Source organism: Rhizobium leguminosarum bv. viciae (genome assembly GCF_012276115.1).
Classification (GTDB): domain Bacteria; phylum Pseudomonadota; class Alphaproteobacteria; order Rhizobiales; family Rhizobiaceae; genus Rhizobium; species Rhizobium leguminosarum_T.
This window is the reverse complement of record NZ_WIEU01000019.1, coordinates 56,377-114,047: the sequence shown is the minus strand read 5'-3', so window position 1 is coordinate 114,047 and position 57,671 is coordinate 56,377. Positions and strand designations below refer to the sequence as shown.

The window sequence follows — 57,671 nt, the reverse complement described above, 5'->3', positions numbered from 1 at the left end:
CCGCCTGCTCCGGCCGCTGGTTCATGATCTCGCCGAGCATGCGCACGGAGAGCGCGACTTCCTGATATTCGTGCACCATGGTGACGATCTGCACCAGTGGTCCCGAGACCCGGCCGGCGAGCATGTTGAAGGCGACCAGCGCGCCGATCGTCATCGCGCCGCTGAAGACATCGAGCGCGCCGAGGCCGATGATGGCAACGCTCATCAGCTTCTCCAGCAGTCCGGTCATCGCCTGGGCGATGGTCGAGATCTTGTCGACCCGGAAACGCACGGAGATCGACTGCGCCGAGTAATCGTCCCACACCTTGCGCTGGCGCGGCTCCAGCGCCAGCGATTTGACGGTGCGCATGCCGTGCACGGTTTCCACCAGCAATGCCTGCCGGTCGCCTTCGGCCTGGTAGAGCGCCTGCAACCGGCGCTGGAACGGCCCGACGAGCATCATCACCACGAGCCCGACAAGAGCGGCGAAACCGAGCACGACAAGTGTCAGCTTGACGCTGTAGAGAAGCAGGATCGGCACGAAGACCAGCAGCGAAACGCCGTCCAGGAGTGTGAGAAACAGCCGGCCGGTCAGGAATTCGCGGATGCGCCCGGTCTGCTGCATATGCTTGACGAGAACGCCGGCCGAGGCCTGCTCGAAGAGCGCGATCGGCAGGTTGAGCAGATGGCCGAAGGTGCGGGTCGCGACGCGGATGTCGATCCTGTTCGTCGCATAGAGCAGCAGATAGCGGCGCAGGAAGGTGAAGGTGGCGTCGAAGACGAGCGCGATCGCGATGCCCGCCGTCAAAACCGTCAGCGTCGCATAGCTCTGATGCACCAGCACCTTGTCGATGACGAGCTGAAAGAAGATCGGCGTCGTCAGCCCCAGCCCGTAGAGCACGAAGGCGGCGAGCGCGACGTCGCGGAAGAAGCTGCGCTGCTTGATGATCTCGGGGACGAACCAACGGAAGCCGAAGGGCCGGTCCTCATCGGACATGCGATAGTTGCGCTTCAGCAGGATCACCGATCCGAGCCAGGCCTTGGCGAACTGCTCTTCGCTGAGCATCATCACTTCGGCACGTGATGCCAGCGGGTCGAGAACGCGGATTCTCTCATCCTCCCCGCTCCCGACAGCGCCGGCGATGACCACCCAGTTGCCGTTCGTCAGCTCGGCGAGCACCGGGAAGGCCTCGCCGAGTTGGAACAGGGATCGCCAGTCGAGCGTCAGATGCCTTGCCCTGAGGCCGGCATCCTTGGCCATGCGCAGCAGCTGCCGCATGGCAACGGGATCGTTGCCGACGGCATAATCGTGCTGCAGTCGTTCAGGAGCAAGATCGACGCCGTGATGACGCGCGACCAGTGCAAGACAGTGCAGATTGGTATGCAGAAAACCACTCATGGCCCACCCGAAACAATACGAGACCGAGGCAATATTTGTTTTATCAGTTGAAGTTCGGCGAGGCGTTCGAAGCGCCGGCCTGCACCGTCTGGATATCGGCGGCAGCCGCAGCTGGCATATCGCCGATGCGACGGACCGCACCCGCCTCGACCAACCCGCCAAGCGCCTTCTGCATGAGATCGACCGCATTGGCGAAGGCATCGACCGGCATGATGATGCGCTGGCGGAAGACTGGCTTCGGATTGTTGTTGGCGTCACGATCGGTGGCCGAGAGTGACATCAGGTCGATGCGCACGATCGTTCCCGTGATGGTGATCTCGCCGATGCCATCTGCATAAAGTTCGTTGCTCATTGTTCTCTCCTCTGGTTGATAATCAAAACCTGTTCACCTTTGAGTCGACACATCGGATTATCCGAAAACCGCTTCACACCTTTCGGTCCGATGCGTGAGTATCGTGCCGCCATGCTGGAAACGGATCGCGAAGACCGATGGCGGTTTGCGGATCGAAACCCGTCTCCTCCCCGGCCAGGCAATCGTCGAGCGCGGCACGGATCGCCGCCTCGTCGAAGCCGGAGCCGATGAAGACCAGCTCCTGACGACGGTCGCCCCAGACATCGTCCCAATGCCGGTCAAGCAACTGGCGGAATTGCGGATGGCGCGGCCAGTGCGCCCGCGGCACCGAAGCCCACCAGAATCCCCTGTTCTCGATGCGGCATTGCGTGCCGGCAATTGACAGCAGGCCGATCTCGTCCGGCCGGGTCGCCAGCCAGAAATGCCCTTTCGCCCTGATGATGCCGGGCAATGGCTGCTCGATGACGCGGCTCAGCCGCGCGGGATCGAAAGGCCGGCGGCTGCGATAGACGAAGCTCGCAATGCCGTATTCCTCGGTCTCCGGCACATGGCCGCCCCAGCCGTAAAGCTCCTTGTGCCAGAACGGATGGCGGGCGGCCTTCGCCTCGCTGAAGAGCCCGGTATCCATGATCGCGCCAAGCGGCACCTGGCCGAAGGCCGCCTCGATGATGCGGGCATCCGGATTGAGCGCCGCGACGACCCGGCGAACCTCCAAGAGCATTGCCGGCGGCACATCGCCTGCCTTGTTGATGATGACGACGTCGGAAAATTCGATCTGCTCGACGAGGAGTTCGACGAGCTTGCGCTCATCGTCCCCGTCACGCCTTTCGCCGCGATCGGCAAGGAACTCGGCGCTCTGGTAATCGGCGAGAAGATTGACCGCATCGACGACGGAAACCATGGTGTCGAGCCGCGCGACATCGCAGAGTGCTGCCCCGCTCTCGTCGCGGAAGGAGAAGGTGGCTGCGACCGGCAGCGGCTCGGCAATGCCGGTGCCCTCGATCAGCAGATAATCGAAACGGCCGACGCTAGCGAGCCGGCGAACCTCGCTCAGGAGGTCGTCGCGCAGGGTGCAGCAGATGCATCCATTGGTGAGCTCTACCAGCGTCTCGTCCGTGCGCAAGAGGTCTGCACCCCCGTCGCGCAGGAGATCCGCATCGATGTTGACCTCGCTCATATCGTTGACGATGACAGCAACCCGGCGACCCTCACGATTGCTCAGGACATGATTGAGGACAGTCGTCTTGCCGGCGCCGAGAAACCCGGCGAGAACCGTTACCGGCAATCTGTTGTCTGCACCCATCATCGATCTCATTACCCTTTACAGATGCTTGGCCTTACATGCTCGCGGGCTTTACGCTGCGAGCTGCGGTCTGAATGCTACGTCCACATAGTAATTTGTGCTGTTATAGCTGGCGCTCGGGAACAGCCCGCTCGACCCATAGGCATAAACGCCGTTGCTGCCGCTTAGCGCTCTGAGGTCGCCATTCGTCACTTCGGCGCTGAAGTAATTGCCGGTCGCCGAATAATTGCCGTTGGTGCTGTAGGAAACGACGTAGGTCGTATCCGCGGCGATCTCCACCTGCTGGGTGAGTGTCGCAGTCTGCCAGCCGCTTGCCGTTTCGTTGCTGAAGGCGACGCTGCCGAGCAGCGTGCCCGAGGCGGTCCAGAGATAGCCGTTATGCGGGCTCGTATTGTCTGCCCCCTTGTAGAAGCGGATGCCGGTGATCCAGCCTGCCGTATCGGCCTGGAATTTCATGCCGAGATTGACCTGCTGATTGTCGTTGGTGGAGACGACCGAGGGCGTCGCATTCGCGGCAAAGAGGTTCTGCTCCGGGCCTGCAGCCGGGCTGTTGATGGTGAGCGCAACCTGGGCCGTGGCCGTGCCGCCCTTGCCGTCTGATATCGCGTAGCTGAAGCTCGCCGGTCCCGAATAGCCTGCGGTCGGCGTGAAGGTCACCGTCTGGGCCTGGGCATTGTAGGCGACCGAGCCGTTGACGCCACCGCTGACACCGGTGATCGCGAGCGGATCGCCATCGGCATCGCTGTCGTTTGAAAGCAGCGCCGAGGCCTGGATGGTGATCGGCGTGCCCGTATTGGTCGAGTAGCCGCTGTCATTGGCGGCAACCGGAACCGCATTCTGCGCGCCCTGCTGATAGAGCACGTCCACCCAGTAATTGCTGGCATTGTAGGAGGCGGTCGGGAACAGGCTGCCCGTGCCATAGGCATAGACGCCGTTGCCGCCGCTGACCGAACTTGCCGGCGCCGTCAGCGCGCCGCTCGTATGGTCTGTCGTGAAGTAGTTCGCCGTTGCCGAATAGAAGCCGTTGGAATGGTAGCTCGCCACATAGGTGGCGCCGGCCGTGACATTGATCGGCTGCGTGAAGGAAACCGTCTGCCAGCCGCTTGCCGTCTCGTTGATGAAGGTTGCCTGGCCAAGGAGCTGGCCGCCCGCGGTCCAGAGCGAGCCGACATGCGTGCCGGTATCCTGAGCGCTCTTGTAATAGGTGAGCCCCGTGATCTGGCCGCTGCCGGAAGCGATGAACTTGACGCCAAGTTCGACCGAGTTGGCGTCATTGGCGGCGGTAACCCCCGACGTGTCGGCGCTGGTAAACAGGCTCGAGGTCGTGCCGCCGCCGGGCTGCGAATTGACCGTGAGGCTGACGGTCGCCGAGGCCGTGCCGCCTTGCCCGTCCGAGATCGAATAGGAGAAGCTTGCGACGCCCGTATAGCCCGAGTTCGGCGTGAAGATCACCGTGTTGGTCTGGCTGTTATACGTCACCGTTCCGTTCACCGCGCCATTGGCGCCGGTAATGCTCAGCGGGTCGCCATCGCCATCGCTGTCATTGGCAAGCAGGTTGGCCGCGGCAATCGACAGGGCCGTGTTGGCATAGGTCGTATAGCCGTTGTCGTTGGCGGCAACCGGCACCGTGTTGCCCGTGGACTGATTGAAGACGACATCGACCCAGTAATTCGACGACTGGTAGCTCTGGGTCGGAAAGGTCGAGCCCGATCCGACCGCATAGACGCCGTTCGCACCGGCGAGCGCCGTCAGCGAGCCGTTGGTGTGGGCCGTGTTGAAATAGCCTGCGGTGGCCACATAGCTGCCGGTCGTGTGATAGGAGGCGACATAGGTCGCACCCGCCGTGATCTGCAGCGGCGTGGAGAAGGTTGCGGTCTGCCAGCCGGAGAGCGACTCGTTGGTGAAGGTGACCGTGGCAACAAGCGTGCCGTCCGCCCTCCAGATGGAGCCTGTATGCACGCTGGTATCGCCGGCAGCCTTGTAATAGCGGATTCCCGAGATCGTGCCGTTTGAGGAAGCGACGAACTTCATGCCGAGTTCCATCGCCGCATTGTCGTTGAAGCTGCCGCCGGTTGGCCCCTCGCTTCCCGTAAAGAGCGTCTCCCCGGCCGGGGCGGTCTGAACGGTGAGGCTGACATTGCCCTGATCCGTGCCGCCGCGGCCGTCCGACAGCGTATAGGTGAAGCTTGCCGGGCCTGAATAATTGTTAGCCGGCGTGAAGGTGATGGTTCCGGTCTGCGTGTTGAGCGCGACCGTGCCGTTGAGCGCATTGCCGACGGCGGTGATGGTCAGCGCATCGCCATTGGCATCGACATCATTTGCCACGAGTGCGGCAATCGAGATAACAAGCGTTCCGTTATGGCCGATGATCAGCCCGCTGTCGTCCGTTGCGACCGGCTGGCTGTTGGGGCCGGCATCGAAGACCACGTCCACCCAATAGTTCGAGCCGCCGGGGCTCTGACCGGGGAACGTGCTGGTGCCGCTATAGGCAAAGACGCCGCCGCCATCGACGGCCTTCAGCGCGCCGCTGGCATAGGGCTCGCTGAAATAGTTCTCGGTGACGGAGAAGAATCCGTTGCTGTGATAGGAGGCCACATAGGTCGTGCCGGCGGCGATCTGGACCGGCGAGGAGAACATTACCGTCTGCCAGCCGGAGAGCGGTTCACCCACCGACACGCCGGTTGCGAGCAGCGTTCCGTTGCCGGACCAGAGGCTGACGACGTGGTCGCCGGTATTGTAGAAGCCCTTGTAGAAGCGAATGCCCTGCACCGAGCCTGCCGTTGTTGCCTGGAAGCGCAGGCCGAGCTCGACGGGATCGCGATCGATCGCCACCTCGGTTGCAGGCTTTTCCGCAAGCGTCCACAGGCCCTGCGTGCCCGGCAGGTTGACCGTGACCTGCTTGCCGGCCGATGGCGCTTCCAGATTGACGCTGTCGTCGACGGCGCGCGACAGGATCGTGTAGGTGCCGCTTGCCTGGACGACCCAGTTATAGCTCCAGTTCTCGCGGCCTGACGCCTTGAACCAGTGCTGGCCGCCATCGGTGGAGACCTCGACACCGGCGATGATGCCGCCGCCGAAATCCTGCGCCGTACCCGTGATCGTCACGTGCTGCCCTTCGAGGAAGCTGGCGCCGATGATCGGCGACGTGACCGACGAGGTGGGCTTCAGCGCGTCGGTCGATTGCGTCGCGAGGATCAGGCTCGCATCCAGCGTCGTCGGCTGGATGCCCATGTCCGCGAACATGTTGACCATCGCCTGCTGCACATTGCGATCGGTCGATGTTGTCGGACCCTGGTGGTTGTCGCTCAGGCCCCAGGACCAGAAGACGGTGCCGGCGCCGAAGACCAGCGCGCCGCTTGCCGCCCGGTACATGGTGAGGCTGTGGGTGGCGACGGCAGAGCCGATCGTCGTGCCGTAATCGCGCAGATAGGTTTCCACCGAGACCGAAGAGAGCGACAGGTTGATCAGTCCAGCCGGACGGAATCCGTTCTCGACATCGGAATCCCATTCATAGCCGAGCAGGTTCTGCACCAGATTGTAGGTATCGCCTTCATTCAGCTGGGAGACATCGGTATTGCGCCAGAAGCGCAGGTTCGAATAGTCGTAGGGGATGGAGATCGTGTCCTGGCGGTAGCTGTCCACCTGGAACATCGTGCCCGTCAGCGAATTCTCCGGCTGCTGCCCCGGATCGGCATAACGCGGATCGCGCCATGTGCCGGTGCCGACATTGCTCGGGTCCGTGCTCGTGCCGTAGGTCTCCTTGTAGCAGACCATGGTGCGGTAGGCCTGGCCGCTGCCGTCGATGCTACTTTCCCAGCGGACTTTCCAGTAAACCTCGTTGCCGCTCCAGAAGGCGAGGTTCACGCCTGCATCGCGCGCGGCCTCCACATTGGCGCGCTGCTCGGCAGACCAGTATTCGTCATGGCCGACGGAGAGATAGGCATCATGGTTGAGCAGCAGGCTGCCGCTGCGCGTCGCATCGACGCCCGAGATATAGGACACGTCGTAGCCGTTCTGCTCCAGCCACGAGATGGCAGAGGATTCGACGCCGAAGATGAAATCATGCGAACCGCCGACCGGGCTCGTATTGGTGATGATCGGGCGGTTGTAGCTGACGGCCGAGGCGCGGCCGATCGCGGTCAGCCCGCAGCTGCAGTTCGGCGGCAGGTAGCCGATCATGTCGGCGGGATCGACGGGCACTTCGCCATAATAGAGGCTAGCGCCACCCCAGGCATTATAGGCCTGCCATGTCGTGTCCGACGTCTGGAAGACGATATCGCTGGTCGAAGCGTCGTCGCGCACGACGAAGGGGATGATGCCCGCATCCTCGGTGCCGTCCTCGCGCACCAGCTTGGCGAAATAGACGCCCGAGACGGCATCGGCAGGGATCTGCCAGCTGGCGGAAACCGACCAGTTGCCGCAATCGATGAGACCGAGCGACATGTCGACGATCGGATGCGGCTGGATCTGCGCCGTAGTCAGCGATTTCTCGATCGAGTCGACCTTGCGCGCGCCTGCCCCGCCGTAATAGCCCATGCGGTAGATATCGATGCGGTAATGGGTGGAATCCGTGGCGATCTTGAAATCGACCGTCTGGCCGATATTCGTGCTGATTTCGGTGGCGAAGCCCTGGATGGTGCCGTTGCCGTCGCCCTCCAGCCCCCATTCGCTGATCGGGTTGCCCTGCTTCAGGTTTTCGAGCGCGATCTTGTTGGGTGTCGCCGCAGCCGAAACCGCCGCCATCGGTGCCACCGGTGCCGCCAGTGCCGCCAGTGCTGTCGGGGCCGCGGTCGTCTCAGCAGAAACGTCCTGGCTCGGCTCTACAGAGACAGATGCTATCGAGGCCTGAAGGCGCAACGAAGCCGTGCCGAGACTGCTGGAAGAGCTGACCGGCGCCGCCGTCTTGGTGCTTCCAGTGTCGGCATCGGTGGTAACACCCGTAAGCGCGGGAGCGGCCGGCAGTGTCGCAGCCTCCTCGGACGGATCCGGGGCAAGCACGGTGCGTTGCAATGTCGAGGAAGGCGCCTGGAACACCGTCGCAGCAGCCGTCTTGGTAAAACCGTCTTGCGCGCCGCTATCTCCCGCAGGCGCCGGCATCGCCGTCGACGATGCGGGCGACGATTGCATGTCGCCTGATGATATCAGGGAAGATGTGACCGTGCCGGAGAAGGAGGATTGGACGGTTGCGCTGCCCTGATTGGCAAAGCCGTAGGGACCCTGAGTGCTTGAAGACACCACGGTCGCAGTTCCAAGCAGTGCGGTCCAGACAGAGGGTGGGTGACAGACGCTCGGCGTGCCGCCGGCAGTACTTAGATATTCGCGATTCCTCACATGAAATCTCAGCAAGAGCGGCGTCCCCGTTTCCCGTCGACCACCATTGGAAGGCTTCATCCTGCCAGCTTTCGTAAGGGAACGTACGACACCAATCTGGGGTATGTGGGTGGTACCCCCATACTCCGATGTGATGCCCGTCACCCCATCCCCGACCGACAAGGCCGCAAAGCTGCCTCCGGCTACTGCTCAGTGGCCGACTCTGGGTGAAGAGGAATTCTAGAGCCTTTCCGGGTTAGATTGCAGCATTCTGCCGGAGCAGGTTTTCGTCAGGGCAAAGGCGATTGGCGACGGGCATACCCCTTGGTACGTCCGAGCCGATCGCCTTTGATCCTGGCGCAAAGATGCCCGGCCCTTCGGGTTGGCTGAAACGGGCCGGCTGATCGATCGGCCGGCTTGGCCGTAGAGCTTGGCTACGACGCGCGCCGGCCGGTCGACCATCCGACTCCGTTTGAGCCAACAGAATGCTTCAATCTAACCCGGAAAGGCTCCAGTTCGGTATTGTCTCGCCGGTCCGGCCGGTCGAGCCGGTACTCCCGCGTCCCCGTGCTACCAGGCCGGAAACGGATCTTCGAGAGCCGACCAGTCCCGCGGGTCCGAACTGGCCAGACAGTCGTCCAACGCGGTGCGGACGCCTGTCTCGTCCATATCAACACCGATGAACACGAGCTCCTGCCGACGGTCGCCCCAAGCGCTGTCCCATCGGCTCTCGATATGCTGGCGAAACTGCTGATGGCTGGGCCAGTCTTGTCGGGGAACGGCCGCCCACCAGAGCCCCATAGGTTCACAGCGCCGTTGCACTCCGGCAGCCGACATCAAACCCACGTGACGCGGGCGCGTGGCAAGCCAGAAATGGCCTTTGGCGCGGATTACCCCCGGCCAGGGCTCGTCCAGGAATGCTCGAAACCGCTTGGGGTCGAAGGGACGCCTCGTGCGATAGACAAAGCTCGATACCCCGTATTCCTCCGTCTCCGGAACATGGTCGCCCGGATTGTAGAGTTCCTTGTGCCACAACGGGTGAGCGGCGGCTTTTGCTTCATCGAAGAGGCCCGTACTGAGGATGGTTGCAAGAGAAACCTTGCCGAAGTCCGTCTCCACCTGGCGGGCATCCGGGTTGAGTGCAGCCACCGTCTTGCGGACTTCCGCGCGGACCTCTTCGCTCGCATCCGAGATCTTGTTGATCACGACAATATCGGCAAACTCGATCTGGTCGACCAACAAGTCGATGAGTGTGCGCCGGTCGTCACCGTCCCGCTGCAGTTCGCGATCGCGAAGCAGATCAGCGCTGCTGTAATCGGCCAAGAGGCTTGCAGCGTCGACGACGGTCACCATCGTGTCGAGTTTCGCAAAATCGGAGAGCGAAACACCATTCTCGTCGCGGAATGAAAAGGTTGCCGCGATTGGGCATGGCTCCGCAATGCCGGTCCCCTCTATCAACAGATAGTCGTATCGCCCCTCTTCGGCCAGTCGCCGCACTTCCGTCAGGAGATCGTTGCGCAGGGTGCAGCATATGCAGCCATTGCTGAGCTCAATCAACGTCTCTGTCGTATGCGACAGGTTACAGCCGCCGTCTCGAATAAGACTGGCGTCTATGTTCACTTCGCTCATATCGTTGACGATGACGGCGACCCGCAGGCCGTCGCGATTGGTCAGCACGTGGCTGAGAAGCGTTGTCTTGCCGGCGCCGAGAAAACCCGAGAGCACGGTGACCGGCAACCGGTCGATGCTGTTCATCGGCATCCCGTCAATGAGGGCATTCGGAGCGACTGTCATTTGCGTTTTATGAGCCTCATCGAAATCGTCTCTAACCTCGTTCGACGCGTCAGGCGGCGAGCTGCGGCCGGAAGACCACATCGGCATAATAGTTTGCCGAGTCAAAGGTGCTGGTCGGGAAGAGACCTGTGGTGGCAGATCCGCCGTAGGCATAGACGCCATTGCCGCCAGCCGCAGCGCTGGATAGCGCCGACAGCGGACCATTGCTGACGCCGTTGGCGAAGAAGCCATCAGTTGCCACGTAAGCGCCGGTGGTGTGGTAGGAGGCGATATAGGTGGTGTTGGCAGCGATGGTGACGGGCGTTGTGAAGTTCACCGTCTGCCAACCGCTTGCCGTGGTGTTGGTGAAGGTGGCGGTGGCGAGCCTGGTGCCGGTGGTGGTCCACAGATCGACGACGTTCTGTCCGTTGTCGTTGGCGCTGCGGTAGAACTTGATGGCGGTAATATCACCGACGACGTTGGACTGGAACTTGACGCCGACCTCGAGCTGCTGACCGTCGTTGAGATTGGTCTGGGCCGGTGTGCTGGAGGCGTTAAACAGGCTGTAGGTCGCAGGCGCCACTGTCGCAGTGATATTGAAGGTCTCGTTGGCGGCAAGGCCGCCAAGGTCGGTTGCCGTCACCCTGACGCCGTAGGTGCCTGATGTCGTCGGCGTGCCGCTGAACGTCCGCGTCGTGGCGTTGAAGGCGAGCCAGGCGGGCAGCGCCGTGCCGTCGGCAGCGGTTGCCGCATAGGTGAGGGTCTCGCCGCTGTCGACATCGGTAAAGGTCGTCGTCGGCAGCACGAAGGAGAAGGCAGAGCCGACGGTGGCGTTCTGGGCGGCCGTCTGAACAGCCAGCACCGGCGCGTCATTAGCGCCATGGATGGTGACGGTCAGGTTTGCCGTGGCGGTGGCGCCGGCGGTATCCCGCATCGTATAGCTGAAGACATCGCTTAGCGTGTTGGTCGACTGCCGCAATGCCTGCACGGCGGCATTGCTCTCGTTGACGGCATAGCTATAGACGCCCGATGCGCTGAGCACGAGACTGCCATAGGTGCCGTTCAGTGCCGTGCCGAGCGTGCCTGATGTGGTGCCGAAGCGGATCGCCGTCACCGTCTTGCTATCACCGGCATCCGCATCGGTATCGTTGGTCAGCACGTTACCGCTGGCAACCACGCCGCCCGAACCGTTGGCCACCCCACCCTTCTCGGTCGCGTCACCCGCATCGGCAACCGCCGTCGGCGTCGTGTTGCCTGATGTCGACACGGCGATGTTGAAGGTCTCGTTGGCGGTGAGGCCGCCGAGGTCGGTCGTCGTTACCCTGACGCCATAGGTCCCTGATGTCGTCGCCGTTCCGGAGAAGGTCCTCGTCGTGGCATTGAAGCTCAGCCAGGCAGGCAGCGCCGAGCCGTCGGCAGACGTTGCCGCATAGGTGAGCGTCTCGCCGCTGTCGACATCGGTGAAGGTCGTCGTCGGCAGCGTGAACGAGAAGGCAGAGCCGACGGTAGCGTTCTGGCTAGCCGTCTGGACCGCCAGAACCGGCGCGTCATTGGCGCCATGGATGGTGACGGTCAGGTTTGCCGTGGCGGTGGCGCCAGCGGTATCCCGCATCGTGTAGCTGAAGACATCGCTCAGCGTGTTGGTCGACTGCCGCAGCGCCTGCACGGCGGCATTGCTCTCGTTGACGGCATAACTATAGACGCCCGATGCGCTGAGCACGAGACTGCCATAGGTGCCGTTCAGCGCCGTGCCGAGCGTGCCTGATGTAGTGCCGAAGCGGATCGCCGTCACCGTCTTGGTGTCACCGGTATCCGCATCGGTATCGTTGGTCAGCACGTTGCCGCTGGCGACCACGCCACCCGAACCATTGGCCACGCCACCCTTTTCGGTCGCATTCCCCGCATCGGCAACCGCCGTCGGCGTCGTGTTGGAGGCCGACGGATTGAACATCACATCGACCCAGTAATTCGTCTCAGCGAAGGTGGCCGTAGGGTACAGGCTGGTGCTGCCGTATCTGTATACGCCATTACCGCTCGCCGGTGCCGTCAGCGGCCCACTCGTCACATTGGAGACAAAGTAGTTGGCGGTGGTCGAGTAACGACCGGCATTCGTATGGTAGGAGGCCGTGTAGGTCTGCCCGACCGTCAATGCCACCGGACTGGAGAAATACGCGGTCTGCCAGCCGCTGGCGGTCTCGTTCGTGAAGGTGAGGGTCGCGAGCTGAGTACCCGTGCTCGACCACAGCGAACCGGTATGGGTACCCGTATCCTGGCTGCCCTTGTAAAAGCGGATGCCGGAGACGGTCCCTGCCGCAGAGGTCTGGAAGCGGACCCCGAGCTCGACAGCCGACGTATCGTTTGTGTTGACGACCGCTGGCGTCGCCGCGCCGAAGAGGGAAGTATAACTCGGTCCGCCGACGGTGACCGTGCGTCCGGCCGAGGGCGTTTCGAGGTTGATGTTATCGTCAACGGCGCGGGACCGGATCGTGTAGCTGCCGGCGACCTGCGGCGACCAGGTATAAGTCCAGTTCTCATCGCCTGTCGCCGGATGCCAGCTCGCCCCGTTGTCGGTCGAAACTTCGACGCCGGCGATGACCCCGCCGCCCGTGTCGGCAGCGGTGCCTGTAATCGTCACGGTGGATCCGACGGCCACCGTCGCGGGTACGGTGATGACGGAGGTCGGTGCAACAAGGTCCGTGGAACTGGTTGTGGCGACGAGTCCGGATTGCAGTGTTCCCGGCTGAATGCCCATGTCGGCAAGCAGATTGACCATTGCCTGCTGCACGCGGGGATCGGTCGGAGTCGCCTCCTTGTCGTGATTGTCGCTGAGGCCCCATGTCCAGTAGACGGTACCGGCGCCGAACACCAGTGCACCGCTCGGCGCCCGATAAAGCGTCAGATTGTGCGTCGCGGTCGCGTTGCCGGTCGTGTTTCCGTAGTCGAGCAAATAGGTGCTGACCGGAAGCGTCGTCGACGACAGCTTGACAAGGCCAGCCGGATCGAAGCCGTTATCGACCGCTTCGTCCCATTCGTAACCAAGATAGTTCTTGGTGAGCGTTGCGGTCTGGCCAGGCTGAAGATTGGCAACGCTCGTATTGCGCCAGAAGCGCAGGTTGGCATCGTCATATCCGACTTTGATCGCGGCGAGATTGCTGCCGACATCGTCGACCTTGAACAACTGTCCGGTCAGTGAGTTTTCCGGGTTTCCGCCGCCGACGGCGGGTGGGCTGAGGCGCGGATCACGGAATGTGCCTGTCCATTCGTTGGAAGGGTCGATGCTCGCGCTGGGCGACCATGTCTCCTTGTAGGAGATCAGCGTGCGATAAGGCGTGCCGTCGGCGCTATAGGCATTGCCCCAACGGGTGCGCCAATACACCTCGTTACCGCTCCAGAACATCAGGTTGACGCCGGCATCGCGCGCGGCTTCGACATTGGTCCGCTGCTGTCCGGACCAGTACTCATCGTGCCCGGCATCAATATAGGTCTTGTGATTGAGCAACAGGCTGCCATAACGGTCGACGTCGACACCCGACAGGTAGGAGACGTCATAGCCGTTCTGTTCCAGCCAGTAGATGCCCGCATATTCGGCGCCGAACAGGTAATCCTGCGGACCGGCAAAAGTGCCAACCCCGCCGCGGGTCGCAATCGGTCTGTTGTAGCTGACCGCATAGGCGCGACCGGCACCCTGCCCCGTCGCCGGACCGTTGCCGCCATAGAAGTTCGCGCCACCCCAACCGTTGTAAGCTTGCCAGGTCTGGTCTGCCGTCTGGAAGACGATGTCGCTTTGGCTGTCGTCGTCGCGCACGATGAACGGGATATGATTTTGGCCGGAGGTGCCATCCTGACGCACGAGCTTGGCGATATAGACGCCCGATACGGAGTCCTCCGGTACGGTCCACGAGGCAGACACGGCCCAGTTGCCGGCATCCACCGTGCCGGTCGAGGCGTTACGCAACGGATTTGGCTGAGTCTGCAAGCCGGTATGCTGCATGGTCGCGACCTTGCGAGCGCCCATGCCGCCGTAATAGCCGAGCCGGTAGATATCGATCCGGTAGTTGGTGGAATTCGTATTGATCTTGAAGCTGATCGTCTTGCCATTGTCGACGCTGATGTCGGTCGCAAATCCCTCGATGTTGGAGCTACCGGCACCGTCGATGCCCCACTCGCTCTGCGGGTTACCCTGCTTCTGGTTTTCCAGCACGATCAGGTTGTTGGCCGCAGCCGCGGCCGCCAGATTTTGCGTCGTCAACGACCGCTGCGTAGAAGGTGGCGTCGTCACCGAACCGGAAAGGATACCGATGCCCTTGGATGTGGCGGTGCCCGTTCCGATTTCTCCGCCGCCTGGCAACGATCCGTTCAAGATCGTCGAATCCGTCCACGTCGCGGTTCCGCGCCATCCCGAGAGAGGCGACAAGTCACGATCGAGAAGCGGGTCGCTGATCGAAGCGCTGATGGCCCGCTTGATCGTCGATACAAAGTCCGGCCCCTCGGTCAGCCTGGTGCCCGGCAATTGGCCGTCCTGTTGAAGCATGGCGCCGCCATGGGCCCAATCGAGAATCCGCGTGGGGGAGGTAAAGTAGCCGCATCCGCACACACCAAAGGGCATGCCAAACGCCAGTGAATCCGCGCCAGTCTGATGCGCAGTCGCCTGCGCTGACGGGCTCGATTCGAGAATGACGACGTTGCCCGAGTGAGCACGCTCGCCCGTCATCGCAGCAGAACCTTCTCCCGAAACTGTCGGTGCAGGGCTTTGCGGCAGATACGGAGCCAAAGGATCGTCGCCTATGAGGCTCATTCCAGCGTAGGTGCGATAAAGGGACGATTGAGCCCCGAATGCAACTCCGTGCGCGTCCCGCTCGAAACCTGCAAAACCAGGCGCGTGGGCGAACAGCCGAGACGCGGCAGTGTCCCCGCTTCGAACCCCCGTCTCGCGATTTGCTGCGAAAGCATCAGGCAAGGGCGGCGCCGGGTGGTTGCTATCGGCCCGACCGTCCTGGTCGCCGATCACGCCCGCTCTCTGTTCAACATCATGCTCATTGAGCGCCGCGGTGTTGTCGGGATTGTCGACAAGCGTACCATCATGCTTGTTTCCATCCGCCGTTTGCACGGATGTCGCAAGTTGAGCACTATCCTCGCTCTTATCGGCAGGCTTGCGAGGCCTTTCCTTTCCGCCGACAGTCAACCATCGGGGAACCAAGGAATCCAGCAGGAGTGAGCGTGATGTCCACCGGCGAGCGTTGCGATACATGGCAGGCCCTCTCTCGCGAGATTATCGGGATCGAATCTACGGGGATCGTTTGCTACGAAGCTCTGAATGATAGCCCAAAAATAAGCGAGTAGGTCCTACGCCTTTTGCTCTACAGGCGGCATCCTTTGGGCAAGCGGCCGTGTTGGCATGGACCACGTGATGGGAAAGACACGCAAGGTGTTCGTTTGGAGGCCTTTTCTTTGCGCCGACCGTTAAGGCGACGCCGCCGGTCAATATCATCGTCGCAAAATAAACGATCCAAACACGACGGCTCTGCCGCGAGGGATCGCTGGCCTTCGCGGCTAAGCGCGTCGCGCTTTAGAACTTTGTTTTTACGCATGTCGTTAGCGCAAAACCGCTGCACACTTTTGCGCGAGATGCTCCAGCGCGCCTCTTCCTGCGCGCATGACGTCCTGGTTTCCCGGGGCTGATGCCTCTTTGCCGCGCCGAAGGTATATGTTCCTACTCGGTTTAGGCTAAGCCCCTCCCCCACCTCATCAATAATGATAAGGCGAAGCAAACAACCGCCACCTTCCTCAAGGCTTCGCCAGATTGCACACTGGCATTGCGGCTTCGGACCTGGCGCCCGATGCTCGCGTGGCGCCTAAGGCATTGAACCGGTGTCCGTTTAAGGACGCCTTTGCAGGCTGGACATGTAAATGAAGCTATCGTATCGCGTTCTCAACGTGTTCTTTCCGGCGACGCTTGTCATCGGTACACTCGTCTTTCTTGCCGGAGCTGTATTGCCGGCTCTCGCCGATGACACTGCTTTTGCTCCGCAAACGAAAATCCGTCTGACGATTGTCCAATGGATGCAGTCCAAAGGCCAATATGAACGATGGGATGCGCTTGGCGGCGAATATACCGTCTCGGATGAAGGCGCTGTCTTTTTGCCCTTTCTTGGATCCGTTTCCATCGGCAATCGCGATAACACCAGCCTCACGAACGAGATTGCCAAGCGTCTGCAAGAAAAAATCGGATTGGTTCAGCCACCCGCGGTCACCATCGAAATTCTCGAATACCCGCCAATCTATGTCGTCGGAGACGTCACCACGCCTGGGCAGTACAAATTCCGCTCAGGACTTACCGTCCTGCAATCCCTGGCAATGAGCGGCGGCCCGTTCCGCGCCACAAGTCTGCAGCAATCGCAGACGATCAAACTCGCGGGCGAACTGCGGGAAATCGACCACTCCCTGCTGCGCAGCACTGCCAAATTAGCACGGCTCCAAGCAGAGATGACCGGGGCAAAGGAGATAACGTTCGATCGGACGCTCGGCGTCGATCAGCAATACGCCGCGGGAATATACAACGAGGAACGGGTCATTTTTCAGGCTCGCGCAAATGCGCTGGACAGGCAGTCGAAAGCGCTCACGGAATTGCGTGATCTTTTGAACAGTGAAGTCGGCATGCTGGGCGAGAAGGTGCAGGGCTCGGAGGACAATATCAAATCGATCGAGGACCAACTGACCAGCGTCAAAACGCTGGTTTCGAAAGGCCTCACCGTTTCGTCGCGTCAATTGGATCTGGAACGGTTGCTCACCACCTACCGCTCCGATCGGCTCGACCTTGTCACCGCCATCATGCGGGGTCGTCAGGCGATCAGTGAGACAACGCGAAATCTTGAGGGGCTTTATGATACGCGGCGAAGCGAAGTCGCTTCCGAATTGCAGTCGGAACAGGCAAGTCTCGACCAGCTCAAATTGAAGCGCGAGATGACGCAAAAACTGCTTCTCGATGACCTCGCGGCAGGGGGAAGCTCGAATATCACCGACGAGGCGCTCCCGCTGACGTTTACGGTGAGCCGGCGAAGCGAAGGCCAAATCAGGCAGTTCCAGGCCTCCGAAACAACGGCACTGATCCCGGGTGATGTTGTGAGGGTCGTTCGAACCCCCATTGCGGATCGTGTGTCTCAGGCAGCGCCCGCCGACCTGCCGCGTGAAACTGAAACACGCGCCAGTCAGGCAAGCCAGTGACCCGCGAAAAGCATGTATTGCAAACGAACTCGCAGCGGACGATTGACCAGCGCCAAGGCGCTCCGACTACCTGCGCGAGAGAAATTGCTCTTGATACAAGCTGCCATAAACCCGACCAGGTCTTGAATTCGCTTCCTGCCCTAACAGGAATACCTGTGCCGCGTATCTCCGAAGCGGCGTTGGGCAATATGTCGGCGACGCGCCGGAGATCCCGCCCCACAGCATAGCGGCTAAGGATAGTTGATGACTTTGCGCATGATCCCAGCCAGTGGGCAGACTTATACCCAGATCCTCAAGTCGACGATGCTGATGGGCGGTTCCTCGCTCGTGAACGTCGCTCTAAGCGTCATTCGTAACAAGGCCCTGGCCGTTCTGCTTGGGCCAGAAGGCGTGGGGCTCATGGGCCTCTACCAGTCAATCGTCGATATCGCGCAAACGGCCGCTGGTCTGGGACTAGGCGGCAGCGGGGTGCGCCAGGTCGCCGAGGCCGCCGGTACCGGAGACGAAGCGAGGATCGCACAGTCGGCGAAAGCGCTGAGACGCATATCGATAATACTCGGCCTGCTTGGCGCGCTCCTTCTTGCGGCGCTGGCATTTCCGGTCTCGGATTTCACCTTCGGCGACCACCAGCACGCCGGTGGCATCGCGCTGCTCTCGCTCGCTGTATTTTTCCGGATAGTGTCGTCCGGGCAGACGGCGTTGATCCAGGGCTTACGTGGCATCGCAAATCTTGCCCGCATCAATGTGCTCATAGGTTTTTTCGGCACGGTTATCACCGTCCCACTGGTTTACCTGTTCGGCGCGCAGGCGATCGCACCCTCGGTCGTAGCGATTGCGGCCGTCACAACACTCTCCACCTGGTGGTACAGCAGACGGATAGGAGCACACTCGCCGCGAATGTCGGCTCGCCAATTTGGTCAAGAGTGGGCACCTCTGCTGAGATTCGGCGCCGTGTTCATGGCGAGCGGACTTCTGACCTTCGGCGCGGCCTATGCCATCCGCATCATCGTATTGAAGGACGGGGGCGTGATGGCCGCAGGATTGTATCAGGCGGCCTGGGGGTTGGGCGGTCTCTATGCCGGCTTCATTTTGCAGGCGATGGGAACGGACTTCTATCCGCGCCTGACCACGACTGCGGACAATCACGCCGAATGCAACCGCCTGGTCAATGAACAGATGGAAATCAGCATCCTTCTTGCCGGCCCCGGTCTGCTCGCCACGTTGACGCTGGCGCCGCTCATGATGAGCCTGTTCTATTCTTCGGAGTTTCATGGGGCGGTGGATCTCTTGCGCTGGATCTGCCTAGGCATGATGCTCAGGATCATCGCCTGGCCGATGGGTTTCATCATCTTGGCGAAGCGTGCCCAAGCCATTTTCTTCTGGACGGAGGTGGCGGCCACGCTCGTGCATGTGGGCCTGGCATGGAACTTCGTATCGAAGTTCGGTACCCCAGGAGCCGGCATGGCGTTTTTCGGCCTCTACGTCTGGCATAGCATCCTCATTTACATGATCGTGCGGCGGCTTACCGGCTTCCGCGGATCCGCAGCCAACCGCAGGCACGTGCTGCTTTTCCTACCTGCATCGGTGTTGGTATTTTCGGCATTTTTGGTCTTGCCGTTATGGCCGGCGATCGGGATCGGCGCCTTGGCCGTAGCTCTGACGGGGATCTACTCGCTGCGCATGCTGATCCAGCTTCTTCCGCCCGAGATGATGCCCGCAGTGATCAGAGGATGGATCGCGAAATTTGCCTAACAAGAAATGCGCATCGAGGCGATGCGCATCAGGCCCTGCGGCACAACGAAGATCGCATCACGCAATCAGGAAATCATACAAGAGCAATGTCCCGATCGTGCTGTACGGCGGCGGGTATGCTGGCCGCCTCAGCCAATGAGCTTCGAAGTGCTTCGGCAACCCTGACGATGTCGAGATCCGTCATCTGAGCATAAAGCGGCAGGATTATCGTTTGCCGCTGCGCTGCCACGCTTCGCTTCAGACCTGTGGCAGCACGATGGGAACTTTGGCCCGAATAGGCCCCCTCCAGATGGATGTTCATCACGCCGCGCCGGGTGGATATCCCCTGATCGAGCATCGCTTGCATGACCGCCCTTTGGTCGATAGCATCAGGCAATCTCACACAAAAGCTCTGCCAGTTGCTGCGAGCCCAGTCGGGCTCGATTGGCAGCGTTAGCCCAGGGATCGTGGACAGGCGCTCTATATACTTCTCGGCAAGCTGCCGGCGCTGCGCAATCAGCTCCGGCAGCCGCCGCAGTTGCACCCGTCCGACCGCCGCCTGAAGGTCGGTCATGCGGTAATTGTAGCCTAGTTCATCATAGTCTTCAAAGATCACCTGCCTCGAGCCGTGACGGACGGCGTCGGTGACGCTCATGCCATGTTGGCGCCAGAGGCGAAATTTTCGGTCATACTCGGGATTGGCCGTAGTCAACATGCCACCATCACCGGTCGTGACGACCTTACGGGGGTGGAAGGAGAAGCAGGCAATGTCGCCATGCGACCTGCCAATTTTTTCCCAATTTCCATCCCAAAGGATTTCGCTTCCCGTTGCGCACGCCGCATCCTCGATGACCGGTATCGAGAGGCGCTTCCCGATCTCAACGACAGGGCGAATATCGCAAGGCATGCCGAGCTGATGAACGCACAGGATTGCCTTGGTCCGGGACGTGATTGCCCTTTCGATCAAGCTAGGGTCGATATTGTAACCGTCTGCCTCGATGTCGATAAAGACAGGCACGCCATCGCAGTATCTGATGGCGTTCGCGGTTGCGATGAACGAATGACTGACCGTAATGACTTCATCACCGGCACCGATACCTACCGCCATCAAGGCGAGATGCAGTGCCGTCGTGCAGTTTGAAACGGCGCAGGCATGTGCAGCGCCGACAAAGGCAGCGAATTCACTCTCGAAAGTGGCAACTTCCGGCCCCTGCGTCACCCATCCTGATAGAATAACGCGGCGGACAGCCTCCGCCTCCTCCTCTCCGAGAACGGGCTTGGCAACTGGAACTACGGGTAGCGACGGGCTCATGCAGCTTGGCCTCCTGCCGCATCGGTCTTCATCTTCCACCAGGCGACAAGGTCGCGAAGCCCTTGTTCCATCGATATTTCCGCTTTGAAGCCCAGGAGTTTCTCGGCCTTGCTGATATCGGCAAGACGACGGGTTACGCCGTTTACCGCGCGGGCTTCTTTGTGCTGCGGTTCGAGTGAGACCCCCATGATGCTGCTTAGCATCTGCGCGAGTTCCCGGAGGCTTATTTCCCTGCCGCTCGCGACGTTGAACACTTCATCCGTGACATCGCTCTTCGCAGCGAGCAGGTTTGCCCGGGCGATGTCACGTGCATCGACGAAGTCCATCGTCTGGCTGCCGTCTCCATAGATGAGGGGTGGCATTCCGGTCGCCAGACGCTCCATCCAGCGGATCAGCACTTCGGTATAGGCGCCGTAAACGTCCATTCGCGGCCCGTATACGTTGAAATAGCGCAGCGCCACATAGCGCAGGCCATACATCTCCGCAAAGCTGCGAAGCAGCCCCTCGTTAAACGTCTTGGCCGCCCCGTAGATCGTCCTGTTATTATAGGGATGATGCGCTTCGGTGGTCGGAAAGCTCTCGGCCAAACCCAGCACAGAGGCAGAAGAGGCAGCGACGACCTTCGACACACCTGCCTTTACGGAAGCTTCGAGAACATTGAACGTGCCTTCGGCCAGTACATCGAAGGCAAGCCGTGGGTCTTCGGCGCATTGCGTGATGCGGATGGCCGCCTGGTGAAAGACGATGTCCACGCCCTCGAAGGTTTTCGCCAACAACGCTCTGTCACGAATATCTCCCTCGATGATGTTGACGGAGCCGCCACCTATTGCCGTACTGAGATTGTCCCGGCGTCCACGCACGAAGTTGTCGAGGATGATAATTTCCCGCGGCTTCTCCAATGCGACGAGATCGGCGATATGCGACCCGATCAGGCCGGCTCCGCCGGTAATGAGTACCCGTTGATTTCTCACGATCTTCCTCCATGCGATATATCCAGCACAGGATCGGCTTCCGTGCGCCAGCGTATGAACTTCGCCGGCACACCCGCCACGACTGAAAACGGTTCGACATCGGAAACAACGACTGCGCCCGCTCCGACGATCGCCCCTTTTCCGATGCTCACGCCGGGAAGAATAGTTGCGTTCGTTCCAATATCGGCCCATGCGCCGATGCGGACCGGTTTGATTTCGAGATCCGTGCGAATGATCGGCACATCCACCGGCAGTGCTGTGTGCGTCGACCCAAGCACCTTGGCGCCAGGGCCCCAGCCGACGCAATCCTCGATAATCAGGTCGCGTGCATCGAAATAGGCCATCGGGCCGATCCAGACATTGTCGCCGATCACGCAAGTGCCGTCGAAGCGGCCCTGGATATAGGCCTGAGCGCCGATGAACACGCCATTGCCGATTTCAAACGTTTCCGGATGTTTGAAACCGGCGCCGCCCGCAACCTGCAGTCCGGTGCCGCAGCTCCGCGTGATCGCTTGCCAGATGGCTTTCCGCATCAGTGTGTCGACGACCCCGTCGCCTGTGGCGAAACGACCATAGAGGTCTATCAGGCCAGCGCGCCCGTATGATTGTCTGAGCTCTTCGACCAACCCAGTTTGGTAGCCAGGATCTGCCGGCCTTTCATGGCGACCATGGACCGCCTGCACCAGTCGAGCTTCGCCGGCGCGGTTAACTGACATAGGCGTACTCCAGCGCGGCGACCACCTGGTCAACGTGTCGTACAGGCATCTCTGGATAGATCGGCAGCGAGAGGACCTCCCGTGCCGCGGCTTCCGAGACCGGGAAATCCCCGGCCTGGTAACCAAGGTCGGCATGGGCTTTCTGCAGATGAACAGGGATGGGATAATGGAGCCCGCACGGAATGCCTTCCGCGCTGAGCAGGCGTTGAAGCCCATCGCGATCACGGCTTCTTATGGCATAGACATGATAGACGTGACGCCGGTCGGCTGCTTCGACAGGGGTCGTCAAAACCGTCGATCCAGCAAGCAGCGAGGAGTAGCGGCGCGCATGCGTGCGACGCGCCTCGGTCCAGGCTTCAAGGTGCCGGAGCTTGACACGCAGGATCGCGCCTTGAATGGCGTCCATGCGATAGTTAAAGCCTTTCAGCAGATGGTGATAGCGCTGCTCCTGACCCCAGTCTCGCAGCATGCGCATCGTCTTGGCCTGATCATCGTCATCGGTAACGACCATACCCCCCTCGCCGCAGGCGCCGAGGTTTTTGCCCGGATAGAAGCTGAAGCAGCCGGATAGGCCGATACTGCCGGCGCGGTGGCCTTTGTATTGCGCGCCATGGGCCTGGCAGGCGTCTTCGATGACGGGTATCCCGTGGCGCTCGGCAATTGCCTTGATCGCGTCCATATCGGCCATTTGACCGTAGAGATGGACGGGAACAATGGCCTTGGTGCGAGGAGTAATCTTTGCCTCGACCTCAGCCGGATCCATCGTGAGTGTCACGGGCTCAACATCGACGAACACGGGTCGTGCGCCTGTGTAGCAGATCGCCGACACGGTTGCGACGAACGTGAATGGCACGGTAATGATCTCATCGTCCGGGCCAACGCCCGCCGCAAGGAGGGCAAGATGCAAGGCACTCGTTCCGGTGTTGACGGCTATCGCATGCTTGACGTTGCAATAGTCGGCGAATTCCTGCTCGAAATGCGCGACCTCGTCGCCCAATACGTACTGCCCTGAGGCGAGGACGCCGAGCACGGCGGCGTCGATCTCACCCTTGATTGATTGATATTGTGCCTTAATGTCCAGGAACGGGATCATGCGATGCGCCTTGCCTCTTCGAGCTCGATGATGCGACCGCGCTGGGCTAACGACCGGCTTGCTGCTTCCAGAATGCGAACGACGCGCAGGCCGGCATGGCCGTCCGTAATGGGTCGCGAATTCTGCTCGATGCACTCGACGAACTGATCCAGTTCGCGTTTCAGTGCTTCGGTCATATCGAGCTTGGGCGCCCACATGTCGCCGCTGCGGTAGCCGACCATCATCTGATGCACATTCTCGCCGTAAGCCTGAGAATTGGGGTTCAGCGTGATGCCCTTGTCGTAGACCTTGATTTTTTCGCTGGGCTCCAGATCGTCGTAGACGACCATCTTGTTGCTGCCACCGATCAGCGTGCGGCGCACCTTGACCGGCGCCAGCCAATTGACGTGGATGTGTGCGATCAGCTTGCTTTCGAAAAAGAGCGTCAGATAGGCGATGTTTTCCGGCTCGCCGAGTACATGGCTCATGCCTGTCGCTGAAACAGCCACCGGCCTTTCCTGCACAACATGGTCCAGGATGGAGAGATCATGCACCGCGAGGTCCCAGATGACGCTGACATCATGCTGAAAGAGCCCCAAATTGACCCGAACCGAGTCATAATAATACATGTCGCCCAAGCCGTTCTCGACCAGTTCGCGCATCTTGCGGACGGCGCCGGTGTGGACGAAGGTATGATCCACCGCCAGCACGAGGCGTCGGCGCGTGGCCTCTTCGACCATCCGCGAGGCTTCCTCCGTCGTCGACGCCATCGGCTTTTCGACGAAGACATGCTTTCCGGCCATCATAGCCTGCATTGCGAGCTTGAAATGGGTGAAGACCGGCGTCGCGATAGCGATGGCATCCACTCTTGGATCACGCAGCACTTCCTCGAAATCATCGGTGATCGTCACTGCGGGGTAGCGGCTTTTGACAGCCGTCAACCGGTCAACATTGAGATCACAGACAGAAACGAGGTGCGCTCCGGCTGCCTCCGAGATGTTGCGAACCAGATTCGGCCCCCAATATCCATATCCAACAACAGCGATGCCGATCATCACATTCCCTCCAACGCGTGCATGTCGACTGGCCCGTCATTAACGCGACCGATCATCCTGGCCGGAACGCCAGCGACAATGGCGCCATCGGGCACATCCTTTGTTACAACCGCTCCAGCGCCGACCTGCGCAGCTTCTCCGATCGTGACGCCAGGCAGAATGGTGGCGTTGCTGCCGATCGACGCATGGCGCTTGACCAGGGTCGGGACGACAATCCAGTCGGCCTCCGTTTGAAGGCTGCTATCCGGATTGACGGCGCGCGGGTATATGTCATTCGTAAACATGACCCCGTGGCCTATGAAGACGCCGTCTTCCAGCGTCACGCCCTCACAGAGGAAGGAATGGCTGGAGATCTTGCAGCTTTTTCCGACTAGGACGTTTTTCTGAATCTCAACGAAGGTGCCGATGCGCGTTCCCGCGCCGATTGTACAGCCATAAAGATTCACAAGATCCGGATGGTGGATAATGGTGCCGTCATCCAGCTTGACGTTTGATGCAATCATCCCTGCAAAACCCCTAACTCTTGAACAGGTCCAGACTTTCAGTTGAAACCAACAATCGCTTGATTGCACCCAAGGTTTCACACCGACAGGACTAATATTTTTCAACACGCCAAAGAGAATTGTTTTCTGCATCTGAGTAAAGAAACAAAACGTTTAAGGTTATTCACCTAAAGACGTATCTACTTATGATGACTTACGCCCACGTTCATACATCGACCAACGTTGGTGGCGGGCTCACCTACCGCATCCGTTGCCGGCCCTACCCCGGAGACTGCGATTGTTTCCATGCATTTAGTGGTCCGTCGCAAACTGCGGTGTAACGATGAAGTTTATTCAGAAACCCATCTAGTAACACTCAAGACTACTTCAGATTTATCTTTCTATTTCCGACTTAAAATGGAAGTTGCACGCTACTTAGCCTATATTAGCTACTGTAACGCTCCGCGAATTGTGGTATTCGATTCCTACTTTAGAGTTTCCTAAACCCCCGTATTGAGAGGGGTTCGGTACTCGGGCCCGTAGTTGAGCGTAACGTGTTAGGGGAGGGTAAAGCTGTGAATTCAGCACTTATACCGAATTTCGACCTCAGGCAGGAGAACGTAGCTCTCCCCCTCAGGCTAGAAAATAATTCGAACACACCTGCCGTGCCGGGAAGACACACGCATTCTCTTGTCATTCTCGATAATCGTGAGCTCGATCGTCAATGCTTGGCGCAATGTATGGCTGCCCAAAAAGCGGATTTGCAGATTTTGGCTTTTGGATCAATTGAAGAGTGGAAGCAGAAGCGCGACGAATATCCTCCGCTTTCGGCAATCCTCTTGAACGTCGGCGGCAAAAAGATCGATGAACCGACGGTTTCGGAGCACATCCGGAAGCTTTCGTCGGAATTCGCATCAACGCCACTCATCGTATTGGCCGATAGCGACGATTTCGGTCAAATCGTTAGGGCACTTGAGTACGGAGCCAAAGGGTTCATACCCGCCTCAGTCAGCGTCAGTGTCTGTATGGAGCTGATCGCGCTGTCAGTGGCAGGAGGAATTTTTGTGCCTGCAAGCGCCCTGTTCGCCATGCGTCACTTGCTGGACTCGAGCAATTCGACCGCACGCCCACTAGCCGGCATATTCACGGATCGTCAGGTCGAAGTCGTGGAGGCGCTCCGACGCGGAAAGGCAAACAAAATTATCGCTTATGAACTCAACCTGCGAGAAAGCACCGTAAAGGTGCATGTTCGCAATATTATGAAAAAGGTCAAAGCGACGAACCGAACGGAAGTCGTATTCAAGCTCAACGATCTTTTTCTTTCGGGCAGTTCTGCGGCAAGCAGCCTGTGCTGATGCGGTCGGCCGATCAGATCTTGCATCGCATCACGAGCGCATTCTCGCGCTAAACATCCTCGGTGGCTGCGCGCCAAATACGCCACCGAGTCCGCGATTGCATCTTCAGCCTCACCCGGGAAGTTTGTCATGCACGCCTCTCCAGGTGAGGCGGTCTGCATGTGCGATTTTCCCACGGCTAATTGCCGATGCCCATAGGAAGCCTGGAAAGCGCCGTTCGGATCCTGCGCAACGGGCCTCTCTGCGAACGGGGGACCAGCCCCCGCGCAAGATGCCAGAAATATCCGAACTCAGGCAGCGGCGGTACATTCGGCCGCAGGCCATTCAGGCGCAGTCTGACCATCAGGCCATCGACGCCTGAATATAGTCGCAGACGCCAACCAGCATCACGCTTGAAGTGTAGAAATGTTACTTTCTCGCCGGCGCTGCTTCCGCCGACGGGAGCGTGACGAAGAACATTTGCAAGATCTGGCTGCTGACACCGCTCAAGAATATCGGAGAACCATGCAAGCCACTCGGAATCGCTCCGATCGGGAATCTGATGAATGCTTTTTCGATCGCTGCCATACCGTCCCGACACGACTCCATCGCCTGAGCCACCGAGTTGCGCGATGACGAGGCGCGCGCGCCTGAATTCGTCGTGGGATAGAGATGGATAGAAATCTTGCAGCCTCCGCGCCCGCTCAAACTGGCCCCTGCAGATCAAAGCGAGAAGGAAGTACGCCCACTCGACCGGATCCGGGTTGAGTGCCCCATATTCGGTCATGGTCACCTTGAGCAGATCCACCAGTAGGTCATAGGCGCGCTCGGCGTCACCCTCCTTCAATGCACAGATGGCAAGACGGAATCTAGCTTCGGGCAGGTAGGATACATAGTCCAGGCAACGGGCGTAGCACTGCTTGGCTTCCTCCACCCTGCCCTGCTCGAGAAGCAGGTCGCCCTGCTTCAGCAAAGCGCGATCGCTCGCTTCCCCCACGATATGGTCGCTCTCCTGCTTAGAGATCCGCTGGACCTTTGTAAGATCGCCGAAGGGGCCGGACTGGATGATCTTTTCGCCGAACTGCAGGCCCTTGTTCAGCATGAACCACTGATATATTTGCGGCCTGTGGCTCAGTGTATGACACGAATGGATCAGACTGTAACCGGCTGTCGTGATACGCCGTATTTCGTCGGGATGGGCAAAAAGGTAATCTAGTCGCTCGACGACGTTGTGGTCGTCAACAAAGACACAGTTCTCCATGTCGACAAAGCCGGCCGCCTCCACTGCTGCCGTGCGTTCCGTCACAAGACACGCCTTTGCCCCGGGAATCTCAAAGTGCTTGCGTACCACCTCGCCGCCCATAGTGCCGCATGTGGGGACGACGAGGCTCGCGTTGAGCGCACGCGCATAAGCCTCTCCAGACAGGAGCTGGGAAGCTAGCTTGCTCTCATAGGCGTGTTGCGGCGAGACCAGGCAGGGGTAACGGTCGCGGATCATCGGAAAGACCGTCTGTCGCCAGGGATAAAGGCCGTAGGCCTGACCTGTGAGCATGGCCGGGATGACCTTTTGCTGGCCATAGTCGTGGTAGACTTCGGGATCGATGAAATTTGGCCAGACGAACAGATTCTCCTTCACCGCCGGCATATATTCCGGAGTCATCGTTGCGATCGCGAAATACGCCTCGATACCCCACTGCTCCATATCGGAAAGGAAGCCCGCGCGTCGATCGCACCAGGCGTCGGCGTTATGAAGGCCAAGCTTGGGAACGGCGATATGGGTATTGGTGTTGGTGATCTTTATCCGACGCGAGCCGTGCGACCGATAACCGCTTTCAAACAGCGTCAGATCCGGTTCGTACCTGTCGCATATCTCTGCATAATCGCAGTCGCGGTTAATGACGACGACATCGAAATGTGTTGTGAGGCATTTGACCTGCTGCTGCATGTGCAGCAGCAGGTAACCGGCCGCATTCGCATTGGGCTGATGGTCCCATTGAAAAAAAACGAGCCGCGGTTTTCGATCATTAACGTTGTTATTCATGTCCCTATCGAATGGCTTCAGGAGCAGTGAATTCGACGTTCGCAGACGCCAGATGCGGATAAGCCTCTTGCGAGGACTTGGCGCTAAGCCTGTTCCTTACGCCGCCGGAAAGCTTCCACTCGAAATAAGCGATCGTTCTCTCAAGCCCCTCACGAAGGTTCACCTTCGGCTGCCAGCCCAGTTGTTGCGTTGCGCGGCTGATATCGGGCTTGCGCTGTGTCGGATCGTCAACTGGCAGATCCTTGAAGACGATGCCGGACTTCGATCCGGTCATTTCGATCACCATTTCTGCCAATTCACGGACCTGGAATTCTCCGGGGTTGCCGAGATTGATGGGGCCTGTGACCCCAGCGGGCGCGCCCATCAGACGGATAAAGCCGTCGATCAGGTCGTCTACATAGCAGAACGATCGTGTTTGCCTGCCGTTGCCAAAGATGGTGATCGGCTCGTTTCGAAGCGCCTGAACGATGAAATTGGAGACGACACGGCCGTCATTGGTCTGCATGCGCGGACCGTAGGTATTGAAAATCCGCGCCACCCGGATTTCCACGCCATATTGACGATGATAGTCGAAGAACAGCGTCTCGGCGCACCGCTTGCCTTCGTCATAGCATGCCCGCGGTCCTATGGGACTGACGCTGCCTCGATACTCCTCGGGTTGAGGGTGGACTGCCGGATCGCCATAAACTTCGCTTGTGGATGCCTGGAAGATCTTCGCCTTGGTGCGTTTTGCCAAGCCGAGCATATTGATGGCCCCGTGCACATTTGTCTTCACGGTCTGCACGGGGTCGTGCTGATAGTGGACCGGAGATGCCGGACAAGCGAGGTTGTAGATCTCGTCGACCTCCACATAGAGCGGGAAGGTAATGTCATGGCGGAGCACCTCGAAGCGAGGATCGTCGAGAAGATGCAGCACATTGTCGCGCGAACCCGTGTAGTAATTGTCCACGCAGAGGACGTCATTGCCCTCTCGCAAAAGCCTTTCGCACAGGAATGATCCCAGAAACCCGGTGCCGCCGGTTACCATAATTCGCTTTTGTCCGTGCATTGGTATGCTCCGTTGTTGATGGTTGCCTCGCGGAAGCAAGGATGGTCAGTAGGCTCCCCTGCGCTTGAACACCGCAGGGATTGTGCTGAGAAGAATTTGGCAGTCGAGCCACAGGGAACGGTTGTCGATGTAGAACTCGTCAAGTTGCTGCTGCAGTTCGATATCCGCATTGCTTCGTTCGGATATCTGCCAGAGGCCCGTCAGCCCCGGTGTTACCGAACGCCGCTTGTCACGAAATTCGCTATCCATCGCTGAGAGGTGATATTCTGGAAACGGACGCGGTCCGACGATGGCCATCTGCCCCGCAATGATGTTTGCCAATTGCGGCAGCTCATCGATGCTCGAAGAGCGCAGCATATGCCCTATAACCGGAAGGACGCGCGGATCGTCCTTGAGCTTGAAGTGGCTCAACCACTCGGCGCGCATGTTAGGATCATCTCGGAAGACTGCTTCAAGGCGCTGCTCTGCATCCTGATACATCGTCCTCAATTTCAGGACGTGCACCGGCTTGCCGGACCGCCCCTCCCTGGTGTGCCGGAAGAAGACAGGGCCTGGATCGATGGCATAGATTGCAGCCGCTGCAAACGCGATGAATGGGGCGACGACGATCGATGCAGGGATGGCGATTGCGAGGTCGAGGATTCGGCGAACCAGGTCCGAGTCGACTGAACTCCCACTGTTGATAAGGCGAATACCGATCTCTCCGCCGACATCCGCAGGTCGCAATCCGCTTACCTTGAGGCTCGGCGTGTCGGACAGCAAAATGACTTCGGCGAACTTCCGACGCATCGCCGCCAAATCGGCAAGCGCGCCTGTGGTGCCCATAATCACGGCAATGGATGGCCCGCCGTCGGGCAATGCCTCCAAACTATCGGAGGAAATGGCCTCCGGCCTGATGCCATACTGCCAGTGGTTCTTGAAATGGGCCACGAGAGCGGGAGTAAGGTTGCCCCCCCCGATGACAACCGCGCGCTCCCCCCAGGTTCCAAGTTTCCAGCACAGGCCTCGTGCAAGCCAATGCCCAAATGGCTGAACAATGAGCCCGAGAGCGAGGAACCCAATGACGGCAAGCAGCAGTCGTTCCCCCTCCGGCAGGATAATTGCTGCAAACGCCGCCAGGACAGCCACCTTGACGGCAGCGACAGTGCGCCGCCGCAGATGTTCGTGGTCATGCAACCGATATCCAGGATAGAGGCCGGCCGATGCGTAAAGAATAATCGCGGCGAGTGCTGCGACCGTGAACGTGCGCTCCGCCAGCGTGCCCTCCAAACCGCTGGGGAAAAAGGACAGGACAACAAAATAGGCAACCAAATAGCTTGCAATGTCGCCGGCGACCAGGAAGGACGAGGTTGCAAGCCGAGGAAGCCGACGCCGTAGTGCGGCGGGCATATTCAGCCCTGCCCGCTCAAAGGGATCGGCGGTCTTAGCTGCTATGGGCGGCACGGAACCTGCCGCAATCGCCCGCGACGTCATGTCATTTGATGTGGCTGCCTTCGGCGGCCTCGGTGTCATTGCTGGCGACGCAAATAAGGACATGATGGCTTTACACCTTTGCAGCTGCTGCTTTTGGCGCGCTTGATCCAAAAACCGCGTCTTCGATCGGAAACTTCCGAAGCCCCAGTCTCTGTATTGCCGTCAGAGAGATGAAGGTCGGCACGACGACCGCATAGCGCCGCCACAGCCGTCGCGGCTCGCATAAAAGACGAAACGCCCATTCGAAGCCGCTTCTTTGAATGATCCTTGGAGCCTGCCGCTTGAGGCCGGCGTGGAAATCGAATGCGGCTCCGACACCGATGAGCATCGATGCTTCCAGACGATCGCGCATGCGCGCCATCCAGAGTTCCTGCTTGGGACTGCTCAGCCCGACCCAGATGATATCGGCGCCCGATCGATTGAGCTGGTCAGCAATCTCCGTTTCCTCTCGCGTCGACAGGTTGCGAAAAGGTGGCGCATAGGAGCCGACGATCCGTGCTTGCGGAAATTTTGCGAGAAGTCGCGCCTGCAGTTGTTCGAGCGTTTCGGCCGTTGCGCCATAAAGGAAGTGGCGCAAGCCCCTGGAACTGCCGGCATCGAAAACGGATAACATGAGATCCGGTCCATAGACCCTGTCGCTTTCGGCATGACCAGCACGTTTCAATGCCCATACCAACGGCATGCCGTCGGGTGTCACGAGGAACGCACGGTTATGTATCGACCGGAGCTCGGGATCATCTTGACATCGGACGACGCCGTGTGCGTCGCGAACGCACACATATTCCTTCCTGCCGTCTTCGATCGCTTTTTGAATAAATCCTGTGGCACTTTTGAGATTAACTGCCGAAATACGGACACCAAGGACATTAATAGATTCCGAATAGCTCGTTCGATTAAGAACCGAATCTTGACTGCTGTCTGCTGGTTGCTTTCTCATGACCTGCGCTTTCGCGATCTAAACTGTCATCAGAATATGCTGTCAGCACGATTGCCTCCATACTTGCCGCTCCAACTATTGGACGTAGATGAGCCTTCATATTTCTACGCCTTACGCCGGGATAAGTTACAATATTGGGAGTAAGGCAATGTACCCCTACGGCTTGCCACGTGCTCTTTTTGATGAGCGCCGTCGCGAAAGAGCGTTTGACCGTCGCAAAGCGCTATCGCGCAGGTAAAGCCGGGGGCTGAGTGCGCATAAGCCGGGAGAGAGATATGCGGATCCCAACAGGCGGGATGACGGCCTCGGCTGGCGAGCAGTCAGAGCTGGACGACAGAACCAACCGGCTGCAGAAAGATTTGAGTTCTGAAGGCTATACCGTCATCAGGGACCTGCTGACCGCCGATCAGGTGGAAAGCTTACGACTGATTGTCACACAGTACCTGAAATCGGAGCTTCAAAGTCTACAAGATCGCGTTCTACATGCAGGATCAGGACGAAAACTCGCCAGCGACATTGAAGGTTCGTCCAAGATCTCATCTCAAAGGCCTGGTAAAGAGCATGCCGGAGAAGGGCTTGGGCATACGGGCAAGTGATGCCATCATTTTCGATGTATGCATCGGACATGCCGGGCAAATGCCGACATTCGTTGACAGAAACCTGCGCAAGTTCTGTGAGCGGAGCGGGCCGCGACTTCGCGTTGACTCGCAAAGGGCTTTCACCGTGGCACCATCGGCCCTTCGACGGATGGCCGGGACGCCTGACCGCGTTGCGCTTTTCATGACCTTTGGTCCGCCCAACGAATTGACCCATTCTTATCGGGAAGCCTGCCTCACTCGACAAGCAGATTGTCGACATGACGCAGGCTCAGCAGAAACCGAAAGTATAGTCACACCGCATGCGCGATGATCTCGGCGGGAAAGCGGTGGCGCTGGAAATGCTGCGAAATGGGTTTGGTCGAATCGATATGGTCGACCTGCCATTACCATTCAATCAGCACCAATTGTTAAGGCGAGGCCGCCCAAAATTGCCAAATTCAGAAAAAAATGGCGATTCCGCATTTGGCGGGAGCAATCCAGCCACGCCCATCAGGTTTTTCTAAAGTTTTCAATGCACGCATGTCGCTCTGGTTGCAGAAAGAATAACTCGCGGTAAGCGAGATATTAATACTGCCACATTTTTGGCGACTCCAAATTCACCAAATATTTCAAAACGTAACTTTGGATCGATTCGGATATTGTGGCAGCAATAAGGCTATGCTTCTCAAGCACTTACTGTTGCGTTGCTGTTGCGCCCTCAAAAATGTCGCCCTATAACCTGCCGCCGTAGCGCTGGATTAACCACGAATATTAACGGGCAGGGGTTGAGGAACAAGACCATGACAACATACTACGTAGCGACGACTGGCAGCAACGGCGGTAACGGCAGTACCTCCTCTCCCTTCCGCACGATCAGCGAGGCGATGTCGGCGAACCTTAGACCCGGCGACGAGGTCGTGGTGAAGGCGGGGACCTACAACGAGGCTATTAACATCGACAAGGACGGCTCGGCGGCAGCCGACATCACGCTGCGCTCGGAAGTGCCCGGCGGGGCGCTGATCCGGCCGCCCGCGGGCTCGTGGAACGCGATCAGTGTCAACGCCAACTACGTGACAATCGACGGCTTTGACATCGGCGGCGCCAAAGGCGACGGCATCGAGGCGAACAATGTCCACCACGTCCAGATCCTCAACAACAAGGTCCACGGCAGCGGAGAGTCCGGCATCCAGTTCAACCAGTCGGACTTCATTCGCATCGAAGGGAACGAGACCTACAACAACGCGTCGTCGGGCTGGTTCTCGGGCATCTCGATCTACCAGAACCGGAACATCACCGGCGATACCTCGACCGACGGCTACCGGACGATCGTGCGGGACAACATCTCGCACGATAACGTCACCAAGTCGGGTGAGCACACCGACGGCAACGGCATCATCATCGACGATTTCCAGAGCACGCAGACGAGCGGTCATCCGAACTACACGTTCAAGACCCTGGTCGACAATAACCTCGTCTACGAGAACGGCGGCAAAGGCATCCAGGTTACCTGGAGCGACTCCGTCACGGTGAAAAACAACACCGCATACCACAACAATCAGGACCCGGCGAACAGCGGCACCTGGCGCGGTGAGCTCAGCAACTCGGCGTCGAGCAACAACATCTGGGCCAACAATATCGCCGTAGCGGACCCATCGGTGAACAAGAACAACACCGCGATCGATAACACGTCGACCGACAGCTACAAGAACACTAACGTCGTCTGGGCCAACAACATCACCTACAACGGCACGGCCGGCCAGGCATCGGTCAAGACCGACGGCGGCAACGCGATGCCGAGCGCGGCGAACGGCAACAAGCTCGGCGTCGACCCGAAATTCGCGGGGGCATCGAGCGACAACTTCCACCTCGGCTCCGGCTCGGCGGCGATCGACGGCGGAACCGCCAAGTACGGCGTCGGCTCGGTCGATCTGGACGGCCACGCTCGCGTCGTTGGAACTGTCGATATGGGTGCCTACGAATCGGGCTCCAGCGCGGCACCGGGAACGCCAACCACGCCGACGACGCCGACGACGCCAACCACGCCGACGACTCCAACCACGCCGACGCAACCGGGAACGCCAACCGCGCCGACGAAGGAAATCATCGGCACCAACGGCAACGACATCCTGCCACACACAGGTCAGTCCAACGGCGGCAACGAAACCTTCAAGGGTCTCGGCGGTAGTGACGTGTTGAAGGGCGGCGCCGGCGCCGACGTGCTCGACGGCGGCACTGGCAACGACACGGCCAGCTATGCGGGCTCCGGCGCGGTCAGCGTCAATTTGGCGACCAAGGCCGCATCGGGCGGGCAGGCCACCGGTGACAAGATCGCCAGCGTCGAAAACTTGACTGGCTCCAGCTACAACGACGTGCTGACCGGCGGCAATGGTGGCAGCAACGTTCTCAATGGCGGGGCTGGCGCGGACAAGCTCAGCGGCGGCGCCGGCGGGGACGTCATCAATGGTGGCGCCGACAACGACACGGCCGGCTATGCGGGCTCCGGCGCGGTCAACGTCAACTTGGCGACTGGGGCCGCAACCGGCGGCCATGCCGCCGGCGACAAGTTCGTCAGCATCGAAAACTTGACTGGCTCCAGCTACAACGACGTGCTGACCGGCAATAGCGGCAGCAACGTTCTCGATGGCGGGGCCGGCGCGGACAAGCTGAACGGCGGACTCGGCAACGACAAGCTGGTTGGGAAAGCCGGCGCGGACATTCTGACCGGCGGCGGCGGCGGCGATACCTTCGTCTTCAATGTGAAGCCCGACAATATCAGCGTCGACCATATCCGGGATTTTTCCTCCGCGGCGGGCGACAAGCTGATGCTCGATCATTCGATTTTCGCCGCGCTCAGCCTATCCGGATTTTCGAATGAGAATTTCGTTCTCGGAACAAAAGCGCTCGAGGCGGATGATAAGCTGATCTACGATAAGGCCAGCGGCATTCTATCCTATGATGCCGATGGAAGCGCAGCGGGCGCGGCGATCCACGTCGCCGATCTCGACAATTCCGCAGCACTTCACTTCAACGATTTCCTGCTTGTCTGAGCCGGTAGGCCCGTCCCCTTCCGGGGGCGGGCCTGCATCGTCACGGGCGGTCCCGTCTCCTCTTCGTGCCGGCACGAAAATCCCAGCCACATTCTCCGTTGACGCTCGTGCCGCAACGGAGGAGCCATTGCCCCGGATCGCCTATATCGCCCATTAGCGCCGCGGCATTTTTGACTAACGGCATCCCACATTTCGTCAACGGCGTCAGCGGCAGGCCGTTCCGCATCCCCATTCTGGCAAGAGGCAAAGCTCGGCTCGCCGACGGCGAATGTCGTCTGGGGCTGGGCGAAATTCCTCATCTCGATCCAGCGGTAATAGCGCCGCTTCACCGAGCGATAGTCGCCAAGCCGCTCCGGCAGATCTCGCCAGTGACCACCGGAACGCCGCAGGAACACGGCTCGCCCTTTTGTTACTCGGACGGCGCGACTACGCTTTCGGTGTCCGCCCCAGCCTTCTGAAGATCCTGTAAACTGCCAAATTCTCCCGAAGGCATGATCCTCGGATGTATTCGGAAGCTCTTGTCGTTCAAATTGCCGGTGTAGCGGTTATGCGCGAACTGCACGTATCCAGGCCCATGGTCAGGAGCGTAGACATAAGCTGCAAGCCCGTTGCTACTGTCGATCGACACGATATTGCCCTCGATACGATTAGGACGTGCCCATGGCGGACGCCAACCCCTGCCCGTACCGTCATCAACGCGAAAAGCCGCGCCCGATCCGTTCGTGATGACGTTTCCCGTCACCAAGTTGCTCCAGCCGCCGTTGATGCCGATCGCCGATATATTGTCCGAGAGCGTATTTCCTTCGATGCGCACACCACTGGCCTTGCCATCGGTGTAGATCGCCCAACTGATAGGCGTCGGCCATTCATTGATATTTTCATATCCGAAAGGCCAAAACGTCCCATCGACCCTGTTCATAAGTTGACCTGTCCCGATGACCAGATTGTAGCGGATGCTGCTGTTCAGGAGGTCTGCCTGCTCGCCCATCAGCTTGATGGCACCGCCATCTGCCGTCTGCTGATTGGCATTGCGGATTTCGTTATGTTCGATGACCGCGTCGTGGACTGCGTCTTGTGCTCCCCACAGTGAGCCGCCGGCGATACCGAACTGCGCAGTATTTTCGACCAAGTTATGAGCGATCCTGATACTGTCGGCCGCCTGGAACCATATCCCCGCGGTTTCAAAGTAGACCCTTCCGATGTCATGAATATGGTTCGACAGGATTCTGGCACCGTCGGATTTGCCGAAGCTGCCATAGGTCGTGCCAACGTAAATCCCGTTGCCAGCCACATCTCCAATCACGTTGCCGGCAATCAAGACATCTCTGCTCTCGGAAACATGGATACCGACGCCGACATTGTCGATGGAGTTGCCGAGTAGCCGAACACCGTCCGAGTGGTCGAGCCGTATGGCCCCAAAGCTTCTGGTGTCGGTACCGAACTTGCCGCTGCCCCGCGGATCCCCATCCCGAAACTGGAGCCCCGATACAACCATCCCGTCGGCTCCATCCAGCCTGAAGAAGGTCGGCAGGATGCCGGCCACAGCCGTAGAACTGGTTGGTAGTCCATCGGTCGGGATATAATCGAGTTGACCTTTGGTGCGGTCGTACCACCACTCCGCGGGCGCATCGAGCAGCGCCGCCGCACCGGTCAGAAAATAGCGGCTGCCTTCTGCGGTGAAGAAGTAGCCGGTGCCTTGGGTATTTATCGCCCGGTTCGCGGTGTCGATTGAAACCACTGGGAGGGTGTCACTGCCCCACTGGCTGCCGGGGTGAAAACCACCGACGATGTGGGCGACAAGGCCTGCTGCATTTTTTGAGATCGGAAGATCGCCGGCATGGAAGCAAAAGCGCGTGTTACCATGCCATAAGTCGTCGTCCTGCGTGCACTTGGCCGCGAAAAGCCACCCTTTGCGCGGGTCTCCATCGAGTGGAGCGTTGGGAAAGCGAGCCTGCGTCTGGCGCGCGCCGCTGACGAAAAGATCGCCCACATCCCGGCCCGCAGGCAGCTTCAGTGACGCCTTCCAACGACCATCGGCCTGCGCCGTCCAATCGCGCACAATCGGGCCGCCGTGCAGAACCGGCGCCTCGTTGCATCTCGCCGCGATGATCAGGCCCGCATCGCGAGCATCGAAGACTATCGGTTCAGCGAGATAGTAATCCCCATTGCCCATTGCGATCGTATTCTGGCCGCCCTTCTGGCGCGCAGCATCCCGCGCTCTTTCAATACTGGCAAAAGGACCGTCTGTACGCCGAGAATTTGCTTTAGGAAGGTGCCCGCTCCAGGTGTCTTTGCCATCGGGAGAGACATAGAATACTGCCCGGGCGGCGGATGCTCCGGTCAATATGTTGCTCAGTGAAGTCCCCTTCAGCTTGTCCGAAAAGGTCGCCGGCGAAGCTTCCGCGCAGGTTGCCTCCCTGACCGCCGTCTGCAGCCGGTCGGGCGCATCTGCGTCCGGGCTCACCGAGGCCAGCTTGCTCGGCTGCGGAAAGAGCATCGCAAGCAAAATACTCAAGATCGGTGCGAAGCGCAGCCTCATGAGATTTGCAGCTCCGCCGTTCTGCTGCGGGCCGGTGTTCGCAGTTGCCGGCCGGGGGACGTCGAAACAACAACAGGCTTGTATAAAGAGAACATGATGATGGCTGTTGTGAACAGAATGAAAATCGCGTCATTCTGGATCAGGAAGATCGTCTCGGTCAGGTTCATCACCAAAACCACAACCGTGAAGACGTTCAGCCACAGCCAGCCATAACGCGGGTCCCCGCATTGGAGGGCCGCCCCTTGGCGGAGTGCCTGCAGAAGCATCAGAGCGAACAAAGTCATTCCGCTTATTCCGAAGCTCAGCAGCGTATCGCGGAATCCATTATGGGCGTGGGGAGCCATCCATTGGATCTTTGACCAGATAATCCAGGCTTCGGGATTCGCTTCTGTCCAAAACGCTTGATAGCCGAAGCCGAGCAGCAAATGATCGGCGATCTGACCATCGACCAGCTCCCACAAGGGCACTCGGCCCGTCAAAGTGGCATCCTTGCCCAGCGCCTCAAGAAATGGGACCAGGAATTCGTGAAGCAAAAGGAGGATCCCGACGAACATTTGAACAAAAAACAGGATGAAGACGATGCGACCGATGCCACGGATTCGCTGCAACACGGAGTAGAACCCGATAAGGCAATATGCCGATACTGTCGCAATTGTCGCGGTCATCGATCCGGAAAGGAAGAGACAAGCCCCGCCCGCCATCAGCAAGATCAAAGGGGTTCGCCGCAAACCTCGGTTGCCGTCCATTACGACGGCGGTCGACACCAGTATCATCATGCCGGCGTACCAACCAAGGCTGTTCTTGTGGATGAATATGCCGCGCACCGCGCTGTCCGTGGGCATGCGAGCGAGCCCCGGCGACACCACAAGAAGCAACAGGCTGAGGACGATACATGTTCCGAAGGTCGCAAATGCAATGAGAAGCAACTGCCTCGGTGTAAAGCGTATCGCTAACACATAAGCGAGAAGTACGGTGAAGAGCAGGCCGATGGCACGCCTGAAAGTCGTCGACGGGCCAACCGACCAGAAGACAGACACGAAGGGCATGGCGACCATCAGCGGGACAAGCCAATTTCGCTTGAGCGCTATGATGAATTGCGGAAAATTTCGTGCCAGCATCAGCAATGTAAACCCGTATACGGGTAGACAAAGCAGACGCAATATAGACCTGGCATGATCGCTAAGGCCTCCGTCGGCATCCGCCAGCATGAGCGGGAAAAGCGCACCTGTCTGAAGAAAAAGGCATAGGCCGGCCCCCCAGCACTCTATTGCCCGCCAACTGACAGTCGGCCCATTCGCTATTCTAAGCGCATACGCTCTCATTACCCGTCCCGACTTGCTTGGACAGATGAGAGGCTGTTGATCGCGGCAATTTGGAAAGACATGGGTCCCCTTTCATAGCTGCGCTGCTTACCAACGAACAATCATCCCGCCACATCCCCGGTCAACCAACGCAAACGAAGGCGGGGCTAAGCCTAACGTCCATACCCACCATCCAAGGACGTGGTTTGGATTAAGCTTACGGTCTACCCCTCCCCCAAAAGTTGGTGCTGGGGCCTACGACATTGCCCATAAGAGGAGATGTCACCCGTGACCAATCACCGGTAGCTTGACGATGAAAACATACCGCGAAGCACGTCGCGCTGAGCCGCGGTTTCCGGTGAAGTGAGGCAATAATTCTGGCGCAGCCGGCTGTTGGCAGGTGACGCTTAGAAGGGTTGGGATTGCAATGGTTCTGCGTCATGGTCCTGGTTTTGTACGTTTTATAAAGGGAGTGTCACGCGTTGCGGCGTTGTCGGCGGTGACCCTACCGGCTCAAGGCGAAATCCTGATCGAGCAGAACTCCTTCCATCAATTCGCGCTGCCAAACGCGCGAGCGTTCGCAACTCCGGCGCACCGACGTGTCGCCCAGCGACGCGCTTGAGGGGTGTCATGGAGCGGCCTACAATCAGCGTCCTTATCAATAACTACAACTACGGTCGCTTCGTTGCCCGGGCAATTGACAGCGCCTTGAGCCAACAGGCGTCCAATTTCGAGATAATCGTCGTCGACGACGGCTCGAGCGACCAGTCGCGCGCTGTTCTCGACGGCTATGACAAGCGGATGAAGGTGCTCTTCCAGGAGAACCAGGGACAGGCCGCCGCCATAAATGCTGCTGTGAAGTTAAGCAGTGGCGACATCCTCTGTTTTCTCGATGCCGATGACTGGTGGGCGCCAGGCAAGCTGGCGGCAACAGCCGCTGCTTTCCACTCCAATCCTCAGGCATCGCTTGTTTATCACCGACTTCAGCCAACGCAGACCGATGGCTCACCAGCCTTCAAGCCAATCCCTCGGACCCTGTGTTCAGGAAATTTGCCGCCACGGCTCGCCAGATCGGCTGGTTGGTGGCCCTTCCCGATGACATCAGCCGTCGCTGTAAGACGTAGCGCATGGGATGCTGCAGGGGATATTCCCGAGCAGTTCCGCATGTCTGCCGATGCCTGGCTCACAGGCATCTATCCATTTCTGGGGAGCGTTGTCGCCTTGTCGGATCCACTCGGGTTCTATCGGATTCACAACAATAATTGGTATCGGCCAGTCGATGACGCCGCCATGCTGCGAAAGCGGATGGCCCATTGGCAGGCTACCGTTGAAGCGACGAACCGGTTTCTTTCCGCGCACGATCTGGCGGGAAGGCTGCGTCTGACTGATCACTATCCGTACCGGGTGGCCTCAGCCAAGCTGCAGGGCGCCGATACACGCACCCGGTTCAGCCTTGCTGTGGAAGGGCTCTTTTTCGCCGGAGAACCAAACTTGTTGAGGCGGACGCGTGATGCATTGCGCACAGCCTACGACTTGCCTCGACTTGGTCAGGATGTCGGCGTGTCGGAGTCGGCACGATGAAGGCGTTGCTGCTGGTTTCCGAACTGGAGGACTACACCATCTCCTTCGCTAGCGGCGTTGCGCGACATGCGCACGTCGTCCTAGCGGTTCCGCGCCGGCGCTACGCACACCTTGCTTCATGGATCGATCCAGCTGTCGATCTGCACCTCATGGACTGGCCAAGGCACCGCTCGCTCTCCAATCCCTGGTTCCTGCACCAACTCACACGTCTTATCCGGCAGGAGCGGCCGAACGTCATTCACCTTCTGAGCAACTCGACGCTCTGGTTGAACTTTGCCGCGCCGTTCTGGCGCCCGATCCCGATCGTGACCACCGTCCATGACGTGGAAGTGCATCCCGGCGATTCCGACACCCGCACGCTGCCAGCCTGGGCTCCCCAATTGATGGTGCGGCAATCGGGTCATGTCGTCGTCCATGGCGAAGGGCTGAAACAAATGGTCCTCGAGCGATATTCAAAATCGCCTGATTGTGTCCATGTCCTGTCGCATCCCGCCATTCATCGCTACGCGGAACTCGCTCGGCGGCACCAGATGGCGCGGCGCGGCGCAGATGGAACTTTGCGCGTTCTGCTTTTCGGACGGATTTTTGCTTACAAGGGATTGGAGCATCTGATTCGTGCCGAGGCGATGCTCAAGGACCTGCTCCCCAATCTACGCATCACAGTGGCAGGCCGCGGCGATGATCCGCGGATCTTCCAGCCCCTTATGGGGGACGCCGGCCGCTATGATATTCGCAACCGCTTTATCGAGGATATGGAGGTCGCCCAGGTCTTTCTGGATGCCGACATCGTTGTCCTTCCCTATACGGAAGCCTCTCAAAGCGGCGTCCTCAATCTTGCCGCGGCATTTGGCAAACCGGTTATCGTGACGGATGTCGGCGAATTGCGAGCCACCGTTCTGCCAAACGGACTGGGCATGGTGGTTCCACCCGGGGATGTGGAACAGCTGGCGATAGCCATACGGACACTGGCGGAAAACAGCGAGCTCAGAAGCAGCTTCGGGATCAACGCGCTCGCGTGGGCTACAGGTCCGAATTCGCCTCAACAGGTCGGAGCACAGGCTGCGGCCGTTTATCGTAAGGTGGTCGGGGCATGCTAATGAACACGCTCACGGATGGAAATCGGGTAGCGACTCGGAACGCAGCAGCAACCGTCCGCCACTACGTCCCGGGTGGTTGCGAAAACGGTGGCGGAATTGGCAGGCTCGTCGGCTATATATCGAACACGGCGAAGGAGGCCGGCGAAACACACCTCGTCACCGACACCAGAGGGCCTCGGTGGTCCTTAGTTGCGTCGCCTGTGCGCCTGCTCGGCGCCATCTTGATGATGGCAAAGGACCGGATAATTGCTCCGGCACGCATTCACCATATTCATGTGGCGGGTCGCGGCAGCACCGCAAGAAAACTGATCCTGACCGAGGCTGCCCGTCTCCTCGGATGCTCTCACATATTGCACCTGCACGACTACGACTACGCGACCGACTTTGCCGCACGCTCGCCACGTCAACAAATGCTTGTACGCCGGATGTTCCAACATGCTGACCAAGTCGTGGCGCTGGGCCAGCGCGACCGCATGACGCTCACGACGCTTCTCGGCGTGGAAGAGCGCCGCGTAATCGTCATCGGCAATTGTGTTCCCGACCCCGGGCCGCGCAATGTTCATGTCGGCGAGATGCCGTTGATCATATTTCTCGGCCGGCTGAGCGAACGCAAAGGCGTTCAGGAGCTTCTGCTTGCCTTAAGTCATCCGATCATGAAAGAGCTCCGGTGGCGAGCCGTGCTGGCAGGCGACGGACCTGTGGAAGACTACCGGCGCCAGGCTGCCGCCATGGGGCTTTCAGATCTGGTGAAAATGCCGGGCTGGCTTGGCGCCGACGAGGCCCAAGCCTTGTGTACACGGGCGGATATCCTGGTCTTACCTTCGCATGCCGAGGGCTTGGCAATGGCTGTGGTCGAAGGGCTTGCCCATGGGCTCGCCGTCGTCACCACGCGCGTCGGCGCGCATGGCGAAGTCATCTCCGACGGTGAAACCGGCGTCTTCGTACCTGTCGGAGACAAGGATGCCCTGGCTGCGGCGCTGGCCAAGCTCGTCACCGACCCGGAAGTCCGCAACTATCTGTCGGCCAAGGCCCGTGCTCATTATCTCAACAATTTCAGCATGAAGGCTTACATGCGATCGCTGGACAAACTCTACGACGCTATCTCCGCGCAACCTCAAACAACGGTTGGTGAACGATGACTATTTCGACTGTGCCGCCAGACCGCAACCCCTCGCTCTCGTCGATGCGCTACGATCCCCGGCTTCAGGTAGAGACTCGTTCGGACGAAATTGATCTGACTTCAGGGCTGCGCCTTATCCGGCGACGGATGACCATGATAATGGCCATCGTCATGCTCCTTATGGCGGTTGCCGCAACCGTGATTTCTGGATTGAAGCCGACTTATCATGCCGAGTCCCGGCTGATCATCCACACGCCTCTGGCGACAAAGCTCGGCACCGACGAGTCCGGCCGCAACGATCCGCTGGACGCCACATCTGAGACCGAACGACTTCTTTCCAGAAGCATCGCAGAGCGGGTAATTCGCGACCTGCGGCTCAATAAATGGCCGGAATTCAATCCGGCGCTGCAAGAAATCTCGCCTATCGACAAGATCCGATCAACGCTACGCGGTTGGATCGACAGCGAAAAACCGTCCTTGCCGATACGGGACAGCATCGAGCCGATAATCCCAAAGTACTACAAAGCCCTCCGCGTTTGGCGCGATGGCCAGGGTGACGTCATTCAGATCGGTTTCGATGCGAGCGACCCCGAACTGGCCGCCTCGGTCCCGAACCGGCTCATCAGCATCTACCTCGAAGAGCGGAAGGACAGTCTGCGCGGTCGAGTGGACGCAGCAGAAGAATGGCTTCTGCTGCGCATCGATGAACAGATGGGGCGCGCCAAGGCAGCACGCGATGCCGCCGACGTGTACCAGAAAACTACCGACGTTGCCTCAAATGACGACGATCAGGTTGAACAGATCAAGTCGATAATGGAGCTGGGCGAGCGACGGACAAAAATCGAACAAAGCCGCGCTGAAGCGAGAGCAACGATATCTGCACTCGAAGCGACCGATGATCCCTCGCTCGTCCTGCAGAATATGGTTATTCCCGACAGCATTGGTGCAATGCAACGCGAGCTTCGTGCGCAGGAGCAAGATCTCGAGCGCCTTCTTGAGACATATGGCAACACCGCCGACGCCGTGGTCGACACGCGCGCCAAGATCCTTAAATCCCGCACCGATCTCAGCCTTGCGACCGATCGATATCTCCAATCGATACGCGCCAAGCTTGCGGCGCTCGATCATGAGGACGACGCAATCCGGTCGGCATTGGCGGCCGCTCATGAGAAACGCACTCGCTCTGCCCTGGCGCAAACCGAGTTGGCCCGACTCCAGCACATGGCTGACAAAGAGCAGACGGCGCTGGACAAGCTCGAGGAGCAGCGCCGTGGCCTGGCTGCGCAAGCCATGCTGCCGGGCGCGGAACTGGAAGTCTTGTCACCGGCCGCGGTGCCGCTGGCGCCGCAGGGACGCGGGCGGCTTTTCTATTTGATCGGCGCCCTTTTGGCTTCGATATCGATCGCGGTGACGGCCGCTTTCGTGGTCGAGATGTTGGACAACTCAGTCCGCAGCTTCGACCAGATGGCCGGAATGTCGCGCATCGTACCCGCCGGATTCATCCCGCACCTGAAACGGAAAGACCGGAGAGATCCGTCGATGCTCTTCGGGAGCATCCAAGACGGGATGTTTGACGAAGCAATTCGCTCCGTCATGGCTTCGCTCAAACAATCCAACGGCGGAAAACTGCCAAACACGATTGTCGTGACGTCGGCTCACAGCGGAGAGGGCAAGTCGCTTGTCGCCAGATCCCTGGCAATCGATCTCGCCGCCAACGGAATTCCGGTGCTGCTTGTCGATGGCGACCTCAGACTCGGAAATCTCGACTCGTTTTTCAAATCGGAGCTAAAGCAGGGGTTGAACGAATTCCTGTGTGGACAGGCCGGAATGCGGGACATCATCCATCACCATCCAAGCGGCATCGACTTCATCCCGGCTGGCAATGCCAGTCTCCATCGGCGCGTTCGTTTGACTGATGCGGCTGACATCGTCGCGATGGCCGCCTCACAGGGCCAAATCGTCATCTTCGACAGCGCACCTGTGCTCGCCTCGGCTGATACGATGCATCTGACAGCGTTAGCAGAACGAACGCTAGTGGTCGTAAAATGGGGAAAGACGAGCCGTCGGGCCGTAGAGTTTTGCCTACATCAGCTGAAGACCGCGCGCAACGCAGAGATTGCCGTTGCCATAAATAACGTCAATCCGAAACAACACGCCATGTACAACTTCAGCGATTCAGAACTGTTTGTGAGCTCCCTGAGGAAGTACCACGAGTTCACATGATCTCGAACAGCAGTCCGTCTGATTCCGAAATAAGTTACGGAGACCGCAGTGAAAAACGAAAATAAAGTTGCGCTGATTACGGGTATAACGGGTCAGGACGGTGCGTATTTGGCCGAACTGCTCCTGGAGAAGGGCTATATTGTTCACGGCCTCAAGCGACGCTCATCGTCCTTCAACACCAGTCGCATCGAGCATCTATACGAGGATCCCCATGTCGAAAATCCTCGCTTTATTCTGCATTACGGGGACATGACCGATTCAACGAACCTCATCCGCGTCGTTCAGGAAACGCAGCCGGACGAGATCTATAATCTCGCCGCACAGAGCCACGTTCAAGTCTCTTTCGAGACGCCGGAATATACGGCTAACGCCGATGGAACCGGCACCCTTCGGCTACTTGAAGCAATTCGTCTCCTGGGGCTGACCAAGAAGACCCGCTTTTATCAAGCGTCCACCTCAGAACTCTACGGCAAAGTTCAGGAAGTCCCGCAGAGCGAAACGACACCTTTCTACCCCCGATCACCCTACGCGGCGGCCAAGCTCTACGCCTATTGGATTGTGGTCAATTATCGCGAGGCATATGGCATGCACGCCTCGAACGGCATTTTGTTCAATCATGAAAGCCCAATCCGCGGCGAAACATTCGTGACGCGCAAAATCACCCGGGCGGCGGCGGCGATCCATCTTGGGCTGCAGGAAAGGCTCTATCTCGGCAACTTGGACGCCAAGCGCGACTGGGGACATGCACGAGAATATGTCCGCGGCATGTGGCTGATGCTGCAACAGGACGAACCGGAGGACTATGTCCTTGCGACCGGCGAAACGCACTCGGTTCGTTCCTTTGTCGACAAGGCCTTTGCCAAGGTGGGCATGCCGATTGATTGGCGTGGGAACGGCGTTGAGGAAAAGGGATACGATAAGACATCCGGTCAGTGTGTAGTGGAGATCGATCCATCTTACTTCCGTCCGACTGAAGTTGATCTTCTGATCGGCGATCCGACGAAGGCGCACACGAAGCTTGGCTGGAAACATGAGACCAGTCTTGATCAGCTGGTTGCAGAGATGGTTCGCGAGGATCTGAAAGTCATGGCACGAAATGTTCCGTCGGTCGGCGCAACCAAAGGTTTTGCCTATGCCTGAGGTGATCTACAGCCTAGCCGGAAAGAGGGTCTATGTCGCGGGCCACCGCGGCATGGTGGGCTCTGCGATCGTGCGACGTCTCGCTTCCGAGGGCTGCGAGATTTTGACGGCCACCCGCGCCGAGGTCGATCTCAGACGGCAGGAGCAGGTGGAGGCGTGGATGAGTAAGCATCGTCCCGACGCTGTCTTCCTGGCTGCTGCGAGGGTCGGCGGTATTCTCGCGAACGCTACCTATCCGGCCGACTTCCTTTACGACAACTTGATTCTCCAAGCGAACGTCATCCACGCCGCCCATAGAGCTCACGTCGAAAAACTGATGTTTCTGGGCTCGTCCTGCATCTATCCGAAATTCGCCGATCAGCCGATCGTTGAGGACTCGCTTCTGACCGGATCGCTTGAGCCCACGAATGAATGGTATGCGATCGCCAAAATTGCCGGATTAAAGCTCTGCCAAGCCTATCGCAAACAGCACGGCAGAGATTTCATCTCGGCCATGCCTACCAATCTTTACGGTCCAGGCGACAATTTTGACCTCGGGTCAAGCCATGTCATGCCGGCGCTCATATGCAAGACGCATGAGGCCAAGGTCAACCAGCAGCAAGAGATATGCCTCTGGGGTACTGGCACGCCGCGGCGCGAATTCCTGCATGTTGACGATTGCGCCGACGCCTGCCTCCATCTCATGAAGACCTATTCCGCCGAAGGTCATGTGAACGTCGGTTGTGGCGAAGACATTACCATTCTCGAATTGGCCTACCTCGTCTCCAAGATCGTTGGTTTCGAAGGCCAGATCACGCGCGACCTCACCAAGCCAGATGGCACGCCACGTAAACTCCTGAGCGTCGACAAGCTTCGCACTCTCGGCTGGTCTCCTAGGATAGGTCTGAAGGAGGGTATCGCAGATGCCTACCGCTCCTTCCTTGATGGCCATCATCTCGAACGCAGCGACAGAGCTACGTCCGGCGACTTGATCGGTCAAAGCGACATCAGTTTCGAGAAAGCGAAGAGTTCGGCGCCGCATGCGCCCACGCTCTCGACCGTTGCGCATCATCCCTCGCCATAGGGAATTTGCACGAGGCATATGAGGGATAACAAGGTTTTGTCTCGGGGGGGACGCATATGCTGGGACGGCGCAAATAATGCAGCCTGTAGAAATCAGGATTGCAGCGCTCATTTTCCTGATCGTCGTGTGGGTGATGATTATCGGCGCGGCAATGGATTTTTTCGCGGTCGAAATGCCGGTATCGCTTGTCGCGCTATTAGGCAGATAGTCCACATCGGATGGCTCCACCGGGCCTTACCTTCGGCTGGACTTTCGGACGACAATCGCTGCGGTAAAGTCGACAGGCGAAGAGAGGAGCCGGACGGAACCCGCCTCAGTTGATTGGCGGCTCCGCATCGATGTGACCGGGCGGCAAACTTGGCTGACCGAGCCCGAAGAACGCCCGCGCGGTCAAGCAAGCGTCGTCCCCTGGGACGCAGGCGCGGCAGACGTCAGGCCGAAGATCGTACACTTGACAGGATGTCTCTGAACCGACGCGACCGACCAATGCGGAGCAGCGCGCACCGTCGCAGCGCATTCCTTGCTGGTTCGCGGCGACGAAATGCGCCGGCAGCAAATCGAGAGCAGCGTCTGTTTCGGTGGAAAATCTGGGCCAGGTCGGCGAAAAGGAGCAGCAGGCTCCGCAGCTTTGGCAATCGAAATCGATCAATGATGTCATGGCCCGCTCCTACCACACAGCCCGCCAAGAGCAAAGCCTTCGGCTATGCTCTTAACCTGGAGCGAGCGCATCCACCTTCATCAGGCTCCTGCTGGCGTTGTCCTGCAAGCCAGTCGCCGCACTCGTCGACCTTCCTGACGAGGCCGGGAATGCGGCGCGGCATTTCCAACGGGAGGCGCGACCTGTCAGGTGGCCTCGAGAACCATGTTGAGGGGCGTCTGGGCTGCACGCCGGATATGGGTGAAACCGCCTGAGCGGATCACCTCGGCCAATCGCCGCTCTCCCGCTTGCGCACCGAGTGCCAGCCCTGTCTCCTGCGCAAGCGAGGTCGGAACGCAGATCATCGTCGAGGCTGAGTAGTAGAGCCGTCCAACCGGATTGATATTCTCCTCCAGCGTATCTCCGGCCATTGGTTCGACCACCATCCAGACGCCGCCCTCTTTTAACGCCTTTCGGATATGAGCCGCAGCGCCTTGCGGGTCGCCCATGTCGTGCAAGCAGTCAAAGCAGGTGATCAAATCGAAATCCCGGCCGTCAAAATCCTGCGCCCGGCCGACCTCGAAGTGCAGGTTCGTCAACCCGTGTGCTTGGGCGTGCGCGGACGCAGCGGCAATCGAGCCTGGATGGAAGTCGTAGCCCACGAACCGGGAATTCGGAAACGCCTGCGCCATCAGGATCGTCGATAGCCCGTGCCCACATCCGACGTCAGCCACCTTCGCCTCGGTTTTCAACCTGTCGATGACACCGTCGAGCGCCGGCAGCCAGTCCTGCACAAGGGCATTGACATAACCTGGGCGGAACAGTCGCGCGACGGCGCAGAACATGCAGCCGGCCTGATCGCCCCAGGCAACGCCTCGGCCGGTTTTGAAGGCGGACTGCACCTTCGGCTGGTTTTCGACCATCGCAGCAGCGGTATCGAACGCGCCGATCAGATTGACCGGGCTGTCCGGCTCGGCAAACACGAAGGCCTGCTCGGGCGTCAGCGAGAACAATCCTCGCTCATGGTGCACATAACCTGAGGCAGCCTGTGCCGCCAGCCACTCGCGTACATAGCGAGGTGCGCATCCCGAGGCATCGGCAAGTTCGTCGGCCTTCACCGGCCCGATCTCTTTCAGCGTCCTGTACAGCCCGAGAGCATCTCCGATCTGGACCAGCGGCACGCTGACCGCTCCGCCAAGGTCGCCAAGGACGCGGCCCACGAGTTCATTGAGCGTTGTTTCGTTGATTTCCGTCATGTGAATTCCTCCCGGTGCTCGGACGGCGTCCTGCCATCCGTGACGCCAAGGATGAAGCTTGCCGTCTCGGCGGACATGAGGCGGTTGTCCCGCGTCTGCGAAGAAATCCCGCTCCTTCGAGGGACACCTGTCCCATCGGCATTGGAGGAGGTTCTATCCACCTGTCGAAACGGGACTATCGGGAGAGCGCGACGACGATCGCTTGCGAGCGGCTATGCACGCCGAGTTTGCTGAATATCACCGACAGCTGGTTTCGCACGGTCTTTGCACTCTTGCCAAGCCGTTCGGCGATCGCGCGGTTGTCTAGCCCCTCCGTGACGAGGTCGAGAAGGGCGGCCTCGGCCGGTGTCAGACCGGCCTCACTGACCGCACGCGGCCGCACCGACCGATCCTGCCCGAGAAAGGCAGCAAGTTCCGTTTGAAACACATTCCACGCAGGCTCGTCCGGCAAGAGCACATGGTTCTTGCTCTCAAGCGGCACGAAGCTCGCACCCGGAATCGCGGCGGCGAGCTTGCAACCCTGGTCAAACGGCACGCGCATGTCACCGCGGCAGTGTGCGATCAACGTCGGGACGCGCAACATCGCCGCAAGGTCCAGCACGTCGATCCCCTGCATCTGCCAAAGCAGTTGTGCGGCAACGTCGGCCGTTGCCGTTTGCCGCTCGAGATCGCCCCACCAGCGATGCTGTTCAGGCGTGCCGTCGGGGATAAAGAGATTGGTGAAGAACCGGCAAAACGCCGGATTATCGCGTCCCCAGCCGATGCGAACGAAATTGACAAGGGTCTCAGCTTCCAGCCGCTCCGCTTCGGTCTGAGCTCTGGCGCGGGCACCCTGACCATAGGCGTTCAAAAGCACCAGATGCGATACTCGCTCGGGATACTTGAGGGCAAACACGATAGCGAGCGCGCCGCCCTGCGAAAGACCGAGGAGGACGAAACGCGGCTCCTCGATCGACGCTGCCACGGCAGCGAGGTCTGCGTGCCACGCTTCGACCGAAAGGTCAAAGACATGCCGGTCCGACAGACCGCAGCCGCGCGGATCGTAGCGCACAAACCGGTTGTTGGCGGACAGCGCCTGGAGCCACGGCCGCCACACCGGGCTTTCGAGATCGTAATCGACATGGCTCAGCCAATGCGCCGCCCGCAGGATCACCTGACCCTGCCCGCAGGACGCCATGGCGATACGGGTACCGTCCTCGGCTGTAGCGAACCGTATGGTCTGACTGAGTTTCATCGGTCGAGAATATCGCAGCCGAAGATCGCATAACAGACCTATCTCCTACGGGATGATTCTCCTGGAAGACAGTTCAGCCTGGGATGCTCGCTAAGAAGCCTTTCGATCCGTTTCGCCCGCTTCGGGCCATATACCCGACCGGCGACCTGAGCCCTCTCGCTAGCACGAAGCAAAGTTGCCACGACCTCCGTTGACGGTCGCTGAGCTCACGGTCTTATGGCAAGAGCAAGAAGGCCATCGTAAAGCGCGGTGGCAAGGGGGTCGACATCCGGTGCCTCCTGATGGAGGCGGAAGGTGGTCGCAACAAGTTTACCGCGACCGAGCCGCTTTTCGATGATGAAGGCTGCTGGTTTGTGAACCCAGCCGATGACGACGCCGGCATGCACGCGACCTCGGAATTCCCAGGGACGGAGGCCGGCCATCACCTGGTGCGGCGCGACGCCAGTGAAGGACAGATCGAACAGCGGACCGCCCGGCACATGGGCGAAGACACCATCCCGGCGCAACCAGGAAAAGTTGCCGACCCAATCCCCGCGCCAGATCGATTTGTGACGATTGACGAGATTGTAGCCGGGAAAAGTGAAGTATGGTCCGGAAACCATGCCGCCGGCGCCCGGATCAATTTCGATCGACATCGGGCCATCGCGCGGCGGCGCGTCATCGCGCAGACGGCCGGGGTCCTTGTCGACGATCTGCAGCACCCGCTGGCCGGAATGGATTGCCTCGACGCGACCGGCATCGATGTCCTCGGTGACGAAGACATCCGCCTCGTGCGGTGATACGCTAACATGGCCAAGGGCGGACAACCTCTCGGAAATGCCGTCGTCGTTCGAAGCAAAGCGGATGGGCGGCACATCGCGTTTGCCGTAGACCGCGAGTGTCTCGGAATTCTGAGACAGCACGCTTCCATCAGGCGACACGACCTGGAACCGTGCCTTTTGGATCTCGGGCACCGGCACTGCACCTGCTGTCGCGGTGATCGGGGCATTGTGAATCTGCATCGGTGCCATAGCCGGCAGCGGTATCTCGCCTTTTTCAGCGCCGAATTCCCAGACGAGGCGACTGCCTTCGGGCAATGCTGTTCCGCCGCTCGACACCTTGATGTCGAAGCTGGCCGTCTGGCCTTCATAGACGGCGTGGCGGGCCGCGCCCGGCGCGATGACGATGTCGGAATTGACGGCCGGCAGCGATTTGGCGAAGACGCGCGGATTGCGTGCCATGTCCATCAGCCCGTTGCCTTCCCAATGGACATCAGTGAGTTCGGTGATGACATAGCCTCCGATCGGCGCGTGCGTTCGGATCACCTCGATCTCGTATTTCAGGTTCATGTATTGATACCACTGCACCTGCTCGATGAACTGGCCGAGATCGCCAAACACTTTCTCAAGGGCGAGTTCGCGGAAACGGGCTTCGATGCCCTGCGGCAGTGCCGTGCCATCCGCCCAGGTGGCACCATAGGCCATCCACCAGGGGTCGCGGCCGTTCTTTTCGCGCAGGCGGGCAGGATCGGGTAAACCCCAGACGCCGAACTCGGAGAGGACAAGCGGTTCCTTCCTCGTGCGCACGGCTTCCTTTTCGGTTGAGAAGGTCCAGTCGGCATTGCCTGCGAATTCGCGGCAGAGCGTGTCCCATTCCTCGCGCCGATCCACCGCCGTTCGGTAGAAGTGGTAGTCGTTGATGTCGGTCTTGACGTGGACGTTCGGGAAGCAGGCGGAATTGTCGACAACGAGCCGTAGCGGGTCTTCGACACGCAGCCAGTCGACCATGTCGGAAACCCATTGCCGCTGTTCGGCCGCTTCGCGCAGCCGGGTGCCCCAATCTTCATTGATCAGGGTCCAGATTACGATGGAGGGGTGATTGCCGTCACGGGCGAGAATACCTTCCATTGTCGTGCGCAGGCGCTCGGCGGAGGCCGGGGTGAAGGTCTCGATATTTGGAATTTCGCTCCAGATCAGCATGCCCAGCCGGTCGGCGACCTCGTAATAGCGCGGGTCCGGCACTTTGATGTGGCAGCGCAGGCAATTCAGTCCCATGGCCTTAGCCTTGCGCAACTGGTCTTCGAGCAGATCGAGCGAAGGCGGCGCGCCGAAACCATCGGGATAGTAATCCTGATCGAGCGCGGCGCGCAGATATAGCGGCTTGCCGTTCAGGTGCAGGAAGCCGTCCTTGGCTTCGAAGCGGCGAAAGCCGAAACTTTCCTGCCGGCTGTCGATCTCGACGCCGTCGGCGCTGAGGATAGTTGTAATCGTATAGAGGTTCGGGCTGTCCGGCGACCATGGCGCGACGGCGTCGAGCTGGATCGAATGTTCGAGGGTATTTCTCGCGGTCGGAATGTTTCCGGTAAAGACGGGCATGCCCTGCGGGCCGATGATCTCGATTTTCAGCGAGCCTGCAACCATGCTCGCAAAGCGGGCTTTAAGATCGAGCCTGGCTTCCGGCCAAATCGGGTCGAGGCGAAGCGATGAGATGTGAGCGGGATCGCGGGCCTCGATGAGGACGGACTGCCAGATCCCGCCTTGCGGGCCATACCAGCTCTGCTTGCCATGCGGGATCTCCGCAAAATCGGCGCCACCCTCGTTGCGATAAGCATCCGGCAGGCAGGCCAGGACCTCGACGATGTTCTCCGCCTTCAACAGAGCGGGTGGAATCACGAATTCGAAAGGAAGATAACCGCCTTCATGACGGCCGATCTCAGTGCCGTTGATGGAGACAGTCGCCAGATCGCTGACAGCACCGAAGCGGATGGCGATTTCCCGATCCGACCATTCTGCGGGGAGCGTGAAGGTCCTGCGATAGATTGCCGATCCGAAGCTGACGGCGAGATCCTCGAAACACGCCTGCCAGTGCGCCGGCACCTTTGCATGCCGCCAAGCACGATCGGTCTCGTGGCGGAACTCCCAGGTCCCATCAAGGGAAAGTGTTTCGCGGAGCGGCGTGTTCGCTGGGGCGAGCGACTGGGAATAGGCGTTCATCGGTTGTCCTTGGAAGATCGGCTTTTCGATTGGGGTTCCGGGATACGCATGGCGTGGCGCGTATCCCGGGGGGGGAAGACCACCCCCTCAAGAGGGGTTGGAGGAACTAGCGATTGCGACGCAGGACGCGCTCGACGCCGGCCTGCATCGCTTCAACCGTTGCCTGCGGATCGGTGCCTGTCAGCCACATCGCGTTCAAGTCGGTGATCATCGCGTTGTAGACCGCACGTTGGTTCTGGATCTGCGGCAGTGACATGGCATTTTTGGCAGTGTCGGCAAACTCGGCGCGATGCGGCAGGGCCTTGAACTCTTCGGAATTCAGAACCGACTGCCGGGTCGACAAATGGCCGGTACGCGACCATTGGAAGTTGTTGTCGTTCAGGAACTTGAGGAAGGCGAGAGCGGCTTTCGTCTTGTCTTCGCTGCGATCGTCATCCTGCGGGATGACCCACATATGGCTGTCGGCCCAGACGGACGGCTTGGCGTAGAGTTGCGGCACATTGGCGACGCGATAGTCCTTGAGGGCAACTTTGCCGCTCTTGGCCTGGGTATCGTAGTTGTCGACGCCCCAGGTGCCGTTGATCAGAATCCCGGTTTCGCCGTTGAGGAACGCCTGTTCGGAGCCGGGATAATCCAGCGCCGGGTTGGCAAGACCTTCCGAGAAAATCGATGAGATCAGCTTGGCTGCGTTCAGCCCTTCCGCTGTATTGATGCTGGCCGTCTTGCCGTCGTCGGCGAGGACATCGACGCCCTGCTGCCAGAGAAGCGTGTCGAACAGGCGCACCATCATGCCTTCCGAACTCTGGGCTTCCGAACCGATATAGTACTTGCCGGTCGCTTCCTTGAACTTCCTGCCTTGCTCGAGCAGTTCCTCGGGCGATTTCGGCAGGATCGGCGAGCCGTCTGCGTTCACAAGGCCCGCTTTCTTCATCAGGTCCATGTTGACATGGAAGAGCAGCGCATGAAGGTCGTATGGGAGGGCATAAATTTCATTCTTGGCGGTAGCGTTCTTCAACGCCGCCGGTACGAAGTCGCTTGTCTGGATGCCGAGATCGGCAATAGGCTTGGTCAGCGGCGTCAGGAGATCCCGGTCGGAAAAATTCGGCATTATCGAGGCGTGCATGACGGCGACGTCTGGGATGTTGCCGGTGGAATAAGTCGCGGTCAGCAGGTCGTAATAGGCTCCCCACTCGGCCGTCTGGGTGACGACCTTGGCGCCGATGGTGTTTTCTGCGTTGAACTTGTTGGTGAGCGCGGTGATGATGCCGCATTCGCCGTTGGCCTTGGTCACGTCTGTCATCTCGCCGTATTCGCCTTGGCAATCGCCGAAGAAGCGGAAGAACGAGATGTCGACTGCTTGGGCTGCTCCTCCCCAGAGCGCGGTCATCAGTGTCGTGGCGAGCGCCAGACGTTGCAGCATTTTCGTCTTGTGCATCATATCCTCCTTGCGATGCCGTTGCGAAAAACCCGTCCCGGCATGGCCGGTCGGGCCGGTGCCTATTTGCCGGCGCTCATGGCAACACCTGCCACGATGAAGCGCTGGAAGATCAGGAACAGAAGAACGATGGGCAGGCTGGCAAAGACCGCCGATGCCATGACAGCGCCGATGCCCTCCGAGAAAGCGAAGTTGGTCTGGATCGAGGCAAGGCCGACCGTGACCGTGTACATGTCGGCCTTGGTCGCCGAGACGAGCGGCCAGAGAAAGTCGTTCCAGGCGAAGATGAAGGTGAACAGACCGAGCGTGGTCAGTGCGGGCACGGAGAGCGGCAACATAATCTTCAGAAAGATCGTCAGCCGTGAGGCGTGATCAATGGCGGCCGCTTCCTCCAGTTCTTTCGGAACGCTGCGGAAGAACTGCATCATCAAAAACACACCGATCGGCACGGCGACGCGCGGCATGACCAGCGCGAAGTGGGTATTGTGCAGTCCCCAGCCCGAGACCATCGTGTGCAGCGGAATGAACACTGCCTGCTCGGGCACCATCAGGCCGGCAATCACGAGCATGAACAGCGTCTTCTTGAAGGGGAACTCCAGGCGCGCGAACGCGTAGCCGGCCATGGACGAGACGACCAGAACCAAAATTGTCATCGTTACCGAGACGATGAGACTGTGCATCAGCCAGCGCGGCACGGTATCGAGCTTCAGGAGGCCGCTATAATTATCGAGCGTGAATGGGACCGGCAGGAAGCCTGCCGTGGAACGCATCAGCTCGGTATTCGGCTTCAGCGACATGGCGACGACCCAGACGACGGGCAGAAGCCAGAGGATCGCAAAGGCGATGGTTGCGCCGAGGATGAGAACGTCCGTGGCGCGGCGTAGGCCGCTTGTGCGTGCGCTTGCCATCATTCGTCCCCCCTGCGGCCGAGCCAGAGCTGCAGCATTGTGAAGCCAAGCATCAGGATGAAGAGCCCGAACGACATGGCCGTGGCGTAACCGACCTGCCAGTCGCGGAAGCTCGTCTCGTAAATGTACTGAACCAGCGTACGCGTCCGATTGGCGGGGCCGCCCTGCGTCATCAGGTGGGCCTGACCGAAAATCTGGAACTGACCGACGATCTGCAGGACCAGAACCAGGAGCACGGTGTGACGGATCGACGGCAGGGTGATATTTTTCAGGACGCCGAACCGACCGGCATGATCGAGTTCGGCCGCTTCGTAAAGTTCCGGTGGTATCTGGCTTAGTGCCGCCAGAAACAGCGCCATGGGGAGGCCGACACCCCACCAAAGCGTCGTCAACGCAATCGACGGCATGGCGAGCGTCGGGTGCCCGAGGAAATTGATGGGCTTGACGCCGATGAGATTGAAGAGCGGCACCAGCAGGCCGTTGTCCGCAGACAGCACCATCGACCAGATCAGCGTCACGACCGATACCGAAAACACGCTCGACATGAAGAACACGGACCGCAGCACACCCTTGAGCCGCCCCTGCCCGAACACGGCAAGAGCCAGCACCAGGGCCAGTGCTGTCATGGTCGGCACGGTCATGGCGACGAAGGCCAGCGTGTTGCCCACGGTCTTCCAGAAGATCGTGTCGAACCACATGTCCTCATAGTTGAGGAGGCCGATATATTTCCGGTAGCTTCCGGCAAGCTCCCAGTCGTGGAGACTGATCCACAAGCCCTTGAAGAAGGGGTAGACCAGGAACGTGGCGTAGATCACCGCGAAAGGCGCGAGGAAGATGTAAGCGGCGAGTGCGTCGCGCCTGCGCGCGGCGGTCAGGCTGCTGGTACTCATGCTCCACGCACCCCCGAATGCTGGGTAATCGAGACCCTGTTTGCATCGAAGACGTGGCGCGTGCCGGGGCCGATCGCGAAACGGGCGACGGAGCCGATCGAGGGCGCCGCGCCGCCGCGCAGTTCGGAGACGATGGCGGTGCCATCAGCAAGTGTCGCGTAGACAAGTTGCAACGAGCCGAGCTGCTCAACGACATCAACAGTTCCGCTGAGCGCTCCTTCATCGGCCGGCGACAGGATTTCCGGCCTCAGGCCGATCGTCACCGTGTCGCCTTTGGCGGGACTGGCACGAACCTTGGCAGTAAGGCGGGCATCTCCCGCACAGGCGAGTTCGACCATTTCGCCGTCGACGGCTGTGACTGTTGCCGGGAGCAGATTGATGCGCGGCGCTCCGAGGAAACCAGCCACGAAGGCATTGGCAGGGCGCTCGTAAAGCTCGATCGGCGCGCCGACCTGTTCGATCTGCCCGTCCCTGAGGACCACGATACGGTCTGCCATGGTCATGGCTTCCGTCTGATCATGCGTGACGTAGATCATGGTTGCGGCGAGGCGGTGGTGGAGCTTGGCGATCTCGGTGCGCATCGAGACGCGAAGAGCGGCATCGAGATTGGAGAGCGGCTCGTCAAACAGAAAGACATCCGGTTCGCGCATGATGGCGCGGCCGATCGCAACACGCTGACGCTGGCCGCCGGAAAGCGCCTTCGGCTTGCGGTCGAGATAAGGTTCAAGCTGGAGAATGGCGGCGGCCTTATCGATGCGTAAGGCGATTTCGGCCTTCGGCGTACCAATATTGCGCAGGCCGAAGGCCATGTTCTCGCGAGCTGTCATATGGGGGTACAGCGCGTAATTCTGGAAGACCATCGCCACCCCGCGATCGCGGGCGGCCATGTCATTGACCCGGTTGCCGCCGAGCAGGACGTCGCCGCCGGTGATGGTTTCGAAACCGGCGATCATGCGCAGAAGCGTCGATTTCCCGCAGCCGGAAGGTCCGACGAAAACCAGGAACTCGCCATCGTTGATCGAAAGCGAAATGTCACGGATGACATTCACCGCGCCATAGCTTTTGGACACCCCAGCCAGCGTTACTCCTGCCATGCACTCCTCCCAGAGTGATTAGTTATAAATCACTGGTTATAACTAAA

General features: G+C 59.5%; 39 protein-coding genes and 1 pseudogene (1 of these 40 running past the window's edge). 13 read left to right on the top strand and 27 right to left on the bottom strand.

The genetic code is table 11. The features are described from left to right. From GFM02_RS26805 to GFM02_RS26770, 6 genes are all read right to left on the bottom strand, one after another. Nucleotides 1-1,378: the 5' portion of a peptidase domain-containing ABC transporter gene (locus GFM02_RS26805; protein ID WP_131665648.1), read on the bottom strand. The gene continues 767 nt to the left of window position 1, outside the view; the window shows 1,378 of its 2,145 coding nt (coding positions 1-1,378); the start codon lies at nt 1,376-1,378; its stop codon lies beyond the left edge, outside the window. Between the two features lie 43 nt (nt 1,379-1,421). Then, nucleotides 1,422-1,730 (bottom strand): hypothetical protein, encoded by a 309-nt coding sequence (locus tag GFM02_RS26800; protein ID WP_003549393.1) that lies wholly within the window; start codon nt 1,728-1,730, stop codon nt 1,422-1,424. A gap of 73 nt (nt 1,731-1,803) precedes the next feature. Beyond that, a complete protein-coding gene (locus GFM02_RS26795) occupies nt 1,804-3,036 on the bottom strand; it encodes a GTP-binding protein (protein ID WP_168271195.1) in 1,233 nt (410 codons plus the stop codon). A gap of 48 nt (nt 3,037-3,084) precedes the next feature. Beyond that, nucleotides 3,085-8,424, bottom strand: coding sequence for a DUF4082 domain-containing protein (locus GFM02_RS26790; protein ID WP_168271194.1), 5,340 nt, complete (start codon nt 8,422-8,424; stop codon nt 3,085-3,087). Nucleotides 8,425-8,913: 489 nt separating this feature from the next. Further along, the gene (locus GFM02_RS26775; RefSeq protein ID WP_168323297.1) at nt 8,914-10,098 is read right to left on the bottom strand and encodes a GTP-binding protein; all 1,185 of its coding nucleotides are present in this window, start codon (nt 10,096-10,098) and stop codon (nt 8,914-8,916) included. A gap of 88 nt (nt 10,099-10,186) precedes the next feature. Next, on the bottom strand, nt 10,187-14,647 hold the full coding sequence (locus GFM02_RS26770; protein ID WP_348643996.1) for a N,N-dimethylformamidase beta subunit family domain-containing protein: 4,461 nt from the start codon (nt 14,645-14,647) through the stop codon (nt 10,187-10,189). A gap of 438 nt (nt 14,648-15,085) precedes the next feature. Between GFM02_RS26770 and GFM02_RS35615 the strand changes: the two genes are divergently transcribed. The 3 genes from GFM02_RS35615 to GFM02_RS26760 all read left to right on the top strand — a co-directional run bounded on the left by GFM02_RS35615 (nt 15,086) and on the right by GFM02_RS26760 (nt 19,089). Then, complete coding sequence (locus tag GFM02_RS35615) at nt 15,086-15,331, top strand: hypothetical protein (RefSeq protein WP_348643995.1); 246 nt, start codon at nt 15,086-15,088, stop codon at nt 15,329-15,331. 692 nt (nt 15,332-16,023) lie between these two features. Beyond that, nucleotides 16,024-17,337 carry a polysaccharide biosynthesis/export family protein gene (locus GFM02_RS26765; RefSeq protein ID WP_168271192.1) on the top strand — a complete coding sequence of 438 codons (1,314 nt, stop codon included), beginning with the start codon at nt 16,024-16,026 and terminating at the stop codon, nt 17,335-17,337. Nucleotides 17,338-17,580: 243 nt separating this feature from the next. Then, entirely contained in the window at nt 17,581-19,089 is a 1,509-nt protein-coding gene (locus tag GFM02_RS26760; RefSeq protein WP_168323295.1) for an O-antigen translocase, read from the top strand. Nucleotides 19,090-19,162: 73 nt separating this feature from the next. Here GFM02_RS26760 and GFM02_RS26755 read toward each other — a convergent pair whose 3' ends face one another. From GFM02_RS26755 to GFM02_RS26730, 6 genes are read right to left on the bottom strand one after another with little or no spacing between them, the layout of a single operon-like run. Next, nucleotides 19,163-20,380 (bottom strand): DegT/DnrJ/EryC1/StrS family aminotransferase, encoded by a 1,218-nt coding sequence (locus tag GFM02_RS26755; protein ID WP_168323294.1) that lies wholly within the window; start codon nt 20,378-20,380, stop codon nt 19,163-19,165. Beyond that, entirely contained in the window at nt 20,377-21,351 is a 975-nt protein-coding gene (locus GFM02_RS26750) for an NAD-dependent epimerase/dehydratase family protein (RefSeq protein WP_168323293.1), read from the bottom strand. Before GFM02_RS26750 ends, GFM02_RS26755 begins: the two co-directional genes overlap by 4 nt. Continuing rightward, nucleotides 21,348-22,067 carry an acyltransferase gene (locus tag GFM02_RS26745; RefSeq protein WP_168323292.1) on the bottom strand — a complete coding sequence of 240 codons (720 nt, stop codon included), beginning with the start codon at nt 22,065-22,067 and terminating at the stop codon, nt 21,348-21,350. The genes GFM02_RS26750 and GFM02_RS26745 overlap by 4 nt, the downstream gene beginning before the upstream one ends. Continuing rightward, a complete protein-coding gene (locus tag GFM02_RS26740; RefSeq protein ID WP_168303526.1) occupies nt 22,057-23,160 on the bottom strand; it encodes a DegT/DnrJ/EryC1/StrS family aminotransferase in 1,104 nt (367 codons plus the stop codon). The genes GFM02_RS26745 and GFM02_RS26740 overlap by 11 nt, the downstream gene beginning before the upstream one ends. Further along, nucleotides 23,157-24,194, bottom strand: coding sequence for a Gfo/Idh/MocA family protein (locus GFM02_RS26735; protein ID WP_168323291.1), 1,038 nt, complete (start codon nt 24,192-24,194; stop codon nt 23,157-23,159). The genes GFM02_RS26740 and GFM02_RS26735 overlap by 4 nt, the downstream gene beginning before the upstream one ends. Next, the gene (locus tag GFM02_RS26730; RefSeq protein ID WP_003549405.1) at nt 24,194-24,697 is read right to left on the bottom strand and encodes an acyltransferase; all 504 of its coding nucleotides are present in this window, start codon (nt 24,695-24,697) and stop codon (nt 24,194-24,196) included. The genes GFM02_RS26735 and GFM02_RS26730 overlap by 1 nt, the downstream gene beginning before the upstream one ends. A gap of 554 nt (nt 24,698-25,251) precedes the next feature. Between GFM02_RS26730 and GFM02_RS26725 the strand changes: the two genes are divergently transcribed. Then, nucleotides 25,252-26,031: a LuxR C-terminal-related transcriptional regulator gene (locus GFM02_RS26725; RefSeq protein ID WP_168323290.1), complete on the top strand. Its 780-nt coding sequence runs from the start codon at nt 25,252-25,254 to the stop codon at nt 26,029-26,031. Nucleotides 26,032-26,209: 178 nt separating this feature from the next. Here GFM02_RS26725 and GFM02_RS26720 read toward each other — a convergent pair whose 3' ends face one another. Genes GFM02_RS26720 through GFM02_RS26705 form a run of 4 tightly spaced genes read right to left on the bottom strand, consistent with a single transcriptional unit; the run spans nt 26,210 to nt 31,509 of the window. Then, entirely contained in the window at nt 26,210-28,051 is a 1,842-nt protein-coding gene (locus tag GFM02_RS26720; RefSeq protein ID WP_168323289.1) for a glycosyltransferase family protein, read from the bottom strand. Between the two features lie 4 nt (nt 28,052-28,055). Then, on the bottom strand, nt 28,056-29,099 hold the full coding sequence (locus tag GFM02_RS26715; protein ID WP_168323288.1) for a UDP-glucuronic acid decarboxylase family protein: 1,044 nt from the start codon (nt 29,097-29,099) through the stop codon (nt 28,056-28,058). A 45-nt stretch (nt 29,100-29,144) separates the two neighbouring features. Then, a complete protein-coding gene (locus GFM02_RS26710) occupies nt 29,145-30,635 on the bottom strand; it encodes a sugar transferase (protein WP_168323287.1) in 1,491 nt (496 codons plus the stop codon). Nucleotides 30,636-30,642: 7 nt separating this feature from the next. Continuing rightward, nucleotides 30,643-31,509 carry a WecB/TagA/CpsF family glycosyltransferase gene (locus GFM02_RS26705; protein WP_168303532.1) on the bottom strand — a complete coding sequence of 289 codons (867 nt, stop codon included), beginning with the start codon at nt 31,507-31,509 and terminating at the stop codon, nt 30,643-30,645. 275 nt (nt 31,510-31,784) lie between these two features. Here GFM02_RS26705 and GFM02_RS35240 point away from each other — a divergent pair, with 275 nt between their 5' ends. From GFM02_RS35240 to GFM02_RS26690, 3 genes are all read left to right on the top strand, one after another. After that, nucleotides 31,785-32,105 carry a hypothetical protein gene (locus tag GFM02_RS35240; RefSeq protein ID WP_246792396.1) on the top strand — a complete coding sequence of 107 codons (321 nt, stop codon included), beginning with the start codon at nt 31,785-31,787 and terminating at the stop codon, nt 32,103-32,105. Between the two features lie 302 nt (nt 32,106-32,407). After that, nucleotides 32,408-32,611 carry a hypothetical protein gene (locus GFM02_RS26695; RefSeq protein ID WP_168323286.1) on the top strand — a complete coding sequence of 68 codons (204 nt, stop codon included), beginning with the start codon at nt 32,408-32,410 and terminating at the stop codon, nt 32,609-32,611. Between the two features lie 276 nt (nt 32,612-32,887). Next, nucleotides 32,888-35,134 (top strand): choice-of-anchor Q domain-containing protein, encoded by a 2,247-nt coding sequence (locus GFM02_RS26690; RefSeq protein WP_168323285.1) that lies wholly within the window; start codon nt 32,888-32,890, stop codon nt 35,132-35,134. 296 nt (nt 35,135-35,430) lie between these two features. On the opposite strand, the pseudogene GFM02_RS26685 reads toward GFM02_RS26690, so the two are convergent. The 3 genes and pseudogenes from GFM02_RS26685 to GFM02_RS26675 form a co-directional block, all read right to left on the bottom strand. After that, nucleotides 35,431-35,520, bottom strand: a pseudogene (locus GFM02_RS26685) (IS5/IS1182 family transposase); the annotation flags it as partial. Nucleotides 35,521-35,543: 23 nt separating this feature from the next. After that, complete coding sequence (locus tag GFM02_RS26680) at nt 35,544-37,673, bottom strand: right-handed parallel beta-helix repeat-containing protein (RefSeq protein WP_168323284.1); 2,130 nt, start codon at nt 37,671-37,673, stop codon at nt 35,544-35,546. Next, on the bottom strand, nt 37,670-38,995 hold the full coding sequence (locus tag GFM02_RS26675) for an O-antigen ligase family protein (protein ID WP_168323283.1): 1,326 nt from the start codon (nt 38,993-38,995) through the stop codon (nt 37,670-37,672). The genes GFM02_RS26680 and GFM02_RS26675 overlap by 4 nt, the downstream gene beginning before the upstream one ends. 609 nt (nt 38,996-39,604) lie before the next feature. Between GFM02_RS26675 and GFM02_RS26670 the strand changes: the two genes are divergently transcribed. Genes GFM02_RS26670 through fcl form a run of 6 tightly spaced genes read left to right on the top strand, consistent with a single transcriptional unit; the run spans nt 39,605 to nt 47,198 of the window. Beyond that, nucleotides 39,605-40,555, top strand: coding sequence for a glycosyltransferase family 2 protein (locus GFM02_RS26670; RefSeq protein ID WP_168323282.1), 951 nt, complete (start codon nt 39,605-39,607; stop codon nt 40,553-40,555). Continuing rightward, nucleotides 40,552-41,652, top strand: a complete 1,101-nt coding sequence (locus GFM02_RS26665; protein WP_168323281.1) for a glycosyltransferase family 4 protein — start codon at nt 40,552-40,554, stop codon at nt 41,650-41,652. The genes GFM02_RS26670 and GFM02_RS26665 overlap by 4 nt, the downstream gene beginning before the upstream one ends. Further along, complete coding sequence (locus GFM02_RS26660) at nt 41,646-42,791, top strand: glycosyltransferase family 4 protein (RefSeq protein ID WP_168323280.1); 1,146 nt, start codon at nt 41,646-41,648, stop codon at nt 42,789-42,791. The genes GFM02_RS26665 and GFM02_RS26660 overlap by 7 nt, the downstream gene beginning before the upstream one ends. After that, nucleotides 42,788-44,995, top strand: coding sequence for a GumC family protein (locus GFM02_RS26655; protein WP_168271176.1), 2,208 nt, complete (start codon nt 42,788-42,790; stop codon nt 44,993-44,995). The genes GFM02_RS26660 and GFM02_RS26655 overlap by 4 nt, the downstream gene beginning before the upstream one ends. A 48-nt stretch (nt 44,996-45,043) precedes the next feature. Further along, the gene (gene gmd, locus GFM02_RS26650) at nt 45,044-46,135 is read left to right on the top strand and encodes a GDP-mannose 4,6-dehydratase (protein WP_020047541.1); all 1,092 of its coding nucleotides are present in this window, start codon (nt 45,044-45,046) and stop codon (nt 46,133-46,135) included. After that, the gene (gene fcl, locus GFM02_RS26645) at nt 46,128-47,198 is read left to right on the top strand and encodes a GDP-L-fucose synthase (protein WP_168323279.1); all 1,071 of its coding nucleotides are present in this window, start codon (nt 46,128-46,130) and stop codon (nt 47,196-47,198) included. The genes gmd and fcl overlap by 8 nt, the downstream gene beginning before the upstream one ends. Nucleotides 47,199-47,511: 313 nt before the next feature. Here fcl and GFM02_RS26640 read toward each other — a convergent pair whose 3' ends face one another. The 8 genes from GFM02_RS26640 to GFM02_RS26605 form a co-directional block, all read right to left on the bottom strand. After that, entirely contained in the window at nt 47,512-47,856 is a 345-nt protein-coding gene (locus GFM02_RS26640) for a YkgJ family cysteine cluster protein (RefSeq protein ID WP_003552288.1), read from the bottom strand. Between the two features lie 185 nt (nt 47,857-48,041). Further along, nucleotides 48,042-49,091, bottom strand: coding sequence for a class I SAM-dependent methyltransferase (locus GFM02_RS26635; RefSeq protein WP_168323278.1), 1,050 nt, complete (start codon nt 49,089-49,091; stop codon nt 48,042-48,044). Between the two features lie 175 nt (nt 49,092-49,266). Further along, nucleotides 49,267-50,325, bottom strand: a complete 1,059-nt coding sequence (locus GFM02_RS26630) for an alpha/beta fold hydrolase (protein WP_168323277.1) — start codon at nt 50,323-50,325, stop codon at nt 49,267-49,269. Nucleotides 50,326-50,531: 206 nt separating this feature from the next. Beyond that, nucleotides 50,532-53,297, bottom strand: a complete 2,766-nt coding sequence (locus GFM02_RS26625) for a glycoside hydrolase family 2 protein (protein WP_168323276.1) — start codon at nt 53,295-53,297, stop codon at nt 50,532-50,534. A 106-nt stretch (nt 53,298-53,403) separates the two neighbouring features. Beyond that, nucleotides 53,404-54,732 carry an extracellular solute-binding protein gene (locus GFM02_RS26620; protein WP_168323275.1) on the bottom strand — a complete coding sequence of 443 codons (1,329 nt, stop codon included), beginning with the start codon at nt 54,730-54,732 and terminating at the stop codon, nt 53,404-53,406. Between the two features lie 62 nt (nt 54,733-54,794). After that, complete coding sequence (locus GFM02_RS26615) at nt 54,795-55,643, bottom strand: ABC transporter permease subunit (RefSeq protein ID WP_168323274.1); 849 nt, start codon at nt 55,641-55,643, stop codon at nt 54,795-54,797. Next, nucleotides 55,640-56,530, bottom strand: coding sequence for a carbohydrate ABC transporter permease (locus tag GFM02_RS26610; RefSeq protein ID WP_168323273.1), 891 nt, complete (start codon nt 56,528-56,530; stop codon nt 55,640-55,642). The genes GFM02_RS26615 and GFM02_RS26610 overlap by 4 nt, the downstream gene beginning before the upstream one ends. Continuing rightward, complete coding sequence (locus GFM02_RS26605) at nt 56,527-57,624, bottom strand: ABC transporter ATP-binding protein (RefSeq protein WP_168323272.1); 1,098 nt, start codon at nt 57,622-57,624, stop codon at nt 56,527-56,529. Before GFM02_RS26605 ends, GFM02_RS26610 begins: the two co-directional genes overlap by 4 nt. Nucleotides 57,625-57,671: the final 47 nt, after the last annotated feature.

Bases quoted from the DNA above. Each gene is read 5' to 3' on its own strand.
- GFM02_RS26800 (WP_003549393.1), bottom strand. From the start codon at position 1,730: ATGAGCAACGAACTTTATGCAGATGGCATCGGCGAGATCACCATCACG.
- GFM02_RS26795 (WP_168271195.1), bottom strand. From the start codon at position 3,036: ATGATGGGTGCAGACAACAGATTGCCGGTAACGGTTCTCGCCGGGTTT.
- GFM02_RS26790 (WP_168271194.1), bottom strand. From the start codon at position 8,424: ATGAAGCCTTCCAATGGTGGTCGACGGGAAACGGGGACGCCGCTCTTG.
- GFM02_RS26775 (WP_168323297.1), bottom strand. From the start codon at position 10,098: ATGAACAGCATCGACCGGTTGCCGGTCACCGTGCTCTCGGGTTTTCTC.
- GFM02_RS26770 (WP_348643996.1), bottom strand. From the start codon at position 14,647: ATGCTTCAACAGGACGGCCAATTGCCGGGCACCAGGCTGACCGAGGGG.
- GFM02_RS26765 (WP_168271192.1), top strand. From the start codon at position 16,024: ATGAAGCTATCGTATCGCGTTCTCAACGTGTTCTTTCCGGCGACGCTT.
- GFM02_RS26760 (WP_168323295.1), top strand. From the start codon at position 17,581: ATGACTTTGCGCATGATCCCAGCCAGTGGGCAGACTTATACCCAGATC.
- GFM02_RS26755 (WP_168323294.1), bottom strand. From the start codon at position 20,380: ATGAGCCCGTCGCTACCCGTAGTTCCAGTTGCCAAGCCCGTTCTCGGA.
- GFM02_RS26745 (WP_168323292.1), bottom strand. From the start codon at position 22,067: ATGTCAGTTAACCGCGCCGGCGAAGCTCGACTGGTGCAGGCGGTCCAT.
- GFM02_RS26740 (WP_168303526.1), bottom strand. From the start codon at position 23,160: ATGATCCCGTTCCTGGACATTAAGGCACAATATCAATCAATCAAGGGT.
- GFM02_RS26735 (WP_168323291.1), bottom strand. From the start codon at position 24,194: ATGATCGGCATCGCTGTTGTTGGATATGGATATTGGGGGCCGAATCTG.
- GFM02_RS26730 (WP_003549405.1), bottom strand. From the start codon at position 24,697: ATGATTGCATCAAACGTCAAGCTGGATGACGGCACCATTATCCACCAT.
- GFM02_RS26720 (WP_168323289.1), bottom strand. From the start codon at position 28,051: ATGAATAACAACGTTAATGATCGAAAACCGCGGCTCGTTTTTTTTCAA.
- GFM02_RS26715 (WP_168323288.1), bottom strand. From the start codon at position 29,099: ATGCACGGACAAAAGCGAATTATGGTAACCGGCGGCACCGGGTTTCTG.
- GFM02_RS26710 (WP_168323287.1), bottom strand. From the start codon at position 30,635: ATGTCCTTATTTGCGTCGCCAGCAATGACACCGAGGCCGCCGAAGGCA.
- GFM02_RS26705 (WP_168303532.1), bottom strand. From the start codon at position 31,509: ATGAGAAAGCAACCAGCAGACAGCAGTCAAGATTCGGTTCTTAATCGA.
- GFM02_RS35240 (WP_246792396.1), top strand. From the start codon at position 31,785: ATGCGGATCCCAACAGGCGGGATGACGGCCTCGGCTGGCGAGCAGTCA.
- GFM02_RS26695 (WP_168323286.1), top strand. From the start codon at position 32,408: ATGCGCGATGATCTCGGCGGGAAAGCGGTGGCGCTGGAAATGCTGCGA.
- GFM02_RS26690 (WP_168323285.1), top strand. From the start codon at position 32,888: ATGACAACATACTACGTAGCGACGACTGGCAGCAACGGCGGTAACGGC.
- GFM02_RS26680 (WP_168323284.1), bottom strand. From the start codon at position 37,673: ATGAGGCTGCGCTTCGCACCGATCTTGAGTATTTTGCTTGCGATGCTC.
- GFM02_RS26675 (WP_168323283.1), bottom strand. From the start codon at position 38,995: ATGAGAGCGTATGCGCTTAGAATAGCGAATGGGCCGACTGTCAGTTGG.
- GFM02_RS26670 (WP_168323282.1), top strand. From the start codon at position 39,605: ATGGAGCGGCCTACAATCAGCGTCCTTATCAATAACTACAACTACGGT.
- GFM02_RS26665 (WP_168323281.1), top strand. From the start codon at position 40,552: ATGAAGGCGTTGCTGCTGGTTTCCGAACTGGAGGACTACACCATCTCC.
- GFM02_RS26660 (WP_168323280.1), top strand. From the start codon at position 41,646: ATGCTAATGAACACGCTCACGGATGGAAATCGGGTAGCGACTCGGAAC.
- GFM02_RS26655 (WP_168271176.1), top strand. From the start codon at position 42,788: ATGACTATTTCGACTGTGCCGCCAGACCGCAACCCCTCGCTCTCGTCG.
- fcl (WP_168323279.1), top strand. From the start codon at position 46,128: ATGCCTGAGGTGATCTACAGCCTAGCCGGAAAGAGGGTCTATGTCGCG.
- GFM02_RS26640 (WP_003552288.1), bottom strand. From the start codon at position 47,856: ATGACATCATTGATCGATTTCGATTGCCAAAGCTGCGGAGCCTGCTGC.
- GFM02_RS26635 (WP_168323278.1), bottom strand. From the start codon at position 49,091: ATGACGGAAATCAACGAAACAACGCTCAATGAACTCGTGGGCCGCGTC.
- GFM02_RS26630 (WP_168323277.1), bottom strand. From the start codon at position 50,325: ATGAAACTCAGTCAGACCATACGGTTCGCTACAGCCGAGGACGGTACC.
- GFM02_RS26625 (WP_168323276.1), bottom strand. From the start codon at position 53,297: ATGAACGCCTATTCCCAGTCGCTCGCCCCAGCGAACACGCCGCTCCGC.
- GFM02_RS26620 (WP_168323275.1), bottom strand. From the start codon at position 54,732: ATGCACAAGACGAAAATGCTGCAACGTCTGGCGCTCGCCACGACACTG.
- GFM02_RS26615 (WP_168323274.1), bottom strand. From the start codon at position 55,643: ATGATGGCAAGCGCACGCACAAGCGGCCTACGCCGCGCCACGGACGTT.
- GFM02_RS26610 (WP_168323273.1), bottom strand. From the start codon at position 56,530: ATGAGTACCAGCAGCCTGACCGCCGCGCGCAGGCGCGACGCACTCGCC.
- GFM02_RS26605 (WP_168323272.1), bottom strand. From the start codon at position 57,624: ATGGCAGGAGTAACGCTGGCTGGGGTGTCCAAAAGCTATGGCGCGGTG.